Source organism: Actinophytocola xanthii (genome assembly GCF_001921205.1).
Classification (GTDB): Bacteria; Actinomycetota; Actinomycetes; order Mycobacteriales; family Pseudonocardiaceae; genus Actinophytocola; species Actinophytocola xanthii.
The window spans coordinates 1-57,671 of the sequence record NZ_MSIE01000019.1 but is presented as its reverse complement, the minus strand read 5'-3'; the positions used below and the strand labels follow the sequence as shown (position 1 = coordinate 57,671).

The window sequence follows — 57,671 nt, the reverse complement described above, 5'->3', positions numbered from 1 at the left end:
GGCCACGTACCGCCACCCGTCGGGCCGGCTGCCGTCCACGTCGTCGATCTCGTAGAGCTTCGCGAGCTGCCCGCTGTTGACCGTCTGCCCGGTGAACCGGTGCCGGTCCGGGTCGGCGGCCAGCGCGGCGACGGTGCGCCCGGTGAACGTCGGGGTCTCCGAGATCGCGAAGTACGGCTGCTGGGCCAGCGCGTCCCGCCAGTTCTCCTCGGTGACGCCGAAGATGTCCAGCATGGCCTCCGAGCGCAGCCAGCCCGGCGTCATCGCCACCACCGTGCAGTCGTACCCGCTGGTCTCGGCGGCCTCGCCGATCGCGAGCGTGTGGGCCGCGGACTTGGCGACGTAGAAGGCGAGCGAGGTGCCGTCGCGGTACTTCGCGTTGTGCTCCGCGGTTCCGTCGGTCAGCTCGACGACCAGACCGCCCGGCCGCCGGATCACCAGCGGCAGCAGGAAGTGGCTGGTGATCAGGTGGGCGTCGATGCCGAGGCGGATCATGCGCAGGCTCGCCTCGAGCGAGTGCTCCCAGACCGGCTTGCCCCACTCGAGGTGGTGGTCGCCGCCCCAGACGCCGTCGACGAGGATGTCCAGCCCGCCGTGCTCCCGCTCGACGCGCTCGGCCAGCCCACGCACCTGCTCCGGGTCGAGGTGGTCGACCCGGACCGCGACACCCTTGCCCCCGGCCCGCTCGACCAGACCGACCGTCTCCTCGATGGTCTCCGGCCGGTCCAGGTCCGACCGCTGCCCACCCGAGGAGCGCCCCGTGACGTACACGAACGCGCCGGCCCGGCCGAGCTCGACCGCGATCGCCCTGCTCGCTCCCCGCGTCCCACCCGCGACGAGCGCCACCTTGCCGTTGAGGTCCCTGTTGGTGTTCCCGTTCATGGCGGCGATCCTCACCGCAAACCCTGCCAACCCCTGACATGGTTCCCGCGCGGGTTTGACCGGCCTCGGACGGGGTAGCCGCCGCTGTCGGCGACGAGCGAGTGAGGAGCCCGGATGGGAGTCGGTGACTGGGTCCGGTCGTGGCCGGTGTACCGGCAGCTGACCGGGACCGACCGCCTCGGCCGGGGAGCGGCCGCGCGTTCGCGCCGCTCCGCCGAGCTCACCCCGCGGACCGCGAGCGCGGACCGCGTCGTCGGCTCGGTCTGCCCGTTCTGTGCTGTCGGCTGCGCCCAGAAGGTGTACGTCAAGGACGAGCGGGTCATCCAGATCGAGGGCAACCCCGACTCGCCGATCTCGCGGGGGCGGCTCTGCCCGAAGGGCTCGGCGAGCAAGCAGCTGGTCACCGGTCCGCAGCGGCAGGAGCACGTGCTCTACCGCGCTCCCTACGCGAGCGAGTGGCAGCGGCTGGACCTCGACACCGCCATGGACATGGTCGCCGAGCGGGTGCTCGACGCGCGGCGCAGGGGCTGGCAGGACCGCGACGAGCAGGGCAGGACGCTCCGCCGGACGATGGGCCTGGCCGGTCTGGGCGGCGCGACGCTGGACAACGAGGAGAACCACCTCGTCAAGAAGCTGTTCACGGCGTTGGGCGCGGTCCAGATCGAGAACCAGGCCCGTATTTGACACTCCGCCACGGTTCCCGGTCTGGGATCCTCCTTCGGTCGCGGCGGCGCGACGGACTACCAGCAGGACCTCGTGAACGCGGACTGCATCGTGATCATGGGTTCCAACATGGCCGAGGCCCACCCGGTCGGCTTCCAGTGGGTGATGGAGGCCAAGGCCCGCGGGGCCGAGGTGATCCACGTCGACCCGCGGTTCACCCGGACCAGCGCCCTGGCCGACCTGCACGTCCCGCTGCGGGCGGGCACCGACGTCGCGTTCCTCGGCGGCGTGATCAAGTACATCCTGGACAACGACCTCGACTTCCGGGAGTACGTGACCGCGTACACGAACGCCTCGTTCCTGGTCGACGAGCGCTACGTCGACACCGAGGACCTCGACGGGCTGTTCAGCGGGTACGACCCGGAGACCGGCTCCTACGACCGGTCCAGCTGGCAGTACGAGGGCGTCGACGCCGAGGGCGCGGACGGCGTGCGGGCCAAGGAGCAGTCCTCCTCCTACGAGGCCGGGGCCGGTGGCGCGCCGCTGGAGGGCGTCGGCGAGGGCGTCGCGTCGGACCCGACGCTGGAGCACCCGCGCTGCGTCTTCCAGATCCTCCGGCGCCACTTCGCGCGCTACACGCCCGAGGTGGTCTCGACGATCTGCGGCGTGCCGGTCGACCGGTTCCTGCGCGTCTGCCGGGCCTGGACGGAGAACTCCGGCCGCGAGCGCACGACGGCGCTGGTCTACAGCGTCGGCTGGACCCAGCACACCACCGGCCCGCAGAACGTCCGCGCCGGTTCCATCATCCAGCTGCTGCTCGGCAACATCGGGCGCCCAGGCGGCGGGGTCTACGCCCTGCGCGGCCACGCCAACATCCAGGGCTCCACCGACATCCCGACGCTGTTCAACCTGCTGCCCGGCTACCTGCCGATGCCCGACACCTCCCACGAGAACCTGGCCGCCTACCTGGAGAACATCCGCGGCAAGGACCAGAAGGGGTTCTGGTACAACGCCGACGCCTACACGGTCTCGCTGCTCAAGGAGTACTGGGGCGAGAAGGCCACGCCGGAGAACGACTTCTGCTTCGACTACCTGCCGCGGATCAACGGCGACCACGCCACCTACCGCACGGTCATGGACATGGTCGAGGGCAGGGTCTTCGGCTACTTCCTGCTCGGGCAGAACCCCGCTGTGGGCTCGGCCCACGGCCACCTGCAGCGGATGGCGATGGCCAACCTCGACTGGGTCGTCGTCCGGGACCTCGCGATGATCGAGAGCGCGACGTTCTGGAAGGACTCGCCGGAGATCGAGACCGGCGAGATCGTGCCCGAGAAGTGCCGTACCGAGGTGTTCTTCTTCCCGGCCGCCTCGCACGTTGAGAAGTCCGGCACGTTCACCCAGACACAGCGGATGGTGCAGTGGCGGGACCAGGCCGTCGAGCCGCGCGGCGACCAGCGCTCGGAGCTCTGGTTCTTCCACCGGCTGGGCGTGCTCCTCCGGGAGCGGCTGGCCGGGTCGACCGACGAGCGGGACCGGCCGCTCCTCGACCTCGCCTGGGACTACGCGATGGAGGGCGACGAACCCTCCGCGGAGGACGTGCTGCGCCGCATCAACGGCATCGACCTGCGCACGGGCAAGCCGGTGAACGGCTATCCCGAGTTGCGCGCGGACGGCACCACCTCCTCCGGCTGCTGGCTCTACAGCGGCGTGTTCGCCGACGGGGTGAACCAGGCGGCCCGCCGTCGCTCCCATCTGGAGCAGGAGGCCTACGACCTCGAGTGGGGCTGGACCTGGCCGCTCAACCGGCGCGTGCTCTACAACCGTGCCTCCGCGGACCCGGAAGGCCGCCCGTGGAGCGAACGCAAGGCGCTGGTCTGGTGGGACGCCGAGAAGGGGGAGTGGACCGGGCACGACGTCCCCGACTTCGAGCGCGCCAAGCCGCCGGACTACCGCCCGCCCGCCGGAGCGGTCGGACCCGAGGCCCTGCGCGGGGACGACCCGTTCATCATGCAGGCCGACGGCAAGGCATGGCTGTTCGCGCCGAGCGGCCTGGTGGACGGCCCGCTCCCGACGCACTACGAGCCGCACGAGTCGCCGGTGCGCAACCTGCTCTACGGCCAGCAGGGCAGCCCGGCGCGGAAGGTGTACGGCCGGCCGGACAACCCGTCCAACCCGGCGCCGCCCGAACCCAACCTGGACGTGTTCCCGTTCGTGTTCACCGCGTCGCGGCTCACCGAGCACCACACGGCGGGCGGGATGAGCCGGCAGGTGCCCTATCTGGCCGAGCTCCAGCCGGCGCTGTTCGTGGAGGTATCCCCGGAGCTCGCGACCGAGCGCGGGCTCGCCCACCTGGGCTGGGCGCACGTGGTCACCAGCCGCGGCGCGGTGGACGCCCGGGTCGTCGTGACCGACCGGATGACGCCGCTGCGGCTGCCCGACCGGGTCCTGCACCAGGTCTGGATGCCCTACCACTTCGGACAGTCCGGGGTGGTCCGCGGCGACGTGGTCAACGACCTGATCGGCGTGGTCGTCGACCCGAACGTCTTCATCCAGGAGAGCAAGGTGCTCACCTGCGACGTCCAGCCGGGCCGTCGCCCCCGCGGCCGCGCCCTGCTCGAGTACCTCGAGGGCTACCGCCGCCGGGCGGGCGTCACCGAGGAGACCGGGACCCGGATCGCGACCGCGGGCCGGCTCGACCCGCCAGCGCACACGGAGCGGACATGACGCGCGAGAACAGCTTCTACGGTCCGCTCGAGGACCCCGCCGCCGACGCCGGGCACCTCGACCACCCCGAGCGGGTCGGGTTCTTCACCGACACGTCGGTGTGCATCGGCTGCAAGGCCTGCGAGGTGGCGTGCAAGGAGTGGAACCTCGTCCCCGAGGACGGGTTCAACCTGCTCGGCATGTCCTTCGACAACACCGGGATGCTCGGCGCGGACTCCTGGCGGCACGTGGCGTTCATCGAGCAGCCCCGCCGGCTCGGCGGGCAGGACGCCGGGGTCGCGGGGCTGCCCACCGGGCCGTCCCGGATCGAGGAGACCACCGAGGTGGTGTCCGCCGCGCTGCGGGAGACCGAGCGCGGCGGGGGAGAGCTGGGCACCGAGTCGGTCGACCTGGGCTTCCCGTCGTTCGAGCTGCCCGGCGCCGGGAACGGTGCCGAGGCGCGGACGGACTTCCGCTGGCTGATGGCCTCCGACGTGTGCAAGCACTGCACGCACGCCGGGTGCCTGGACGTCTGCCCGACCGGGGCGCTGTTCCGCACCGAGTTCGGCACCGTCGTGGTCCAGGAGGACATCTGCAACGGGTGCGGCTACTGCGTGTCCGGCTGCCCGTACGGGGTGATCGACCGGCGCGAGGGCGACGGCCGGGCCTGGAAGTGCACGCTGTGCTACGACCGGCTCCGGGACGGCCTCGAGCCGGCCTGCGCCAAAGCCTGTCCGACCGACTCCATCCAGTTCGGACCGCTGGCGGAGCTCCGCGAGCGCGCGCAGGAGCGGCTCGAGCAGCTGCACGCGGACGGGGTGTCCGAGGCCCGGCTCTACGGCGAGAGCCCGGACGACGGGGTCGGTGGGCACGGCGCGGTGTTCCTGCTGCTCGACGAGCCCGAGGTGTACGGGTTGCCGCCGGACCCGGTGGTGCCCACCCGCGACGCGGGTGCGATGTGGCGCTCCGCCGCCGTCGCGGCCTCGGCGTTCGTGGTCGCCGCGTTGTCGGCCTTCCTGGGACGGGCGAGGCCATGAACCGGCGCGAGGAGCCGCGCAGCGACACCGGCGCGGCCGACACCAGGGCACGGGTCTTCTCCCGCCGGGGCGACGACGGGGGCAGCGAGCGCCCGGTGGTGCCGCGGGCGGAGTTCCGCTCCTACTACGACCGGCCGGTGCTCAAGCCGCCGGTCTGGGAGTGGAAGATCCCCGCCTACCTGTTCACCGGCGGCCTGTCCGCGGGCTCGGCCATGCTGGGGGCTGGCGCCGACCTCACCGGTCGGCCGGGCCTGCGCCGCGCGGCGCGGGTCGGCGCGCTGGGCTCGCTGGTGGCCAGCATGTACCTGCTGGTGGCCGACCTCGGCCGGCCCGAGCGGTTCCTGCACATGCTGCGGGTGGCCAAACCGAGCTCGCCGATGAGCGTGGGCACCTGGATCCTGGTCGCCTACGGGCCCGGTGCCGCGCTCGCCGGTGCGGCCGAGCTGGTGCCGCCGCGGCTGCGGGCGACCCGGCCCGGCCGGTTGCTGCGCTGGGCGGCCCGGCCGGCGGGTCTCTCGGCGGCGGCCTTCGCGCCCGGTGTCGCCTCCTACACCGCGGTCCTGCTCTCCCACACCGCGGTACCGGCCTGGCACGAGGCGCACCGGCAGCTCCCGTTCGTGTTCACCGGCTCGGCCTCGGCCAGCGGCGGCGGGTTCGGCATGGTGTTCGCCCCGGTCGCGCAGGCCGGTCCGGCGCGGCGGCTGGGCGTGGTCGGCGCGACCGCCGAGCTGGTGGCCTCGCGGCTGGTCGACCGGCGGCTGGGCTACGCCGGCCAGGCCTACACGACCGGCCGCGCACACCGGCTGCGCCGGCTGTCGGAGTACCTCACGCTCGCAGGTGCCGTCGGTGCCGCCTCAATCGCGCGGCGCAGCCGGGTCGGTGCCGCGGCGTCCGGGCTGGCGCTGCTCGCGGGGAGCGCGTTGCAGCGGTTCGGCGTGTTCGAGGCCGGCGTGGAGTCCACTAAGGACCCCCGTTATGTCGTGGTGCCGCAGCGGGAGCGGCTCGAGCAGACCGGCCGCGGCTCCCGACAGGCCTGAGCGCGCCTCAACCGGGGCGCAACCGCCGGTTTCCGTCAGCGTCGCGCCGGGTGATGCCGTCGGCGTCCAGGCGTTCCAGCAGGGGCACGGCGACCCGGCGCGTGGTGCCGAGCGCGCGCCGCGCCTCGCTCACCGTGAACGGCGGCGGTAACTCCGCCAGGACCCGGGCGGCGCGGGCCGGCGCGTCCGCGGCGAGGACGACGGACTCGGTCAGCCGCACCAGCCGGCCGGCGCGTTCGGCCGCCGCCAGCTCCCGCGCTCCCAGCCCGAGCGCCGCCAGGTCGGCCGCCTCGGGAGCGGCGAACGGCTCGCGGGCGAGCCGGTTCTCGATCTCGCTCACCGCCCGGTCGACCCGGTCCGGCAGGGACCGCGTGGCGCCGGCGGTGCACACCAGCCCGGCGCGCACCGCCAGACCGGACTCGACCAGCGCCGCCGCCAGAACCGGCTCCGGTACGTCGAGCTCCCGCCGCAGCGCCTCCACCGGCATGCCCGCCGCGACCGGATGCGCGGCCGACCAGGCGGCGAACCGCTCGGTGGCCCGGCGCGGCAGCTCCCGGTGCAGCTCGGGGTCGACCAGCCAGTCCGCCACCCGCACGCCGCTGCGCGCCCAGCCGAGCACCCGTGGCTCGTCGGCGGGCACCGCCCCCCGGCGCCGGAGGTGGGCCGCGGCCGCCGCCCCGGTGTCGAGCTCCGCGGCCCTCGCCCGGGCCGCGCCCCGCCTGCGCAGCGACGGCGGTACGGCGTCGAGCACCTCGACGCCGGCGGGGATACGGTGCTCGCCGGGATCGCGCAGCAGCCCGGTGTCGCCGGCCCGCAGCGGCAGGGGAGCGGCCAGCGCGAGCCGCGCCGTGTTCGTCCCCAGTGGACGGACCCGGCAGGGCACGGCGGCCGCGCCGACGTGCAGCACCAGCTCGCGGTGCAGCTCGGCCGCCTCGTCGCCGCGCAACCGCACGTCGATCTCGCTGGTCGTCCGCCACGCGCCGGGGGTCAGCAGCGCGTCGCCGCGCCCCACCCGCTCGCGGTCCACCCCGCGCAGGTTCACCGCCACCCTGGCGACCGGCCGCACCTCCTCACGCGCCCGTTCCAGCGACTGGAGCCCGCGCACGACCACCCGCCGGTCCTCGCCGGCCACCACCAGCTCGTCCCCGACCCGCAGCGTGCCCCCGCCGAGGGTCCCGGTGACCACGGTTCCCGCGCCGCGGATGGTGAACGCCCGGTCCACCCACAGCCGCACGTCGGCGCCGGAATCCGGTCGCGGCAGCCGCGCCACGAGCGCCAGCAGCTCGCGGCGCAGCGCCGGCAGGCCATCGCCGGTCCGCGCGCTGACCGCGACGGCCCGGACCTCGCCGAGGCCGGTGGCCGCGAGACGCTCGCGTGCAAGCGCCAGCGCGGGGCTCGGGTCGGCGCGGTCGGACTTGGTCACGACGAGCAGCCCGTGCCGCACGCCGAACGCGTCGAGGGCGGCGAGGTGCTCGGTGGACTGGGCCTGCCAGCCCTCGTCGGCGGCCACGACGAACAGCGCCGCCGGCACCGGCCCCGTTCCCGCCAGCATCGTCGGCACGAACCGCTCGTGACCGGGTACGTCGACGAAGGCCAGCACCTCGCCGTCCAGCTCGGTCCAGGTGAAGCCGAGGTCGATGGTCAGCCCGCGCCGCCGCTCCTCGGCCAGCCGGTCGGGCTCCATCGCGGTCAGCGCCCGCACCAGCGTCGACTTGCCGTGGTCGACGTGCCCCGCGGTCGCTAGGACGTGCACCGCAGTACCGCGTCGAGCAGGCGCTGGTCGGCGTCGGCCGGCACCGTGCGCAGGTCCAGCAGGCACCGGCCCCGCTCGACGCGGCCGACGACCGGGGGCTCGCCGGCCCGCAGGCGCTCGGCCAGCTCGGCGGGCAGGCTCAACGCGGCGCTCGGCAGCTCGACCCCGGGGGCGCCGCCGCCACCGACCACGGCCACCGAGTCGACCACGGCCACCTCGACGCCGCGCCCGGCGAGGTCGGCGGCGAGCCGGGTGGCCCGCTCGCGCAACGCCGCCGGGTCGGCGTCGAGGGCGAGCCGCACCGGCGGTGCCGGTCCGCGCAGCGTCGCCTCGAGCGCGGCGAGCGTCAGCTTGTCCACCCGCAGTGCGCGGGCGGCGGGGTGCCGGCGCAGGCGCTGGACGAGGTTGGCCCGGCCGAGCAGCAGACCGGCCTGGGGGCCGCCGAGCAGCTTGTCCCCGCTCGCCGTGACCAACGCGGCGCCCTCGCGCAGGGCGGTCGTCGCGTCCGGCTCGTCGGGCAGCGCGGGGTCCGGCCGCAGCAGGCCGGAGCCGACGTCGACGACGACCGGCACGTCCAGCGCCGCCAGCTCCTCCACCCGCGCCTGGGCGGTGAAGCCGGTGACCCGGAAGTTCGACGGGTGGACCTTCAGCACGAACCCGGTCGCCGGACCGATCGCGGCGGCGTAGTCGTCGACCGTGGTGCGGTTGGTCGTACCGACCTCCCGGATCCGCGCGCCGGTGGACTCCAGCAGCTCCGGGATGCGGAACCCGTCGCCGATCTCGACCAGCTCGCCCCGGCTGAGCACGATCTCCCCGCCCGCGGGGGCCAGCGCGAGCGCGCAGAGCAGCAGCGCGGCGGCGTTGTTGTTGACCACGTGCACGCCCTCGGCCGCCGGCACCGCCTCGGCGAGCGCCGCGAGCGCCCCGCGGCCACGCCGCGCACGCTGCCCGCTCGCCAGGTCGAACTCCACGTCGGTGCTGCCGCCGGCCGCGCGCACCGCGTCGAGCGCGGCGGCGGAGAGCGGGGCGCGCCCCAGGTTCGTGTGTACGACGACGCCGGTGGCGTTGAGCACGGGGCGCAGCGTGGACGCCACGACCGGCAGCGCGGCGACGGCGTGCTCGACGATCCCGTCGACGTCGATCTCGCCGGCCCGGGCGCGGTTCTGCGCGTCGACGACGGTCGCCTTGACCAGTGCCGGGCCGAGGTCGTGGGCCGCCTTGGCCAGCCGCGGGTCGGCCAGCAGGAGATCGGTACGCGGGATGCGCCGGCGGGGGTCACCCATGCCGGCGCGTCCCGGCGCGCACGCGGAGGCGAACGGGAATCGAACCCGCCAGCGGCAGAGCCTGCCGTTCAACGGTTTTGAAGACCGCGCCGGTCACCAGGCCGGAAGCGCCTCCCTGGATCATGCCGCTCATCCTCGCAGGGCGTGGCGGGCGACGCACCGTGAGAATCGAGCCATGACCTACCGCCTGACCCAGTTCGCCCACGGCGGCGGATGTGCCTGCAAGATCCCGCCGGGTGAGCTGGAGGACGTGGTGCGCGGGCTCACCGGCACCGCACCCGCCGGCACGGCCCACGAGCTGCTCGTCGGTCTGGACGACGGGGACGACGCCGCGGTGGTGCGCCTCGACGGCGACCGCGCGCTGATCGCCACGACCGACTTCTTCACCCCGGTCGTCGACGACGCCTACGACTGGGGCCGGATCGCCGCCGCCAACGCCCTGTCCGACGTCTATGCCATGGGTGGGCGGCCGGTCGTCGCGCTGAACCTGCTGGCCTGGCCCCGGGAGACCCTGCCCTTCGAGCTGGCCGCCGAGACGCTGCGGGGCGGGTTGGAGGTGTGCGCCAAGGCGGGTTGCCACCTGGCCGGCGGCCACAGCGTGGACGACCCGGAACCCAAGTACGGCCTGGCGGTCACCGGCCTCGCCCACCCCGGCCGGTTGCTGCGCAACGACTCCGGCCGGGCGGGCATGCCGCTGTCGCTGACCAAGCCGCTCGGTCTCGGGGTGCTCAACGCGCGCCACAAGGCCACCGGCGAACGCTTCGAGCAGGCGGTCGAGGTGATGACGACGCTCAACGAGGCGGCTGCCGAGGCGGCGCTGGCGGCCGGCATCACCTGCGCCACCGACGTGACCGGTTTCGGCCTGCTCGGCCACCTGCACAAGCTGGCCAGGGCGAGCGGGGTGACCGCCGTCCTCGACTCGGACGCCGTCCCGTTCGTCGACGGCGCCAGGGAAGCCTTCCGCGACGGCTTCGTCCCCGGCGGCAGCCGCCGCAACCTCGACTGGGTGCGCCCGCATGCCGACCTGTCCGCGGTGGGGGAGGAGACGGCCCTGCTGCTGGCCGACGCCCAGACCTCCGGCGGCCTCCTGCTGGCCGGCGAGATCCCGGGCGCCCCGGTCATCGGCGAGCTCGTCCCCCGCCGCGACGACCGGACGATCGTGGTCCGCTGAGCGAGGGGCGGCTGGCTCACGTCTCGAAGCGGTAGCCGAGTCCTGCCTCGGTGACGAGGTGGCGGGGTTGGGAGGGTCTCGGCTCGAGCTTGCGGCGGAGCTGGGCGAGGTACACCCGGAGGTAGTGCGTCTCCTTCTCGTACTCCGGTCCCCACACGTCGCGCAGCAGCTGCTTCTGGCTGACGAGCTTGCCCCTGTTGCGGGTGAGAACCTCCAGTACTCCCCACTCGGTGGGGGTGAGATGCACCTCGGTGCCGTTGCGGTGCACCTTCTTGGCGGCGAGGTCGACGGTGAACGCCTCGGTCTCGATGACGGCGTCCTCGTCGGCGAGAGCGGGGACGGTGGATCGGCGCACGGCCGCCCGGAGCCGGGCGAGCAGCTCGTCGATGCCGAAGGGCTTGGTGACGTAGTCGTCGGCCCCGGCGTCGAGCGCCGACACCTTGTCCTCGGAGTCGCTGCGCGCGGAGAGCACGATGATCGGAACGCTGGTCCAGCGCCGGAGTCGTTCGATCACCGTCGTGCCGTGGAGGTCGGGAAGGCCGAGGTCGAGCACGACGACGTCGGGTTTCCGCTCGCTGGCCGCGCGCAGGGCGGCGGCGCCACCGGACGCGGTGACCACGTCGTAACCACGTGCGGTGAGGCTGATCCGGAGCGTGCGGACGATCTGGGGCTCGTCGTCGACGACGAGGACGGTGGTCATGGCGTGGCGCCCACCGCGGTGCGGCTGTCGGCCGGCAGGGAGATCACCATGGTGAGTCCGCCGCCCGGGGTGTCCTCGGCCCGGATGGTGCCGTCCATCGCGTCGACGAAGCCTCTCGCGACGGACAGGCCGAGACCGAGGCCGTTGGTGGAGGCCCGGTCGCCGAGGCGCTGGAACGGAGCGAAGATGGAGTCGCTGGTGCCCTTGGGCAGCCCCTTGCCGTGATCGACGATCCTGAGCTCGACGCGGTCGGCGTGGCTGCTGGCCCGGACGGTGACCGCCGGTGTGTCCACGCCCCCGTGCCGCAGCGCGTTGTCGACGACGTTGGCCACCACGCGCTCGAGCAGACCCACGTCGGCGATGACCGCGGGGAGGTGTTCGGACACCTCGACGGTGACCGCCTCCCGACGGTCGATCCCGGTGAGCGCCCTGGCCACGACCTCGTCGTAGCCGACCGGCCGGAGTTGTGGGCGTACCGCGCCGGTGGCGAGGCGGGAGGAGTCGAGCAGGTTGTCCACCAGGCCGGTGAGCCGGTCGGCGGACTCCTCGACGGTGGCGAGCAATTCGTCCTCGTCCTCCTGGGACAGCGTGAGGTCGGGTGCGCGCAGGCTGCCGACGGCGGCCTTGATCGACGTCAGCGGGGTGCGCAGGTCGTGTCCTACCGCGGAGAGCAGCGCGGTGCGCAGCTGGACGGCCTCGGCCTGTCTGGTCGCGGCGGCGGTCTGCGCCGCCATCCGGCGCTGTCGCAGGGCCAACACGGCCTGCCCGGCCGCGGTCTCCAGGACCCGTCGGTCGGCGGCGGGCAACGCCCTGCCCCGCACCGCGAGGTGGACGTCGGGGGTGACCGGGACGTCCGCGTCGGCTTCGTCAGGTTCGGTGCAACCCGGCGCACCCGCGCAGGCGACCTGGCGCCAGCCGGCCGCCTGCCTCTCCAGCAGGGCGACCGAGGCGAGACCGAAGTTCTCCCTGACCTTCTCGAGCAGCCGGTCCAGCGGGTCGGGATGGGTGAGCACGGTACGGGCGTAGGAGGCGAGCAGAGCTGCCTCCGTGCTGGCCTGCGCGGCCTGGACGGCACGTCGTGCACTGCGGTCTACCACCACGGCCACGATCACCGCGACGATCACCATCGCCGCCAGAGTGATCATGTCCTCGGCATCGGCGACGAGAAACGTGTTGTAGGGCGGGGTGAAGAAGTAGTTGAGCAGGCCGGCGCCCAGGGCCGCGGCGAGCAGCGCCGGGCCGAGGCCGAACAGCCCGACGACCACGGTGACGAGGAAGAAGCCGACCACGTCCGTGGAGACGCTGAGGTGGCCACGCAGGGCTACCCCGCCCGCCGTCATCAGTGTCGGCAGCAGGACGGCGAGGGCCCAGCCGACCAGCCGGCGCGACGGGGTGAGCGGGCTGCGGTCCAGGCGAAGCCGCCAGCCGCGGTTGGCCTCGTCATGGGTGACCATGTGCACGTCGATCGGGCCGGACCGCTGTACCACGGCGGCACCGATGCCCTCGTCGAACAGCCGGGCCAGCCGAGACCGGCGGGAGGTGCCGAGTACGAGCTGGGTGGCGTTGACGCCGCGGGCGAAGTCGAGCAGCGCGCCGGGCACGTCGTCGCCGACCACCGTGTGGAAGGTCGCACCCAGGTCCTCGGCGAGCTTGCGGAACCGAACGACGGCGTGGGCCGGCATTCCGGCCAGGCCGTCGCCGCGCAGCACCGCGAGCACGAGCAGTTCGGCGCCGGCCCGGACCGCGATCCGGGTGGCCCGCCGGATCAGCGTCTCGCTCTCCTGGCCACCGGTGATCGCCACGACCACCCGCTCGCGGGCTTCCCAGGTGTCGGTGATGTTCTGCTCGGACCGATAACGGCGCAGCGCGACGTCGACCTGGTCGGCGACCCACAGCAGCGCGAGCTCGCGCAGGGCGGTGAGGTTGCCCGGCCGGAAGTAGTTCGCGAGCGCGGCGTCGACCCGGTGCGCCGCGTAGACGTTGCCGTGGGCGAGGCGTCGCCGCAGCGCCTCGGGCGTGATGTCGACCAGCTCGAGCTGCTCGGCCCGGCGGACGACATGGTCGGGCACGGTCTCGTGCTGCTGGACGCCGGTGATGCGTTCGACGACGTCGTTGAGGCTTTCCAGGTGCTGGACGTTGACCGTGGACAGGACGTCGATACCGGCGGCGAGGAGCTCCTCGACGTCCTGCCACCGTTTCGGGTTGGGCGAGCCGGGCACGTTGCTGTGCGCGAGCTCGTCGACCACCGCGACCTCGGGCCGACGGGCGAGGACGGCGCCCAGGTCCATCTCGGTGAACTCGTGGCCACGGTGGACCACGTGTCTGCGCGGCACGACCTCCAGACCCTCGAGCAGGTGCGCCGTCTTCACCCTGCCGTGCGTCTCGACCAGGCCGACCACGACGTCCGTGCCCCGTTCGAGCCTGCGGTGCGCCTCGCCGAGCATGGCGTAGGTCTTGCCGACGCCGGGCGCGGCGCCGAGGTAGATGCGTAGCTCTCCTCGTTTGGCCGCGTCCGGCGCCGGTTCGCTCTCGGGTGCGTTGTCGCTGCTCACGGGGACAGTGTGCTCCTCATCGCCGCTCGGCCCGCACCGCGAGGTTGAGCGTGAGCACGCGCACGCCCGGGTCGCCGAGCACGCCGAGGCCGCGACCGGTCGTGTTGTCGGCGATCAGCTGGTGGACCCGGTCCTCGGTCAGCCCGTTCTCCCTGGCCACCCGCGGCGCCTGCAGCTCGGCGTAGGCCACGCTGACGTGTGGGTCCAGCCCGGACGCCGACGCGGTCACCGCGTCGGCCGGGACCCGCGACGGGTCCACCCCTTCCCGCCGCGCGACCCGGTCCCTGCGCTCCCGGACCACGGCGAGGAGGTCGGCGTCGAACGCGCCCTTGTTCGAGCCGCCGGAGACCGACGGGTCGGCCGGGTCGGGCGCGCCGTCGCCGTCGAGGTCCTGGGCGGTCGCGGAGGGCCGGGTGTGGAACCACGGGTCGTGGTCGGCGTCGGCCGCGACGGGATCGATGCCGACAAGGTCCGAGCCGACCGCCCGGCCGTCGACCGTGACGACCGAGCCCTCGGCGTTGGCCTGGAGACCGGGCAGGCGGCTGAGGGCCCAGACCCCGAGCGGGTAGAGGACGCCGGTCAGCACGGTCAGCACGAGCAGCAGACGCAGGCCGGCGAGCGACTGGGTGACGAAGGTGCGCACGTGATCATCCGATTCCGGGGACGAGGCGGACGACGAGGTCGACCAGCCAGATGCCGACGAACGGCGTGACGATCCCGCCGACGCCGTAGACGAACAGGTTGCGCCGCAGCAGCGCCGACGCCGTCGACGGCCGGTAGCGCACGCCGCGTAGCGCGAGCGGGATGAGCGCGACGATGACCAGCGCGTTGAAGATCACCGCGGACACGATGGCCGACTGCGGGGTGGCCAGGCGCATGATGTTCAGCCTGTCCAGCTGCGGGAAGATGCCCGCGAACATGGCCGGCAGGATCGCGAAGTACTTCGCGAGGTCGTTGGCGACGCTGAACGTGGTGAGGGCACCACGGGTGATCAACAGCTGCTTGCCGATCGCCACGATCTCGATCAGCTTGGTCGGGTCGGAGTCCAGGTCGACCATGTTGCCGGCCTCCTTGGCCGCCATGGTCCCGGAGTTCATCGCGACACCCACGTCGGACTGGGCGAGCGCCGGAGCGTCGTTGGTGCCGTCGCCGGTCATCGCGACCAGCCGACCCCCCTCCTGCTCCCGGCGGATCAACGCCATCTTCTCCTCGGGCCTGGCCTCCGCGAGGTAGTCGTCCACCCCGGACTCCTCGGCGACCGCCCTGGCCGTCAACGGGTTGTCACCCGTGATCATGACCGTGCGGATGCCCATGGCGCGCAGCTCGGCGAACCGCGCCTTCATCGCGGGCTTCACCACGTCGGAGAGCCGGACGACGCCGCGCACGGCGACCGTTCCGCCCGCCTGTTCCGCGACCACCAGCGGAGTGCCGCCGTCGGCGCTGATCCGGCTCACCACCGCGTCGACCTCGTCCGGCACCCTGCCACCACGTTCGCTCACCCAGGCCCGGACCGCGCTCGCGGCGCCCTTGCGCACCGCCCGGCCGGCCAGGTCGACGCCCGACATGCGGGTCTGCGCCGTGAACGGCACGAACTCCCCGGCCTGTTCCTCCGCCGTCGCCGTGGTGGGTAGACCGTGGCGGTCGGCGCACAACTCGACGATGCTGCGGCCTTCCGGGGTCTCGTCGGCCAGGCTGGACAGCCGTGCCACCGCCGCCAGGTCGTCTACTGCGGACCCGCCGACCGCGACCAGCTCGGTGGCGCGCCGGTTGCCGAACGTGATCGTGCCCGTCTTGTCGAGCAGCAACGTGGACACGTCGCCGGCCGCCTCGACCGCGCGGCCCGACGTGGCCAGGACGTTGCGTTGGACCAGCCGGTCCATGCCGGCGATCCCGATGGCGGACAGGAGGGCCCCGATGGTGGTGGGGATCAGGCAGACCAACAGCGCGGTCAGCACGACCACGGACTGGGGGGAGCCGGCGTAGCGGGCGACCGGCTGCAGCGACACGACGGCGAGCAGGAAGATGATCGTCAGTGTGGACAGCAGGATCGTCAGCGCGATCTCGTTGGGGGTCTTCTGCCGCGAGGCGCCCTCCACCAACGCGATCATTCGGTCCACGAAGGACTCGCCGGGTTTGGTCGAGATCCGCACCACGAGCCGGTCGGACAGCACCGTCGTGCCTCCGGTGACCGAGGAGAAGTCCCCACCCGACTCGCGGATCACCGGTGCCGACTCGCCCGTGATGGCAGACTCGTCGACACTGGCTATGCCCTCCACCACCACCCCGTCGCCGGGGATGACCTCTCCGGCCTCGACCACGACGAGATCGTCGACCCGCAGCTCCACGCCCGGAACGCGCTCCTCGTCGCCGTCCTCGGTGAGCCGCCGGGCGATGATCTCCTTCCTGGCGCGGCGCAGCGTCTCCGCCTGTGCCTTGCCGCGCCCCTCGGCCACGGCTTCGGCGAGGTTGGCGAACAGGACGGTGAACCACAGCCACAACGCGACGCTGACCGTGAACACGCTGGGGTCGCCGATCGCGAACACCGTGGTGAGCACCGAGCCCACCCAGACGACGAACATGACCGGGTTGCGGAGCTGGTGGCGCGGGTGGAGCTTGCGCACCGCGTCCGGGAACGACGTGACCAGCTGGCGCGGGTTGAACAGCCCCGCGCCGATCCGGCCGGTCCTCACGGCGTGGTGGTGTGGCCCAGCCGAGGGATCGCGCCGGGGTCTGTCGGTTGTCGTGGTCACGCGAGTGCCTCCGCGATGGGACCGAGTGCGAGAGCGGGGATGAAGGTGAGTGCCGCGACGAGCACGACGGTGCCGGCGAGCAGCGCGGCGAACAGCGGACCGGTGGTCGGCAGTGTGCCAGCGGTGGCCGGTACCTTCCGCTGCGCGGCCAGGGACCCGGCCAGGCACAGCACGGCCAGGATCGGGAGCAGGCGGCCGAGCAGCATGCACAGCCCCAGGGTCGACTGGAACCAGCCGTTGGTCACCGTGATGCCGGCGAAGGCACTGCCGTTGTTGTTCGACGCCGAGGTGTAGGCGTAGAGCACCTCCGACCAGCCGTGCGCGCCCGAGTTGGCCATCGCGGCGGACGTGCCGGGCAGCATGATCGCGATGCCGGCGCCGACCAGCAGGACGGTCGGCATGGCCAGGATCGCGATCGCGGACGCCGTCACCTCGCGCCGGCCCAGCTTCTTGCCCAGGTACTCCGGGGTGCGGCCGACCATCAGTCCGGCGAGGAACACCGCGATGATGGCCATCACCAGGATGCTGTACAGGCCGGTGCCGACCCCACCCGGTGTCATCTCGCCGAACAGCATGTTCAGGATCGTCCCGCCGCCGCCGAGACCGGAGAAACTGTCGTGCATCGAGTTCACCGCCCCGGTGGAGGTTCCGGTGGTGCTGTTGGCGAACAGTGCCGAACCGGGGATGCCGAACCGGACCTCCTTGCCCTCGGTCCCGGAGCCGGCGAGAAGCGCGGCGGGGCCGTTGGGGTGCGCCTCCGCCCACCAGATCACGGTGAGCATCGCCGCCCACAGCAAGGCCATCACCGACAGCAGCGCGTGCCCCTGCCCGCGGTTGCCGACGAGCGTGCCGAACGTCCGGGTGAGACAGACCGGAACCACCAGCATCAGGAAGATCTCGATCAGGTTCGTCCAGGAGTTGGGGTTCTCGAACGGGTGAGCGGAGTTGGCGTTGAAGATGCCGCCGCCGTTGGTACCCAGTTCCTTGATCGCCTCCTGTGACGCGGCAGGCGCGAGCGCGATGGTGCCGGACGAGCCGTCAGGGTTGGTCACCGCGACGCCGGAGGACAGGCTCTGCACCACGCCGAGCGCGACCAACACGATCGCGAACACGAACGCCATCGGCAGCAGGATCCGCACCACCGCGCGGGTCAGGTCGACCCAGAAGTTGCCAAGCCGGTCGCTTCCGGAGCGGACGAACCCGCGGACCAGAGCGATCGCCACCGCCAGCCCGACACCCGCGGACAGGAAGTTCTGCACCGTCAGGCCGAACATCTGCACGCTGTGTCCCATGACCGCTTCCGGCACGTAGGACTGCCAGTTCGTGTTCGTCACGAAACTCACCGACGTGTTGAACGCGATGCCCGGTTCGACCGCACCGCGACCGAAGTCCCACGGCAGCGACGGCTGCAGCCGCTGCAGGAGGTACAGCAGCACGATCGAGACGAACGAGAAGCCGAGCACGCCGGCCGCATAGGTCGGCCACCGCTGTTCGGCGTCCGGGTTCACCCGCACCGTCCGGTAGATCGCGCGCTCCACGGCGAGATGTCTGGTGCTGGTGAACACCCGCGCCATGTAGTCACCCAGCGGCACGTACACGGCCGCCAGCGCGAGGACAAGGAGACCGACCTGCACCAGACCGGCCACTGTGGACGACATCAGAACTTCTCCGGCCGGATCAGCGCCACGAACAGGTAGCCGATCAGCAACAGTGCGAGCACACCAGCGACGACGTTTGCCAGCACACCGCCCCCGCTCACAGCTTCACCAGTCCACGCAACGCCAACGCGAGAACCACGAAGCCGGCGATCAGCAGCACGGCGAAGGCCAGATCGGCCATCCGCGCACGCTCCCTCCATCAGGGCCACCCCAGCTGGTGGCCGACCGCCACAGTGCTCCCTGAAACCGGGTCCCGGTAGTAACCCTGACGATCCCTTAACGCGGCTGCGCCAACACTTACGCCATCCTGACGGGACGAAGACGCCGGATGCGCGCCGCCAACCGCGAAGCTCAGCGCGTCTGCTGTGGACAGCTAGGTGGGTGCGACACACGGTCGCGGACCCGTCCTGACTCAGGTTCGCCCCTGGCCGTCGAGCATGAGGGCGAGGGCACGCCCGGCCCAGTCGGAGGTCGCGAGGACGTGGTCGGCGCCCGCGCGTCGGGCGAACGGGACGAGGTCGACGTCCCGCACGGCCGTCACCACCGTGGCCGTCGGGCTCATCGCCCGGGCCAGCATCGTGATCATCACCGCGGTCTCGTCCGGACCGGCGGTCACGATCACCCGCCGGGTGTGGGGTGTCACTACCCTGCCCAGGGTCGCGTGCTGGGTCCCGTCCCCACAGATCACCCGCAGCTCCAGGTGAGCAGCCTCGGCCACGACGTCCGGTCGTACCTCCACCGTCACCAGGTCGCTGGTGGACAGTCCGCACCGCAGCAGCTGGCGTGCGGCGCTGAGGCCGGTCACGCCGCACCCCACCACGACTGTCCGCGGCCGCATTCTCCCCGCTTTCCTTGTCCTGGACCGTGAACAGTAGGGCAGCCGCACCACGCCGACCGGTCTATTGACGAAATATTGATATCCCCTGCTCACGCCTCGACCAGGGGGGCGAAACCGGTCTGTTCCGGACAGTTCGGGCACGCGTGTCCGTGCATGCCCGGCTTTGCTTGCGTCATCCTGTGCGCGATCAGTGCGTCAGGGGAGGAACCGCATGGACGTGGCATCCCGGCTTGCTCTGCCGGCGAGCGTGGACAGCCCGGCGAAGCCCGCCGCGCCGAAACACGCTCTCAGCCGGTGGTTGCTGCGTCACCAGGCGGCGCCGCCCGGACGCGCGGCGCAGGAGGGGCACGGCACGCCGCAGCCGTGGTGGAAGGTGATGTGCCTCACCGGCGTCGACTACTTCTCCACCCTGTCCTACCTGCCCGCCATCGCGGCGCTGGCGGCCGGCGCGCTCTCGCCGCTGGCGACGTTGCTGATCGTCGCGCTCACCCTGCTCGGGATGCTGCCCATGTACCGGCGGGTGGCCCGCGAGTCACCGCACGGGCAGGGCTCGGTGGCGATGCTGGAGAAGCTGCTTCCCTTCTGGCGCGGGAAACTCTTCGTCCTGGTACTGCTCGGATTCGTCGCCACCTCGTGGATCATCACGATCACCCTGTCGGCGGCCGACGCCTCGGTGCACATGGTCGAGAACCCCACCTTCCCGGGCTTCCTGCACGGCCAGGAGGTGCTGATCACCGTCGCGCTGCTGCTGATCCTGGGCGGGGTGTTCCTGCTCGGCTTCTCCGAGGCGATCGGCGTCGCGATCCCCCTGGTCGCGGTGTTCCTCGCGCTCAACGCGGCGATCGTGGTCGTCGGCGCCGTCGACCTGGTCGGCGAGCCGGACGCCGTCTCCCGCTGGGTCGAACGGCTCACCGAGAACGGCGGCGGCTTCCTCGACGTCGTGGGACCGGCCGTGATCGCGTTCCCGCTGCTGGTGCTGGGCCTGTCCGGGTTCGAGACCGGCGTGTCGATGATGCCGCTGATCAAGGGGGACGGCGAGACAGCAGCGGTGCGGATGCGGGCGAAGGTGCTCAACACCGGCAAGCTGCTCACCACCGCCGCGCTGATCATGTCGGTCTACCTGATCGCGACGAGCTTCATCACGACGGTGCTCATCCCGGCCGAGGAGTTCGAGCCGGGCGGCGAGGCCAACGGCCGGGCGCTGGCCTATCTGGCTCACGAACACCTCGGGCAGGTGTTCGGCACCGTCTACGACATCTCCAGCATTCTCATCCTGTGGTTCGCTGGGGCGTCCGCCATGGCCGGGCTGATCAACATCGTGCCCCGCTACCTGCCCGCCTACGGCATGGCGCCGGAGTGGGGCCGCGCGGTCCGGCCGGTGGTGCTGGTCTACACGGCGATCAGCATCGGTATCACCATCGCCTTCGGCGCGGACGTGAACGCCCAGGCGGGCGCGTACGCCACCGGCATCCTCGCGATGATGGTCTCCGGCGCGACGGCGGTGACGATCTCGGCGTTCCGCAAACGTCAGAAGCGCGTCGGCGCCGGGTTCACAGTGCTCACGCTGATCCTGCTGTACGCGCTCGGCGCCAACGTGGTCGAGAAGCCGGACGGCATCGCCATCTCGGCGGCGTTCATCGGCGGCATCGTCCTCGTGTCGCTGGTTTCCCGGGTCACCCGCACCACCGAGCTGCGGGTGGAGCGCCTCGAGTTCGACGAGACCGCCCGGCGGTTCGTCACCGACAGCATCGACCACGACGGCAGGATCGACCTCCTCGCCAACAAACGCCAGTCCGGCGACGACGACGAGTACCGCGCCAAGGAACTTGAACAGCGGGGCCTCAACCCGCTACCCGGCGCCGCCGACGTGCTGTTCCTCGAGATCGACGTGATCGACCCGTCCGAGTTCAGCGACGTGCTCCGCGTCCGCGGCCTCGAGATCGACGGGCACCGCATCCTGCGCGCCGAGGCACCGGCGGCGCCCAACGCCATCGCGGCCATCCTCCTCGCCCTCCGCGACGCCACCGGCATCCGACCCCGCTGCCACTTCGAGTGGTCCGAAGGCAACCCGCTCGGTCACCTGTTCCGCTACCTGATCCTCGGCCAGGGCGACACCCCGCCGGTCGTCCGCGAGATCATCCGCCAACACGAGCCCGACCCCACCAAGCGCCCCCGGGTCCACGTCGGAAACTAGGGCACGTCCCCGCGTCCGCTGGTCACACGGGATGAGTAGCGTGCTGCCGATGATCTCTCCCGCGGCCACCGAGCGAACGCGCCTGCCCCGCGCCTACCTCGTGTGGCTCGGCGGTGCCCTGACCTCCCAACTGGGCGACGCGGTGCTCTACTTCGCGCTCGGCTGGGCGGCCTCGGCGCACGGCGGCCTAGGGCACGTCCGCACAGCCCTCGATCGCGGTCTTCGCGCCCAGCCCGCCGCTGGCCGCGTTGTCGGGACAGGCCAAGTACGACCCGGTACGAGGCCTGCCCTCCGCCTTGCCAGCGACGACCTGGATCACGAAGCCCATCGACCGGGACTTTGAGGACGCGCCCTAGCCGCGGGGCTCGTGCTCTCCGCGGTCGCGCTGCCCCGCACCCTCCTGCTGTTGCTCGGCGGCGCGGTGGGGGACCGTGTCGGCCCGCGCCGCGTGATGATCATCGGTGACGCGGTGATGATCGGCGTCGCGTTGGTGCTCGCCGTGACGACGACGTGGGTCGGGGCCCCGGTGCCCCTGCTGGTGGTCGCCGCGCTGGTCGTGGGCACCAACGACGCGTTCTACCTACCGTCCTCGGGGTCGATGCCCCGGCAGCTCGTCGAGGACGACGCGGTGGCGCGGGCGGTGGCCCTGCGGCACAGCGGCAGCCAGCTCGTCGGCGTGGTCGGTGCGCCCCTCGGCGGTGTGCTCGTCGCGTTCGCGGGGGTGCCGGCCGCGGCGTGGCTGGACGCGGTGACGTTCGCGATCGTCCTGGTGGTGCTGCTGCGGGTGCGCCCGCGTTTCGCCCCGCCGCCGCCCGCGCGGCGCAAGAACCTCCTGCGGGAGGCGGGCGACGGCATTCGCGTCGCCTTCACCACCGAAGGGCTGGGCCCCGCGCTGCTGCTCGTCGCCGGCGCGGCCGGGGCCATCCTGCCGTTCAGCTCGATCCTGATCCCGCTCATGGCCCAGGAGCACGGGTGGGGCGCGTCCGGCGCCGGCCTGCTCGTGGGTGTGCAGGCCGCCGGCACCGTCGCCACGACGCTCGTGGTCAGCCGCCGCGGCGCCGGCTCGCGGGCGGGCGTGATCGCGGTCGGCGGTCTCGCCGCGGTCGGCGTCGGGCAGATGGTCGTCGGCCTCGCCGGCGCGCTGCCCGTCGCGGTCGGCGGCGCGCTGCTGACGGGGCTGGCCGGGGGACTGTTCGTCACGCACCTCACCCCGGTGCTGCTCAAGGCGGCGCCGCCGGAGTACCTGGCTCGGGTGCAGGCGCTGCTGGCACTGGTGCAGAGCGTGACGCTGCTGGTCACCAACAACGTCATCGGCTCGGTCGCCCAGGCCTTCCGGCCCGAGGTCGCGGTGTACGGCTGCGCGGCCGTGCTGCTGGCCTGCGCGGCCGCCGGGCTGTCCAGCGGGGCCGTCCGGCGGATCACCCGCTGATCACCACGAGCGGTCGGGGTGGACGGTCAGGCCCGCCCGGTGGGCGGCGCGGGCGATGAGCTCGCCGGTCAACTCTCCGCGGCGGAACGGGAAGGTGTGCGCGCCCGGTGCGGTGACCGACCAGCCGTCCCGTGCGGCGGCGGTGAGCCGGTCGAGCCATTCCTGGTGGGCGAACGTGTCGTGCACGCCGCGCACGAGCAGCGTCGGGCAGCGCACCGCGGGGATCACGTCCTCGGGGCGGTCTCGCTGGGCCGAGCGCACCATCCGCGCCAGGTCGACGCCGCCGCGCAGGTAGTACGGCAGGACCGCCGGCACCAGGCCGATGTTCTCCCGAGGCAGGTCCCGCAGGCAGGCGCGGGCCAGCGGAGGGAACCGCCGCTGTTCGGGTGGGAAGGTCGGGCCCATCAACACCAGTGCCCGCACCCGCCCGGGCCGGTCGACGGCGACGTGCAGCGCGGCCTGGGCCGCCGTGGAGTGCCCGACCAGCACGACGGGACGGTCGCCGGCGACGAGGTCGAGCCAGCCCGCCACGGTGGCGGCGATGGCGGGGACCTCCGGCGGGCAGGGCCGCGGCGGCCGGCGCCCGAAGCCGGGCACGTCGAGCAGGAACGAGGACGTCCACCGCCCGCAGGCGGCGAGCGTGTCCACGAGGTAGCCCATCGCGCCGAGGCCGGGCAGCAGCACGACGAGCGGACAGGTCTCCCGCTCCTGTCCAGCCGTCAGGCTGCGCACCCCACCGTCCCACCGCACCTCGGTCACCGAGGCTCCTTCCGCTCGAGGCCGGTGTCCCGGATACCCCGCCGCGGCCGGACCACTCCGCCGGCCCGGGCGGCGGGTTCCCCACCGGGCGGGTGGTTCACCGCCGCGTCCGGGGGGTACACGCGGGGATGTCCACAGATGATTTCCAGTCGTACGCGGCGCCGCAGGACACCGGTACGCCCGACGCCGTCGAGAGCGATCCGGCGGCGCTGAACAGCGCGGAGGACCTGGACGAGGACCGCCTCCGGGTCGACCCGCTGGAGGCCGGGATGGACCCGCCCGAGCGGTGGAGCGGGGCGGACAAGTACGGGATGACGCCCTACGAGCAGGCCCACGCCAGGCCGCTGGAGGACCGGCTCGCCGAGGAGGAGCCGGACGTGACCGAGGGCAACGCCCCCGGCGGCAGCGGAGGCAACCCCACCGACGCCGAGGTCCTCACCGAGGCCGAGGGCCGGGGCCAGGCCTCGGACGAGGCCGGCGGCTCGATGGCCGCCACCCAGCGAACCCCCGGCGTCGCCGGCTGACCGCAGCGCGCGGCCTCCGGGTGGCCCACCGCCGCCCGGAGGCCGCCGCGCCCGCACGCGGGGCAGGGCGACCACGACCACCAGTGGCCGAGGCGCGCAGCCGATCGTGAGCGGGCCGTGGCGCACAGGTGTAACCGGGCCGGGGGCGGGTACCGCCGGATGATGTCGACCTCGCACCTGCCCGCGCCCCTCTCGGAGGACGCCCGGCGCCCCCGCCACGCTGTCGTCACCGGCTCCGACTCCGGGATCGGGAGAGCGATCGCCGTCGCCCTGGCCGGCGATGGGCTCGATGTCGGCGTCACCTACCACGCCGACGAGCAGGGTGCCCGGGACACCGCCGCCGAGGCCGCCGACCTGGGCGTGCGTACCGCTGTCCGCCACCTCGACCTCGGCGACCTGCCCACCTCGGTCGACGCGGTGGACGAGCTCGCCGACGAGTTGGGCGGCCTGGACGTGCTGGTGAACTGCGCCGGCACCGGCACCGCCGAACCCGCACTCGAGATGGACTTCGACCGCTGGCGCCACGTGCTCTCGGTCGACCTCGACGGGGTGTTCCTGTGCAGCCAGCGCGCGGCTCGCCGCATGATCGAGGCCGGGACCGGCGGCCGCATCATCACGATCACGAGCGTGCACGAACACGCCCCGCGGGTGGGTGCCGCGCCGTACTGCGCGGCCAAGGCGGGGGCGGGCATGCTGACCAAGGTGCTGGCCATGGAGCTGGCCGAGCACGGCATCACCGTCAACTCGGTGGCGCCGGGCGAGATCTCCACCCCGATGACCGGCCAGGAGGACGCCGACCCACGCGAGCAGCAGCGGCCCGGCCTGCCGCTGGGCCGGACCGGCCACGCCGCCGAGGTCGCCGCCGTCGTGGCCTTCCTCGCCACCCCCGCCGCCGCCTACGTCACGGGCGCGTCCTACGTCGTGGACGGCGGGATGCTGCTGATGGGTCCCCAGGCGGGCTCGCTGCTCTCCGACCACGGTTGGCGCACCCCGTAGCTGCCCTCGGGCGAACCTTGACGGGTAGGAAATACGAGCATACTTTTATTGGGTGCCGCGCACCGCCGACCATGACGCACGGCGCCGACAGGTGGCGGACGCCCTGCTACGCGTGATCGTGCGCGGCGGTCTGGCGGAGGCGAGCCTCTCGGCCGTCGCCGAGGAGGCGGGCGTCTCCGTCGGGCTGATCCAGCGGTACTTCACGACGAAGGCGGAGTTGCTCAATTTCGCCTTCAACCACCTGCTCGACCGCACCTACGAGCGCCTGCTGGCGGTCCGACCGGTCGACGACACGACCGAGACCACCTATCTGATGCTCGAGGCGCTGCTTCCGCTGGACGAGGAGCGGTTCACGGAGGCGGTGGTATGGGTCGCGTTCCTCGCCGACACCCTGCCCAGCCCGACGGCGCGGAAACCGCACGTCTCGGCCATGCTCCGGATGCATCGGGCGCTCGTCTCGGCCGGGATGTCCACTGTGGAAGCCGTGATGCTGACCTCCGTCCTGGACGGGCTGATTCTCGACATGGTGGCGAGTCCCGAGCTGGTCACCCCGGAACTCGCCAGGGCGTGCCTGCGGCGTGCGGTGGACCAGGCATTCGGGGGGCAGACATGAGTGCCGTGCTCGCCGGATCGTTGGTCGGGTTGGCGCTGCTGGACAGCACCAGCATCGGCACGCTGTTCGTGCCGATCGTGCTGATGCTGGTTCCCGGCCGGCCACGGGCCTGGCGGATCCTCAGCTACCTGGCCACGATCGCGGTCTTCTACCTGGCGATCGGCGTGCTCCTCATGCTCGGCGCCGGGGCGCTGTTCGAGCGGTTCGGGGAGGCGCTGGACAGTCGACCCGCGTACTGGGTACAACTGGCCCTCGGCGTCGGCGTGTTCCTGGTGAGCTTCCGTTTCGCCCCGAAACGCCGTGCCGCCGCGGGGAAGCCACCGACGAGCAACTGGGCCGTGAGAGCGCGGCGATCGACGGAGTCACCCGGCGCCCTCATCGCTCTCGCGCTCACCGCGGGCCTGCTCGAGGTGGCGACGATGTTTCCGTACCTGGGTGCCATCGCGCTCATCGCCGGCTCCGGGTTCGACACGGCGGCCACCGTGGCGGTGCTCGCCGCCTACTGCGCGGTGATGATCCTCCCCGCGACGCTGTTGCTGGCGGCGCGGGTCGCGCTGTCCGAACGAGTGACGCGGACGTTCACCAAGCTCGTCAACTGGTTCGAGAAACACGCCAGCGGCGCGACGGGCTGGATCCTCGCGATCGTCGGCTTCCTGGTGGCCGGAGATGCGGCCCTCCGGCTCGGTCTCTTCGACGGGTGGCTGAACGGCTAGCTCTGCCGCGGAGGGCCTCCGTGCGGATCATTTACCCATAATTCGAAGCGCTTCGACGATCATCGCTCAAACCATTGCATGCAGTATGATATTAGACTATCACTGTACGTGGGTGCGGTTTCCACAGAGACGTGGAGGCATTAGATGAAATCCCTGCGTACAGTTATTCGAGTATGCCTTGTCGCGGCCGCGACAGTGCTCATCCTTCCGTTGCTGCCGGCCGGTGTCGCGGTCGGGCACGGGTCGGCGATCGGCCCGGCGTCCCGGCACTACGGCTGCTGGCAGCGGTGGGGCAACGACTTCCAGAACCCGAACATGGCCACTCAGGACCCGATGTGCTGGCAGGCCTGGCAGGCCGACACCACCGCGATGTGGAACTGGAACGGCCTGTACCGCGAGGGTGTCGCCGGCAACCACCAGGGCGTCATCCCGGACGGGCAGCTCTGCAGCGGCGGGCGAACCGGTGGCAACCGCTACGCGGCGCTGGACAACCCCGGGGCGTGGACCGCCCAGCAGGTGAGCAACCGCTTCACCTTCCGCACCCACGACCAGGCGCGGCACGGGGCCGACTACTACCGGATCTACGTCACCCGCCAGGGGTTCAACCCGCTGACCCAACGGCTCGGCTGGGGCAACCTCGAGCTCGTCGCCGACACCGGACGGATCGCGCCGGGGGCGGGAACACCGGAGAGCAGCCCCTCACTGAACGGTGTCACGGTCTCGATCGACGTCAATGCTCCCGGTCGCACCGGTCGCCACGTCGTCTTCATGATCTGGCAGGCCAGCCATCTCGACCAGTCCTTCTACTCCTGTAGCGACGTCATCTTCCCCGGCTGATCCCTCCTCGCTCCGACCCCAGCGGGCCCGGCACGCGGACCTCCTTCCGTGTGCCGGGCCCGTGGCACCCCTGTCAGGAGAGCGTGGGGGTCTGCCAGTCGCGCCACTCGGACAGGTTCCCGGGCTTCCTGCCCGAGATCCGGAACACGCCGGTGGCGTTGCCGTTCCTGAGCAGGAACTCCTGGATGTTCTGCTGCAACGGGGTCCGCCACTCAGACCTGCTCGCGCAGTGGTTGCCGTCCTGGACGTCGGACCAGTAGGTGATGTTGTCTCCGGCGCCTAGTGCCTTGTAGACCTCCGCGCCGCCCAGCGCCGACACGGCTCCCGACCGGGCACCGAGCCAGTCGACGTGCGGGTTGTCCATGATGAACAGCCCGCGCGGCGCGATCATCGCGACCGTCTCGTGCTGGTCGACCGGCAGCGTGTTGGGACTGCCGGTGAACGCGCTGAACGCGTCACCCAGCCACGGCTGCTCGCCGTAGGCGCTGCTCGGGGGCTGCGCGCCGGACTCGCTCGCGAGCCCACGGAAGATCGGGACACCGCCCGCGCCGGACTCGATCGGCATGGTCAGCGCGATCCGCTGGTCGAACGCCCCGGCCGCGAACGCGCCCTTGCCGTACCGGGAGCAGCCCGTCACGCCCACGGCGTCCGCCTTGAGGACCGTGCCGCCGGACTGCTCGATCACGTCGATGATCCGGCTCGCGCCCCAGGCCCACGCCGCCAGCAGGCCAGTGCTGCTGGTGGACCCGTAGATGGTGTAGAAGGCGCCCTGCTTGTTGTTCCTCGGCGTTCCCTCCCGCCCGACGGCCAACGGGTCGTAGTTGATGACCGCGGCGCCGGTGGCCCTGATCGTCGCCGTGTCCGCGCCGAACCCGCCCAGGACGATGACAGCCGGGAAGGGGCCGGAGCCGTTGGGCAGCTGCACGCTCGCGGAGAAGCTCGAGCTCCTGCCGTTGTGCGACACGTTCACGGTGATGTTGCTGCTCGAGACGGATCCGGTGACGCTGCTGGGCTTTGCCGGCTTCTCGCCGTAGACGTACCTCTCCGAGAGCTTCTTGATCTCCGCGCGTCGGCAGCGCCACTCCGACCTGGCGGAGATCCGGGAGCCGTCGATCTTGCGGAACGGGTCGGGAAGCCGGGAGTTGGCGGTCAGGGAACCGGGCAGGGTCACCGGGCAGTCGGCGCCTTCGTCCTCCACCGGGGAGGCCGCCGCGGCACCGCCCGGGAACGCCTGCGCTGACGCGGTTCTCGGCACCGCCGTCACCGTCGAGAGGAGTGCGAGCGCCGCCACCGCCAGCATGACGACCGCCGAACGGAGCCGAGGACCGCTCGAGCTGAGGACCATCGGGCTCTCCTTCCGGGTAGGGGAGGACATCGTCGTCCACCGGGGAGAAACGGCAGGAATACCGAAAATTTCGGAAAACTGCCGGAAATATTCTAAGCAGAGAACGCGAACGGGGTCAACACGCAGCGTTAGTTCTGATCACTCAGCGGGCTGTGCTGAGCGGATGGAGATCGACTTTCGAAATACCTACCGAAATGATTTCGGAAATGGAACGGCGAGGGCGGCCCGCGATGTCGCGGGCCGCCCTCGCCGGGCTGGGGGAGGTCCTACCAGGAGGTGGCGAGTGCCAGGTCCAGGTGGTCGTACTCCTGCTCGCGGGTCGCCTGTCGCAGGTCGGCCTCGACCATCATCCTGATCAGCTCCACGAAGTCGACCGACGGCCGCCAGCCCAGCTCCGCGTGCGCCCGGGCCGGGTTCGCGCACAGGGTCTCCACCTCGGCCGGCCGGACCAGCTCGGGGTCGACGACCACGTGCTCGCGCCAGTCCAGGTCGACCGCCTCGAAGGCGATACGGACGGCGTCACGCACCGAGTGCATGTGTCCGGTGCCGACGACGTAGTCGGTCGGTTCGTCCTGCTGGAGCATCAGGTGCATGGCCTTGACGTAGTCCCCGGCGTAGCCCCAGTCCCGCTGGGCGTCGAGGTTGCCCAGGTGCAGCTTGTCCTGGCGGCCGAGCTTGATGTTCGCGGCGGCGAGGGTGATCTTGCGGGTGACGAACTCGGTGCCGCGCCGGGGCGACTCGTGGTTGAACAGGATGCCGGAGACGCCGTACATGCCGAACGACTCGCGGTAGTTGCGCGTGATGAAGTGGCCGTAGACCTTCGCGACACCGTAGGGGCTGCGCGGGTGGAACAGCGTCGTCTCGTGCTGCGGGGTCTCCTCGACCGCCCCGAACATCTCCGAGGAGGACGCCTGGTAGAAGCGGATCTGACCGGTGGTGGCGGTACGCGACTTGTCCAGTCCGCTGACGATCCGGATCGCCTCGAGCATGCGCAGCACGCCCATCCCGTTGATCTCGGTCACCAACTCGGCCTGGCTCCACGACAACGGCACGAACGAGATCGCGGCCAGGTTGTAGACCTCGTCCGGCTGCACCTTGTCCACAGCGGACACCAGGCTGCCCTCGTCCATCATGTCGCCGTCCACGAAGGACAGGTCGGCGCACATGCGGCTGATCCGGGACTTGCGCGGGTTCGCCTGGCCGCGGATCAGCCCCCATACCTGGTAGCCGAGCCCGAGCAGGTGCTCGGCGAGGTAGGAGCCGTCCTGGCCGGTGATGCCAGTGATCAACGCACGCTTGGGCATGGTCGCATTCAACGTGATGAAGACTAGGGAATCCTCCAGGGCGCCCGGGTCATCCTGGCCGGGTGGTCGCGATGGTGGGACGCGTGTACGTGCGGGTGCGGTCGGCCCTGTCGTCCTGGCCGGGTCACCACGCCCCGCTGGTACTGCTGGGCTGGGCGCTCGGCGCGGCCGGTCACGACGTGCGGGCGCTGTGCGACCCGCGGCCGTCCGGCGCCGCCGAGCCGGGCCGCGTCCCGACCTGACGGTCCCACGGGCGCTCAGCGAAGACGGCGCAGGTCTGCCTCGACCATCATCCGGATCAGGTCGGCGAACTCCACCGACGGTCGCCAGCCCAGCTCGGTCCTGGCCCGGGTCGGGTCCGCGCACAGCGGCAGGGTCTCGGTCGGACGGACCAGGCCGGGGTCGACGGCGACGTGGTCGTGCCAGTGCAGCCCCACGGTCTCGAACGCGATCCGCACCACGTCCTCGACGGTGTGCGTCCGACCGGTCCCGACGACGTAGTCGTCCGGGCGGTCCTGCTGGAGCATGAGGTGCATCGCCCGAACGTAGTCGCCGGCGAAGCCCCAGTCCCGGCGGGCGTCCAGGCTGCCAAGGCGCAGCCTGTCCCGGCGGCCGAGCTTGATCTCGGCGGCCGCGAGGGTGATCTTGCGGGTGACGAACTCGGTGCCCCGGCGGGGCGACTCGTGGTTGAACAGGATGCCGGAGACCCCGTACAGGCCGAGGGACTCGCGGTAGTTGCGGGTCAGCAGGTGCCCGTAAACCTTGGTCACGCCGTAGGGGCTGCGCGGATGGAACGGCGTCGCCTCGTGCTGTGGGGTCTGCGTCGCCGCGCCGAACATCTCCGAGGACGACGCCTGGTAGAACCGGATTCCCCCGGGAGCCGGGGCGGTGCCGGGCTCGAGACCACAGACGACCCGCACGGCCTCGAGCAGCCGGAGCACCCCCGCGCCGTTGACGTCGTTCATCAGCTCGACGTCGCGCCACGGCGTCGGCACGAAGGAGATCGCGGCCAGGTTGTAGAGCTCGTCCGGGCGCACCCGCTCCACGGCGGCGACCAGGCTCTCCCCGTCGAGCAGATCGCCGCGCACCAACGGGATCTCGTCGGCGAGGTGTGCGATGCGCGCCCCGACCGGCCGGTCCGGGTCGCGGACCAGTCCCCATACCTCGTAGCCGAGCCCGAGCAGGTGCTCGGCGAGGTAGGAGCCGTCCTGGCCGGAGATGCCGGTGATCATCGCGCGCTTGGCCACGTCGCCCCTTCCGGCGTGCCACGGTGCACGGTCGGTCCGGGTGGCACGTCGTGCCAAGCATAGGGAGACCGGACTGGGGATTTCTCGGCGTCGGCCATGGGACAAAGACGACGTCCACGTCCCCGCGAGAGGTGCTCGGCATGGAGACCAACCAGCGGCCGGTCCTGTTCGTCAGCTCGGCCGAGAGCGGTCTGCTCAACCCCCTGCTGGTCCTGGCGGGCGAGCTCGCCCGGCGCGGGGTGCCCGACCTGTGGTTCGCCACCGACGAGAGCCGTCGGGCCGACGTCGAACGGCTCTCCGCGGCGAGCCTGGTGCGGTTCGTGGCCTTCGGCACCCCGGAGCGGGAGCGCTCCTCGGCGACGATGGACCAGCGCGACTACGAGAACTTCGCCCACCGGTCCCGGCTGCGGTCCCGCCGTTCCGGGTTCCAGCTGGTCTACGACCCCGCCGGGCAGGCAGCGAAGCTGCGGGAGCTGCGCGACGTCGTCGACCGGAACCGCCCCGCGCTGATGGTGATCGACGGGGTGAGCGTCCTGGCCGTCGCGCTCGCGATCAGCCGGGGTATCCCGTTCGTGCTCAGCAACCCGTTCCTCGTCAGCCACGTCATGACCGGGCACGTGCCGCTGCTCACGAAGTCCCACCTGCCCTGGCCGTTCCCGGTGCCGCACTCCGGCCTGCCGCTGCGGATGACGCTGCGCCAGCAGGTTTACAACCAGGTGTTCAAGCTCAACACGCTCGGGATGTTCCTCGGCCCCGCCATGCGGTCCCGGCTCCGCGCCGACGTCGCGCTGTGCGCCGAGCTGGACATCCCGGGGCCCGCCCGGCGGGCGGCCAACGCCCTCGACCGCGCCGAACTGGTGCTGAACTACACGGTGCGCGAGGTCGACTACCCACTCTCGACGTTGCCGAACATGCGGATGGTGGGCGCCATGCTGCCTCCGCTGCCCGAGGCACCGGACGACACCGCGGTAACCGACTGGCTCGACGCGCACCCCTCGGTCGTCTACATCGGGCTCGGCACGATCACCCGCCTGTCCGAGCCGGACCTGCGCGGGATCGTCGAGGTCGCCCGGCGGCTCGGCGGGCGCCACCACGTGCTGTGGAAGCTGCCCAAGGCGCAGCAGGAGCTGCTACCGCCGCAGGCCGAGCTGCCGGACAACCTGCGGATCGAGACGTGGCTGCCCTCGCAGCACGACGTGTTGGCCCACCCCAGCGTCAAGGTCTTCCTCACCCACGGCGGCAGCAACGGGTTCCACGAGTGCCTCTACTTCGGCACGCCCATGGTCATCCGTCCACTCTGGGCGGACTGTCACGACGTGGCCGCACGCGGCCAGGACCTCGGGGTGAGCCTCACGGTCGACGACCCCTACGTCATGGACCCCGACGACCTCGTGCACAAGATCACCCGAGTCGCCGACGAGGGCTCGTTCCGCGCCGCCGCGGAACGGGTCGCGATGTCCCAGCGGGCCGCCGGTGGCCGGGATGCCGCCGCGGACCTCGTCCTGGACCGCCTGAACCAGCGCCAGTGAGAGGAACGAGCATGCGAGTGCTGTTCGGAGCGTCGTCGTGGCCCGGCCACTACTTCCCGATGGTCCCGCTGGCGTGGGCGCTGCGGGCGGCCGGGCACGACGTGCGGATGCTGTGCTCCCCGTCCGATGTCGACGCGGTGAGCCGCGCAGGGCTCGTTCCCGTGCCGGTGCTCGACAGCGTCGACATGATGATGTTCACCCGGTGGTTCAACGTGGCGAACTTCGCGAGCGGGGACTGGCCGTACCCGGAGCCACCACCCCGGCCGGACGACGGTGAGCCGCTCGACTTCGCGACCTTCGACGCCGCGGCCCGGTGGGCGGAGACGGCGGAGGCGACCACGGCGCAGCTGGGCCGCAGCATCGAGGGGGCACAGCGGTACGCGCGGGCGTGGCGGCCGGACCTCGTCGTCCACGACATGGTCTGCTACGAGGCGCCGCTCGCCGCCGAGGCGGTGGACGTGCCGAACGTGCTGCACCTGTGGGGACCGACCGGCCCGAGCGACGCGCTGGACACCCTCGGCGGCGACGGCGGCAGCGAGCAGTTCTCCTCGGCCACCGCGGAGTCCACGATGACCGGCCTCATCGGACCCGAGCTGGGCGCGCGCATGTTCGGTCGCGCCAGGACGGTGATCGACCCCTGCCCGGAGGCGGTGGCGCCGAAGCTCGCCCTCGACCGGCTGCCGATCCGCTACATCCCCTACAACGGGCCGGGTTCGGTGCCGACCGACCTGCCAGAGCGCACCGGGCGCCCCCGGTTGTGCGTGGTCTGGGGCCGCTCGAGCACCGTCTCGTTCGGACCGGCCAGCAACAGGCTGCCACAGATCATCGCCGCCGCCGAGGCGGTGGGCGCCGAGGTGCTGCTGCTGGCGACCGGCCAGGACGTGGCGGCGGTCGGCCCCCTGCCCGACTCCGTCCGGCCCATGGTGGAGGTGCCGCTGCACCTCGTGCTGCCCGAGTGCGACGCGGTCGTCCACTCGGGAGGTGGGGGCGTCACGATGACGTCGCTCAGCTGCGGAACGCCGCAGCTGTCCCTGCCGATCGCGGTCAACGCGGCCGTGCTGAGCCGGCGGTTCGACCGGTACGGCGCCGGGTTGACCGTGCCGAACTACGAGGCCGACGTCGAGTCGTTGACCGGTGCCCTGTCGCGGCTGCTGACCGAGCCGGCGTTCACCACCGCCGCCCGCGCCCTCGCCGGGGAGGCCGAGACCATGCCCTCGCCGGCGGAGGTGGTGGCCGAGCTCGTCGAGCTCGCCGGCATGCGTGCGGCCCAGCCGGTCTCCGCCTGAGCGGCGTGGACGTCGACGGGGAGGCCCGGTGCTGACCGGCCTGCTGCGAGCCCACCTGCGGCCGTACCGACGTACCGTCGCCGTGGCCTCGGTGCTGCAGGTCGTGGAGGTCGTGGCGTTGCTGCTGCTGCCGACGACCAACGCCGCCGTGATCAACGACGGGGTGGTCTCCGGCGACCCGGGCGTGATCGCCTCGCTGGGTGCGCTGATGCTGCTCGTGGCCGTGGTCGCGGTGGTGGCCGGGATCGCCTCGGTCTCCTACGGGGCAAGGGCCGCGCTCGGGCTCAGCCGCGACCTGCGCTCGGCGGTCTTCCGCCGGGTACTGGAGCTGTCCGACCACCAGGTCGGCCGCTTCGGCGGCTCCTCGCTGGTCACGCGCACGATCAACGACGTCCAGCAGATCGAGCGGCTGGTGCTCGCCGGGTTCACTACGCTGGCCGCCGCCCCGCTGACCTGCCTCGGCAGCGTCGTTCTCGCGGTGAACCAGGACGTGCCACTCTCGGCGGTCCCGGTCGCGCTGATCCCGGTCATGGCGGTACTGACCTGGGTGGTGCTCATCCGCATGGGCCGGCTATACGCGCGGATCCAGCCGAGGGTGGAGCTGCTCAACCGCATCCTCGGCGAGCAGATCTCCGGTGTCCGCACCGTGCGCGCGTTCGTCCGCGACGACTACGAGCTGGCGCGGTTCCGCCGGACCGACGCCGAGCTGTTCCGGCTGTCGCTCGGCACCGGCCGGCTGATGGCGACGCTGTTCCCCGCGGTCATGCTCGTGTCGAACCTCGCCACGGTCGCGATCGTCTGGTTCGGCGGCCTGCGGGTGGGCGCCGGTGCGGTGCGGATCGGCACGGTGAACGCGTTCGTCGAGTACCTGGTCTACATCGTCTGGTCGATCATGCTGACCACCTTCGTGTTCATCACCATCCCGCGTGCGGCCGTCTCCGCCCGCCGGATCCGGGAGGTCCTCGACACCGAACCCGAGGTGACCGCACCCTCCGCACCCGCGGCACCGCCCCCGGGCGCCGGGCGGGGGGTCGCGGTCGAGCTGCGCGGTGTCGAGTTCCGCTACCCGGGTGCCGCGCGGCCGGCGCTGTCGGCGGTCGACCTGTCCGCCGGCCCGGGTGAGACCGTCGCGATCGTCGGCAGCACCGGCAGCGGCAAGACCACCCTGCTCAACCTCGTGCTCAGGCTGGCCGACACGACCGCCGGCAGCGTCCTCGTCGACGGCACGGACGTGCGCGACCTAGACCCCGGCGACCTGACCAGGACCGTCGGGCTCGTGCCGCAGCGGGCCCTGCTGTTCTCCGGCACCGTCGCGGACAACCTGCGGCACGGCCGGCCGCGCGCCACCGAGGCCGAGCTGTGGCACGCGCTGGAGGTCGCCCAGGCCGCCGAGTTCGTTGCCCGGCTCGAGGGCGGCCTCGACGCACCCGTCGCCCAGGGCGGCGCGACCCTCTCGGGTGGGCAGCGCCAGCGGCTCACGATCGCCAGGACCCTGCTGCGCCGCCCCGCCGTGTACCTGTTCGACGACTGCTTCTCCGCACTCGACGCGACCACCGAGGCCGACCTGCGTGCCGCCCTGGCCGTCGAGACCGCCGCGGCCGCGGTCCTGGTCGTCGCCCAACGCGTCGACACCGTCCGGGACGCCGACCGGATCGTGGTGCTCGACGAGGGCCGGGTCGTTGGCTCCGGGCGGCACGAGGAGCTGCTGGCCGGAAACGAGGCCTACCGCGAGATCGTCAGCTCGCAGCCGGTGCGGCTGGTGGCGCCGTGACCGCGCCGACCACCGAGGACCGCCCGGCGGTTCGGGTGCGCGCGGGTCGGCGTCTGCTCGCCCAGCTGGCGCCCTACCGCGTGCACCTGGTCGCCGTGGCGCTCACCGGCCTGGTCGGCGTGCTCGCGGGCACGGTGGCGGCGCCGGCCGTGCTCGGGCGGGCGACCGACGTGATCTTCGCCGGTGCGGTCGGTGCCGGCTATCCCCCCGGCCTCACCGCCGAGGAGGTGGTCGAGCGGGAGCACGCGGCCGGGAACCACGGCGTCGCCGAGGTCCTCGGCACCGTCGACCTGGTGCCGGGCCGGGGCGTCGACCTCGCCGCGCTCGGCAGGCTGGCGGCGGTCCTGCTCGCCCTGTACGCGGTGGCTTTCGTGCTGTCGACGGTCCAGGAACGAATGGCGGCGCTCGTCGTGCGGCGGGTCGTGTTCGACCTGCGCGAGGCCATCGCCGCCAAGCTGACCAGGCTCCCGGTCGCGTACTTCGACAGCTATCCCCGGGGCGAGCTGCAGAGCAGGCTCACCAACGACGTCGACAACGTGCAGCAGGCGCTGCAGAAGTCGGTCGGCGTGGTGTTCACGAAGGTGTTCGTGATCGTCGGCGTGCTGGTCATGATGTTCGTGATCTCGCCGCTGCTCGCCGTGGTCGTGCTGGCGACCCTGCCGCTGTCCGGAGTGGTCGGCGCGGTGATCGCGCGCCGGGCGGAGCGGCGCTACGCCGACCAGTGGGCGGCGACCGGCGAGCTGGCCGGCCACGTCGAGGAGACCTACGCGGGCCATCAGCTGGTCACGGTGCTCGGCCGGCGCCGGCAGGTGGTCGAGACCTTCGACGAGTGCAACGAGCGGACGTTCGACTCCGGGTTGCGCGGGCAGGTCAGCTCCGGGGCGATGGAGCCGGCGATGCTGCTGGTCGGCAACCTCACCTACATCCTGATCGCGGTCGTCGGCGCGCTGCGGGTGGTGAGCGGCTCGCTCTCGATCGGTGCCGTCCAGGCCTTCGCCCAGTACGCGGGGCACTTCGGCAACAACGCCGGCATGCTCGCCGCGGTGGTCGGCGAGCTGCAGTCCGGGATCGCCTCCGCCCGGCGGGTCTACGAGCTGCTCGACGCCGAGGAGGAGGAGCCCGACCGGCCGGCGGCCGAGCGGCTGGCCCCGGTGCGCGGGCGGGTCGTGTTCGACCGGGTGTCCTTCGCCTACACGCCGGGGGTCCCGGTGCTGACCGACGTCTCGTTCACCGTCGAACCGGGACAGACGGTCGCCGTCGTGGGGCCGACCGGGGCCGGCAAGACCACCCTGGCGAACCTGCTGCTGCGCTTCCACGAGCCGGAGAGCGGGCGGATCCTGCTCGACGACACCGACATCGCGACGCTGCCCAGGGCCGAGGTGCGCCGGGCGACCGGGCTCGTGCTGCAGGACAGCTGGCTGTTCGCCGGGACCATCGCGGACAACATCGCCTACGGACAGGCCGACGCGACCAGGGCCGACGTCGTCGCGGCGGCGCGGGCGGCGCGGGTGGACCAGTTCGTCCGGGCGTTGCCGGAGGGCTACGACACGGTGCTGGGCGAGTCCGCCGGGATCAGCGCAGGGGAGCGGCAGCTGGTCACCGTGGCGCGGGCGTTCGTCGCCGATCCCGCGATCCTCGTCCTCGACGAGGCGACCAGCTCGGTCGACTCGCGCAGCGAGGTGCTTCTGCAACGGGCGATGCGGTCGCTGCGCGCCGGACGAACCTGCTTCGTGATCGCCCACCGGCTGTCCACGATCCGGCATGCCGACCTCATCCTGCTGCTCGACGGGGGACGGATCGTCGAGCGCGGGTCGCACGAGCAGCTGGTCGCCCTGGACGGCGCCTATGCCCGGCTGTACGCCAGCCACGCCCCGACCCCGTGAAACGGAGGCGCCATGAAAGCTCTCGTCCTCGCCGGCGGTGCCGGCACGCGGCTGCGCCCGATCACCCACACCTCGGCCAAGCAACTGGTTCCCGTGGCCAACAAGCCGATCCTGTTCCACGTCCTGGAGTCGATAGCCGAGGTGGGCATCGTCGAGGTCGGGATGGTCGTCGGGGACACCGAGGACGAGGTGCGCGCCGCGGTGGGCGACGGCTCGCGGTTCGGCCTGGCCGTGACCTACCTGCGCCAGTCGGCGCCGCTGGGACTGGCCCACGCCGTGGTGATCGCCCGGGACTACCTCGGCGACGAGGACTTCCTGATGTTCCTCGGGGACAACGTGGTGTTCGGCGGCGTCGGCCCGGCCGTGGAGCGGTTCCGCGAACACCGCCCGGACGCGCAGCTCCTCGTCACCAAGGTCGCCGACCCGTCGGCGTTCGGCGTGGCCGAGCTCGACGGCGACGGCCGGCTGCTGCGGCTGGAGGAGAAGCCGGCGAACCCGCGCAGCGACCTCGCGATGGTCGGCGTGTACCTGTTCACCCCGGCCGTGCACACGGCGGTCGGCGCGATCACCCCGTCGGAACGTGGCGAGCTGGAGATCACCGATGCCGTGCAGTGGCTGCTCGTCGCCGGTGCGGACGTGCGGGTGCTGGAGATTTCCGGGTTCTGGAAGGACACCGGGACCGTGGCCGACATCCTGGAGGTCAACCGGAGGATGCTCGAGGCGGTCGAGCCGGCGGTGCTCGGGGAGGTCGACGCCGAGAGCCGAATTGTCGGGCGGGTGCGCGTCGAGGCCGGGGCGAGGGTCACCGGGTCCACCGTGGTCGGTCCGGCGATCATCGGTGCGGGCAGCGTCGTCAGCGGCTCCTACGTCGGCCCCGCGACCTCGATAGCCGAGCACTGCACGATCAGGGACAGCGGTATCGAGGGTTCGATCGTCCTCGCCCGGTCGGTGTTCGACGGCGTCCGGCGGGTCGAGTCCTCGCTCGTCGGCCGGGATGTCGAGGTGACCGCCGCACCGATTGTCCCTTTGCGACATACGTTGGTCATCGGCGACCACGGCCGGGTCCTGCTTCCCCCGACCACACTGGGGTTCTGACTACACATTTCCCGGTACCAATGGCTGTGGAGCGACGTAAGGAGAGCCCATGACTACGGCTGGAAGGTCGTTGCTGCGCAAGCCGGACGACACGCTGGCCGAGCGCCTGGCGTACTCCGCCCGTACCGTCGACAACGGACTCCATTCGATGGACGAGGTGCGTTCCTGGCTCGCGGACCGGAGCGCGAACCAGGTGCACCGGGTCGAGCGGATCCCGTTCGAGGACCTGCGTCGCTGGCGGTTCGACGAGGACAGCGGCGACCTGCACCACGACAGCGGGAAGTTCTTCCGGATCCAGGGTTTGCGCGTCGAGTCCGACTACGGGCCGGTGCCGGCCTGGACCCAGCCGATCATCAACCAGCCCGAGATCGGGATCCTCGGCATCCTCGTCCGCGAGATCGACGGTGTGCTGCACTGCCTGCTGCAGGCCAAGTCCGAGCCGGGAAACCCGGGCGGAGTCCAGGTCTCCCCGACCGTCCAGGCGACCAGGAGCAACTATCTTCGGGTGCACGAGGGCGGTTCGGTGCCCTACCTCGACCGGTTCCGGGACCTGAGCGGTGGGCGTGTGCTCGCCGACGTCCTGCAGTCCGAGCAGGGTTCATGGTTCTACCGCAAGCGCAACCGGAACATGATCGTCGAGGTGGACGACGAGGTCGAGCCGCTCGAGGACTTCTGCTGGCTGACCCTCGGCCAGGTGCACCGGCTCCTCGCCGAGGACAACGTGGTCAACATGGACGCCCGGACCGTGCTGTCGTGCATGCCCGGCGGGTTCGAGGGCGGCGGGGAGGACGGTGGGGAGGTCACCTCGGCGCTGCTGCGCTCGTGCGACCCGGCCGAGGGCGGCCTGAGCACCTCCGTCGAGATGATGAGCTGGATCACCTCCCGGGAGTCCGAGCACACCGTGCGGGCCGAGCTGATCGGTCTCAACGAGGTGCGCCAGTGGAAGCGCACGAGCCACGAGATCCAGCACGAGCGCGGCCTGTTCTTCACCGTGATCGCCGTGGCCGTGCTGGCCAACAGCCGTGAGGTGGGCAGCTGGACCCAGCCGCTGCTCATGCCCTGCGGGACCGGCGCGATCGCGTTGCTCGTCAAGCGGGTCGACGGCGTGCTGCACGCGCTGGTCAGCGCCAGGGCCGAACCCGGCTACCACGGCACGGTCGAGCTCGCGCCCACCGTCCAGTGCACCCCGGACAACTACGAGGACGTGGCACCGGAGAAACGCCCGCCGTTCCTGGACCTCGTGCTCGGCCGCGACCAGGACCGGGTGCTGTTCGACACCGAGCTGTCCGAGGAGGGCGGCCGCTTCTACCACGCCCGCAACCGCTACCAGATCATCGAGGTCGACGCCGACTTCCCGGACGGCGGACGACCGGACTTCCGCTGGCTCACCGTCCACCAGCTCAACGGCCTGCTCCGGCACAGCAACTACGTCAACGTCCAGGCCCGGACCCTCGTCGCCTGCCTGCGAGGCCTCCGATGACACCTCCGCTGTCACTGGGGGTGCTCGGGTGCTCCTCGATCGCCCGCCGCCGGACACTGCCGGCCGCGACATCGCTGGACCAGGTCCGGATCGCCGCCGTCGCCAGCCGCACGCCCGAGCGGGCGGTCGCCTTCGCCGCCGAGTTCGGCGGCACGCCGTGCGGTTACGACGAGCTGGTCGAGAACGACGACGTCGGCGCCGTCTACATCGGCCTGCCCAACGCCCTGCACCACGAGTGGACCCGACGCGCGCTGGCGGCGGGCAAGCACGTGCTCTGCGAGAAGCCGCTCACCGGCGACCCGGCCACGACCAAGGACGTCGTCGACCTCGCCGCCGAGCGGGGCCTCGTCCTCCGCGAGAACTTCGCCTTCCTGCACCATCCCCAGCACGAGCGGGTGCGAGAGCTCATGGCGCGGGGCCGGTTCGGCGAGGTGCGCACGCTCTCCGCCTCCTTCGGCATCCCGCCGCTGCCCGCCAGCGACATCCGCTACGACGCGGGCCTGGGCGGCGGTGCGCTGCTCGACACCGGCGTCTACCCGCTCCGGCTGGCCTGGCTCCTGCTCGGCGAGGGGCTCACGGTCGCCGGCGCCGTCCTGCGGGTCGACGACCAGCTCGGCATCGACGTGAGCGGACACGCGCTGCTGGTGTCCCCGCAGGGGGTCCTCGCCGACCTCGAGTTCGGCTTCCAGCACACCTACCGCTGCCGCTACCAGCTGTGGGGGAGCGCGGCGTCGCTGCTCCTGGACCGGGCGTTCATCACCCCGCCGGAGTACCAGCCGTCGCTGCGGATCGAGGAACAGGACCACACCGAGACCTTCATCCTCTCCGCGGCGCACCAGATCCGGCGCTCGCTCGGCTCGTTCGCCGACGCCGCGCTGGGCGGGCGCACGGACCGGACGGAGGCTCCGTGGCTCGCCGGGGCGCAGGAGACGGCCAGGCTGGTCGAGGAGATCCGCTCGGTCGCCGTCCGGGTGCCCGGCACGGACGGTGCGCGCTGATGGAGGTCATCGGCCACGGGTTCCTCGCCCGACACCTCGTACCCCACTTCGGCGCCCGCCACCCGCACGCGGTGGTGATCGCCGCCGGCGTCTCCAGCGCTGGCTCCACCGAGGGCGCCGCGTTCGACCGGGAGTCCGCCCTGGTCTACGACGTGCTGCGGCGCTGTCGCGCGGAAGGGCGGACAGCCGTGTTCTTCTCCACCGCCTCCACCGGCATGTACGCCGGGCACGACTGCCCCGGCACCGAGCACGGGCCGGTCTTCCCGCGCACCCCCTACGGCCGGCACAAGCTGGGGCTGGAGCGGGTGTGCGCGCTGTCCGGGGCCCGCTGGCTGGTCCTGCGGCTCGGCTACGTCGTCGGCGCCGGCGCACCGCCCGACCAGCTGCTGCCGGCGCTGACGAGGCAGGTCCTCGCCGGCGCCGTCACGGTCTTCCGCGGCGCACAGCGCGACCTGGTCGACGTCCGGCACCTGCTGCTCGCGCTCGACCGGTTGCTCACCGCCGGGGTGACCGACGAGGTGGTGAACGTCGCGACCGGACAACCCCGCGACGTCGAGAACCTGCTCGACGCGCTCGTCGACCGGCTGGGCGTGGTGCCGCGACGGGCATACGTCGGCCAGGACATCGAACCGGCCCGGGTCAGCACGACCAAGCTGCACCGGCTGGTCCCCGAGTTCGGCGACCTCGACCTCGGGCCGGGATATGTCGACGACCTGCTGGACCGCTACCTCGACGGAACCGCGCGGACCGTGCGCGGCGTCGAGCGGGTCCCGGCGGCGAACTGAAGGGAGCGCGACCATGCGGGTACGGCCACTGCGGATCGAGGGGGCCTTCGAGTTCACGCCGGAGCGGTTCCCCGACAGCCGCGGCTACTTCACCTCGCCGTTCCAGGAGGAGGCGTTCGCGGCCGCGGTCGGCAGACCGCTGTTCCCGGTCCGGCAGGCCAGCCACAACCTCTCCCGGCGACCGGGTGTGCTGCGCGGCATCCACTACACCGCGACCCCTCCTGGCGGGGCGAAGTACGTCTACTGCCCACGGGGCAAGGTCATCGACTTCCAGGTCGACCTGCGGGTCGGCTCGCCGACCTTCGGCATGTCGGACTCGGTGGTGCTGGACGAGGCCGAGGGCCGCTCGGTCTACTGCCCGGTCGGCGTCGGGCACGGGTCGGTCGTGCTGGAGGCCGACTCGATGGTGGTGTACCTGCTCTCCCAGGTCTACGTCGCGGCCAACGAGCTCGCCGTGTCCCCGTTGGACCCCGCGCTCGCGCTGCCGCTGCCGCCGGGCCTGGAGCCGCTGATGTCCGAACGGGACGCCGCCGCGCTCACCCTGGCCGAGTCCCGCGAGCGCGGGATGCTGCCCGACTACGCGACCTGCCTGGAGCTGGACCGCGCACCCGCGTTCGTCTGACCGCCGCACACCAGCACGCCGAAGGAGCGCCCGTGCGAGTCCTCTTCACGATCTTCCCCGCGACGGCCCACCTACACCCGATCGTGCCGCTGGCCTGGGCGCTGCAGAACGAGGGCCACGAGGTCCGCGTGGCCGCGCACCCGTCCATGGCGGACGCGATCGCGCGGACAGGCCTGACCGCCATCCCCTTCGGGGACAACGAGATGGTGCGGCACATCGTCGAGTTCAACTCCAATCCGGACAAGCTCGACACGCTCAACGACCGGCTGGTCCTGCGGTGTGAGCCGGACGAGCCGTGGCACGATGCCTGGCTGGCCCTGATCGGCGCGTTCACCTCGTACACCCCCGCACTCGACGAGCTGGTCGAGGTCTGCCGGCAGTGGCGGCCCGACCTCGTGCTGTGGGACCCGCTCTGCGTCCCGGCGTCGATCGCCGCCCGGACCTGCGGCGCCGCCCACGCGCGTTTCCTCTGGGGGCAGGACAACGTCGGCTGGCTGTGGGAGCGGTTCGCCGAGCGCGAACCGGACACCTGCCCGCCGATGGTGAACGGCTCGCTGGACTGGCTCATGGCGCCCATGCTCGAGCGCCACGGCATGGAGTTCGAACCCGAGCTGCTGCTGGGCCAGTGGACGGTGGACCCCCGGCCGGACAGCTGGCGGGTCCCCGTCGACCTCGAGTACGTACCGGTGCGGTGGGTGCCCTACAACGGCGGCGGCGCCGTCGAGGACTGGGTGAGCACCCCGCCCGAGCGGCCCCGGGTGGTACTGACGCTCGGTGTCGGCGGCCGGGGCCGCCTGCTGTTCTCCGAGGCCGGCCACCCGCTGCCCGACGTGGTCCGCGAACTGGCCACCCTGGACATCGAGCTGGTCGTCACGCTGCCCGCGTCCTCCTTCGACGGCGACGTGCCGGACAACGTCCGCATCGTCGACTACGTCCCCCTCAACCAGCTCCTGCCCAGCTGCTCGGCGATCATCCACCACGGCGGGGACGGCACGGCGCTCGCGGCCGGAACCTTCGAGGTCCCGCAGTTGGTGACCTCGGTGCCGTTCTGGGCCGAGGAGAACGTCGGCCGCCACCTCACCGACCAGGGCGTCGGTCTGGTCGTGAACCCGGCCGGGTTGACCGCGGGGGTCCTGCGGGAGCAGCTGTCGAGGTTGCTCGAGGAGCCCCAGTTCGCCAAGAGCGCCGTCGCCTTCCACGAGGAGCTGCGCCGGCGTCGCGGCCTCCACGAGGTGGTCCCGGTGCTCGAGGAGCTCACCGCACGCCATCGGCGATGACTCGAAAGGTGCACACGCCATGGGTAAAATCAATGTCTTCCAGCCGACGTTGGGCGAGGAGGAGGCGGCCGCGGTAGCGGACGTCTTCGCCAGCAACTGGCTCGGCTACGGCCCGCGGGCCACGGCGTTCGAGGCCGAGTTCGCCGAGCACCTCGGGGTTCCGGCGTCGCGGGTGCAGCTGATCAACTGCGCGACGGCCGGCCTGTTCCTGGCCGTCGAGTTGCTCGGGCTCGGACCGGGTGACGAGGTCGTGCTGCCCTCGCCCAGCTTCGTCGCGGCCGGCAACGCCGTTCTCGCCAGCGGCGCGCGACCGGTGTTCTGCGATGTCGAGCCGCGCACTCTCAACCCGACCGCGGCCGACGTCGCCGCCGCGCTCACCCCGCGGACCAAGGCCGTGCTGGTGCTGCACTTCGGCGGCAGTCCCGGCGACATCGCGTCGATCTCCCGGCTCTGCCGCGACCGCGGCGTGCCGTTGATCGAGGACGCCGCCTGCGCTGTGGCCTCCCAGGTGGACGGTCAGGCGTGCGGCACATTTGGCGACCTCGCCGTGTGGAGCTTCGACGCGATGAAGATCCTCGTGACCGGCGACGGGGGCATGCTCTACGTGCGCGATCCCGAGCTGTCCGAGCGGGCCCGCCGGCTCGCCTACTTCGGCATGGTGAAGTCCAGCGGCTTCGTCCAGGCTGGACAGACGCCCCGCTGGTGGGACCTGAACGTCGCCGAACCCGGTCGGCGGATCATCGGCAACGACATCACCGGCGCCCTGGGCAGCGTGCAGCTTCGCCGGTTGGCCGGGTTCGTCGAGCGGCGGCTGGAGATCGCCGCCACCTACGACAGCCTGTTGGCCGGGATCGATGGGCTGCATACGCCGCCGCCGCTGCCCGACGGGCACACCAGCTCCGGCTACTTCTACTGGGTCCAGGTGGCACCGGCGCTGCGTGACCGGTTGGCGTCCGACCTGCTGGCCGCGGGGGTGTACACGACGTTCCGGTACCCGGCCCTGCACCAGGTGCCGATCTACGGCGCGACCGACCAGGTGCTGCCCGGGACCGAGCGGGCGGCCGAGGAGACGCTGCTGCTGCCGCTGCACCAGGCCCTCACCGACGACGACGTCCGGTTGGTCGTGGACACGGTAATGCGGTCGGTGACCGCGACCGTGCCGGAAACACTCGCTGTCTGAAAGAGGTGACGATGACCGCCATCCCCGCTCCGGCCGGCACCCAGTACGGGCGGCGCCAGGCCGACATCTACGACGCCGTCTACGGCTCACGCGGCAAGGACTGGTCGGCGGAGGCGGACACGGTCGCCGCGCTGGTCCGCTCGCGCTGTCCCGACGCCACGTCGGTGCTCGACGTCGCCTGCGGCACCGGCAACCACCTGCGCCGCCTCGTCGAGCTGTTCGACCGGGCCGACGGCCTGGAGCTGTCGGTGCCGATGGGCGACATCGCCCGGGCCAAGGTCGGCTGGGAGCGGGTGCACACCGGCGACATGCGCGGGTTCGACCTCGGCCGGGTCTACGACGCGGTGCTGTGCATGTGCTTCTCGATCGCCTACGCGACCTCCACCGACGAGCTCTGCGCGACGCTGCGCTGCCTGGCCGCGCACACCGCCCCGGACGGGGTGGTGGTCGTGGAGCCCTGGTGGTTCCCCGAGCGGTTTCGCCACGGCTACGTGACGGCTTCGGCGGTGGTCCAGGACGGCAGGGCCATCACCCGGCTGTCCCACTCGGTGCGCGACGGTGACACCAGCCGGATGACGATCCGCTACACGGTGGCCGACGCCGAGGGCATCGAGGACTTCACCGAGTGCGAGGTGCACTCGCTGTTCACCCGCGACCAGTACCTGACGGCGTTCGACGACGCCGGCCTGCGTGCGGAGTACCGGGAGGGCGGGCCGAGCGGGCGGGGCCTGTTCGTCGCCGCCCACGGATAGGACGCGTCCCGGCTACTCCCCGCCGCGGGCCAGCGACCCGAGGATGATCTCGCGAGCCGCGCGGACCGTGGCCGTGAAGTCCTCCGGGGCCCGGCCGATGCGTTCGGCGCCCGCGCGCATGACGCCGGAGAGCAGCTCCACCGCGAGGTGCACGTCGCCGACGTCCCGGAACTCGCCGCGGGCTACACCGTCCCGGACGACGTTCTCGACCTCGACCACGATCGCGTGGAACGGGCCGTCCGGCCCCTTGGGCACCTCGGCGACGAGCGGGCCGGAGCCCGGCCGGAACATCAGCTGCATGGCCTGGTCGGTGGACGCGTCCAGGACCGCTTCGATGATCTCCCGCATCCGCTCCGTCGCCGGTTCCCGGGACCGCGCCGCGATCGCGGCCACCCGCTCGACCGCCGGGCGGCTCGCCCGCCGGGCCAACGCCAGGACCAGCGCGCTCTTGTCCGGGGCGTAGTTGTACAGCGTGTTGCGCGCGAGCCCGGCCCGGGTCGCGATGTGGCCCATGGTGATCGAGTCGTAGTGGCGTTCGAGCAGCAGTTGCCGCATCGCCTCGGCGAGGTCGGCCCACACCAGTTCGTGGTGCTCCTCGATGCTGGCTCCCCGAATCCGCGGCATCCAGGCATCCTCCTCCCTAGCGGGCCTGCTGCGCGGCCAGGGCGGCGCTCGACAGGTGCGAATTCTCCTGGTAGGTCGAGGTGAGCCGGACACGGCTCAGGCGCCAGCCCTCGGCCGTGCGGACCGCCTCGTTGTCGTAGAAGCCGACGACCAGCCAGCGGTTGGCACCAGCACCGGCGAGGTCCTCGGGGAGCCAGTGTTCGGCCCGGACGTGCGCGTGGATTCGCGCGGTGTCGCCCTCGAGGTCGATCACGTGTCCGGTGATGGCGTGGTGGGTGGCCACGAAGGGGGCGAAGGCGGCTCGGACGCTCTCGAGGTAGTCGGCGAGCGGCAGGGTCATCGGCGGGATGCCGGCCACGGACTCGAAGTCGAGCGTGAGCGGGTCGGTGAAGACGAGGCCGGGCAGCTCGGTGAACTCCTTCAGGTCGGCGATGTCGGCGTAGCGGCCGAGCAGTTCGATCAGGTCGGCGCGGTCAGCGAGCGCGTTCATGGGGGTCCTTCTCCGGTCGTGCGACCGCGCGCCTTTTGCGACGGTCTGTCGTGAAGATTACGACAGGTTGTCGCATAAATCAAGGCCGCCGCCAACTAAGGATTTCCGAGACCCGCTCTCCATACGGTGCAGGGAGCCGGTTCGTCCGTCGAGGAAGAGGTACCGGGATGTTGAGCACCGTGAGGAAGTTCGGTCGGGTGATGCGCGCGGTGAGCACCCGAGATCCCGACCAGCGGGTGCGGCGGCTGTACCAGCTGCCCGACCCGAGCACGCAGTTCGCCGACCGGTCCACCCGCTACATCAACATCGGCTACTGGGCCGACGAGCGGACCACTGTGGACGGGGCCGGCGAGGCGGTCGCCGCGCTGCTGGCCGACGCCGCGCGGTTCGAGCCGGGCCAGGACATCCTCGACCTCGGCTGCGGTTACGGCGACCAGGACTTCCTCTGGCTGAAGGAGAAGAGCCCGCGGGTCATCCACGCGCTCGACGTGACGCCGCACCAGATCGACGGCGCCCGGCGGCGCGCGGCCGAGGAGGGCGTCGCGGACCGCCTCCGCTTCCAGGTGGGAACCGCCACCGAGCTGCCGTTCGAGGACGGCACGTTCGACCGGGTGGTCGCGCTCGACGCGGCGCAGCACTTCAACACCCGCACCCGGTTCTTCCGGGAGGCCTTCCGGGTGCTGCGTCCCGGCGGGATGATCGGCACGGTCGACACGATCCCGCTGGACGAGACCACGCCCCGCCGGACCTTCCGCGCCACCCGGTTCAGCCTCTACCGGTTCAGCGTTCCCGACGAGAACTGGTACGACCGGGCCGGCTACGCCCGCCGCCTCGGCGCGGCGGGGTTCGCGCAGGCCTCGGTGACCTCGGTCCGCGAGCACACCTGGGAGCCCTGGTTCCGCTACTGGAGCGGTATCGCACGCCACCCGTCGGCGCACCCCGAGCTGCCGCCGGAGGTTCTCGAGACGGTGGCCAGGGAGTGGCGGGACACCGAGCAGATCAAGCGCGAGCTCGACCTCCTCGACTACGTCGTCGCGGTCGCGGTGAAGCCGAGGTGAAGGGATGACCGAGATGACCGGGACGACTGGGATGACCGGGACGACCGAGACCACCGGGTCCGACGAGCTGCCTGCCCTGGAGTCGCTGCGCCGCCCGCCGCTGGGCGACAACCCGTGCCTGCGCGGGATGCTGGCGGAGAAGCCGATCTGGCGCGTCCGCACGGCCACCGGCGACGAGGCGTGGCTGGTCCTGGGCCACAAGGAGATCCGGGACCTGCTGCGCGACCCGCGGCTGGGCCGGACCCACCCCAACCCGGCGGAGGCGCCGCGGCTCGCCGACAACCCGATCTTCGAGATGATCGCGTCCGGTGCCGGCGGTGGCGACCCGCGTGAGGTGCACGCCGGCATGCGTGCGTTGCTCGTCCCGTACTTCTCGCGCAAGCGGATGGCGGCACTGCGGCCGCGGGTGGAGTCCATCGTGGACGCCGCGATCGACGACATGCTCGCCAGGACACCCCCGGTGGACCTGTGGTCCGAGTTCACCCTGCCGGTCCCGCTGCGCGTGCTGGGTGAGCTGGTCGGCGTGCCGGAGGACGAGCGCGACTACATGGCCGAGCTGCTCGACCGCATGCACGAGACCGGCGAAGGGTCCTCGCCCGAGGACAAGATGGAAATCCTCGGGTACCTGACCAAGCTCGCCGCGCGCAAGCGCGAGCACCCGGGGGAGGACCTGATCACGGTCATCGCCGAGGGGCTGGACGACTGGATCGTCGCGTCCGTGGTGTGCCTGCTGCTGTTCGCCGGCTACGAGGGCGTGTCGACCCACATCGCCAACGGGATCACCCGCATCCTCACCCGGTCCGACCTGCGCTCCGCCGTGGACTCCGACCCGGCGGTGATGGAGACGGCGGTCGAGGAGATGCTGCGTACTGCCAACGTCGGCGGTGGCTGGCAGCCGCACTACGCGCTCGAGGACATCGAGATCCAGGGCATCACCATCCGCGCCGGTGAGCTCGTGCTGCCCGACTTCGCCATGGGCAACCACGATCCGCGCCAGTTCGACGACCCGATCACCGTCGACTTCCGCCGCTCGCCCAACCAGCACCTGACCTTCGCCCACGGCCCCTGGCACTGCATCGGCGCGCCGCTGGTGCGGCTCGAGCTGAACGTGATCTTCAGCCGGCTGCTGTCGCGCATCCCCACGCTGCGGTTGGCGACCGACCTGGACGACCTGTTGAACCCGGACACCATCAAGCACCGCCTGTCCGGCACCATCGACCGCCTCCCGGTCGCCTGGTAGCGGCCGCGATGACGTCCCCGGATTCCACGAGCACCGAGCAGCGCCTCCGGGACTACCTCCGGCGAGCGAGCGCGGACCTGCAGCGGACGCGGCGGCGGCTGGGCGAGCTCGAGGCCGCGGCGCACGAGCCGGTCGCGATCATCGGCATGGCCTGTCGCTACCCGGGCGGGGTCACCGGCCCCGAGGACCTCTGGCGGCTCGTCGAGTCCGGTCGGGACGGTGTCACCGGGCTGCCGACCGACCGCGGCTGGTACCTCGACGCGCTCGACTCGGCCTCGACGCTGTCCGGTGGCTTCCTGCACGACGCGACGACCTTCGACGCCGACTTCTTCGGCATCTCGCCGCGCGAGGCGCTGGCGATGGACCCGCAGCAGCGGGTGCTGCTGGAGTCGGCCTGGGAGGCGATCGAGCGCGCCGGGCTCGACCCGCTCTCGCTCAAGGGCAGCGGCACCGGCGTGTTCGTCGGGGCGATCCCGCAGGACTACCGGGTCGGCCCCGGCGACAACGTGGACGGCTTCGCGCTCACCGGCTCGACCTCCAGTGTCCTGTCCGGACGGTTGGCCTACGTCCTCGGGCTGGTCGGACCGGCGCTGACCGTCGACACGGCCTGCTCGTCCTCGCTGGTGTCACTGCACCTCGCGGCGCGGGCGCTGCGCACGGGGGAGTGCTCGCTGGCGCTCGCCGGCGGGGTGACCGTGATGTCCTCGCCGCTGACGATCGCCGAGTTCAGCAAGCAGGGCGGGCTCGCCGCTGACGGCTACTGCCGCTCGTTCGCCGACTCGGCCAACGGCACCGGCTGGGCCGAGGGCGTGGGCGTGCTGGTGCTGGAGCGGCTGTCCGACGCGGTCCGCGACGGGCACCGCGTCCTCGCCGTGCTGCGCGGCTCCGCGGTGAACTCCGACGGCGCCTCCAACGGGTTGACCGCCCCGAACGGCCCGTCCCAGCAGCGGGTCATCGAGCAGGCACTGGTCGACGCGCGACTCTCGGCGGACCAGGTCGACGTGGTCGAGGCGCACGGCACCGGGACGGTGCTCGGGGACCCGGTGGAGGCCGAGGCGCTGCTCGCCACCTACGGCCGCGGCCGGCCGGCGGAGCGGCCGCTGCTGCTCGGCTCGGTGAAGTCGAACCTCAGCCACACCCAGGCCGCCGCCGGCGTTGCCGGCGTGATCAAGATGGTGCTGGCCATGCGGCACGGGGTGCTGCCGCGCACCCTGCACGTCGACCGGCCCACCTCGCATGTGGACTGGTCCAGCGGGGGCATCCGGCTGCTGACCGAGAACGTCCCGTGGCCCGAGACCGGTGAGCCGCGCCGGGCCGGGGTCTCCTCGTTCGGGCTGAGCGGCACCAACGCGCACGCGGTGCTCGAGCAGGCTCCGCCGGTGGAGACGCCTGCCGAGCAGGCGGCCCGCCCGGCGGGTGCCGTGCCGCTGGTCGTGTCCGCGCGCGGCGGCGAGGCACTGCGCGAGCAGGCCGCCCGGCTGGCGTCCACCGTGGAGACCGCTGACCTCGCCGACGTCGCCTACTCGCTCGCCGGCGGCCGGTCCTTGTTCGAGCACCGCGCTGTCGTGGTCGCCGCCGACACCGCCTCGGCCAGGGCCGGGCTCACCGCGCTGGCCGAGGGCAGGCCCTCCGCCGGTGTCGTGACCGGCGCGGCGAGCCGCGGCCGGCCCCGGCTCGCCGCGCTGTTCGCCGGGCAGGGCGCCCAGCGGCTGGCCATGGGGCGCGCGCTGCATGGGCGTTTCCCGGTGTTCGCCGAGGCGTTCGACGCGGCGCTCGCCGAGGTGGACCGGCACCTGGACCATCCGCTGCGCGAGGTCGTCTGGGGTGCCGACGCGGGCGCGCTCGCGGCCACCGGCGCCGCCCAGCCGGCGCTGTTCGCCGTGGAGACCGCGCTCTACCGGCTGGTGGAGTCGTGGGGCATCACCCCCGACTTCCTCATCGGACACTCGGTCGGCGAGATCACCGCGGCGCACGTGGCCGGCGTGTTCACGCTCGCCGACGCGGCGGCGCTGGTCGCCGCGCGGGGCAGGCTCATGCAGGCGCTGCCCGCCGGCGGGGCGATGGTCGCGGTCGAGGCCACCGAGGACGAGGTGGCTCCGCTGCTCACCGCCGGCGTGTCGCTCGCCGCGGTGAACGGCCCCCGGTCGGTCGTGCTGTCCGGCGAGGAGCCCGAGGTCACCGCGCTCGCCGAGCGGCTCGCCGCCGACGGGAGGCGGACCAGGCGCCTGCACGTGTCGCACGCCTTCCACTCGTCCAGGATGGACCCGGCGCTGGCACCGTTCCGCGAGGTGGTCGCCGGGCTCGACGCCCGCGAGCCGCTGGTCCCGGTGGTGTCGAACCTGACCGGCGAGCCCGCCACGGTCGACCAGCTGACCTCGGCCGAGTACTGGGTCGAGCACCTCAGGGCGACGGTGCGGTTCGCCGACGGCTGCGCGTGGCTGCGCGACCACGACGTGACCGCCTACCTCGAGCTCGGCCCGGACGGCACGCTCACCGCGCTCGCCCAGGCCGTCCTGCCCGCCGAGTCGGTCGTGGTCCCGGCGCTGCGGCCGGAGCGCGACGAGGTCGAGACCGTCACCGCCGCGGCCGCCGCGCTGGCCGTCGCGGGCGTGCCGGTGCGCTGGGACGCCTACTTCGCCGGGACCGGCGCATCCACGGTGGACCTGCCGACCTACCCCTTCCAGCGCCGCCGGTTCTGGCCGAGGGACGGCTTCGGCATCCCCGGCGAGGCACGCCCTACCGGCATCGGTGCGACGAACCACCCGCTGCTGTCCGCCGCGGTGGCACTGGCCGGCTCCGACGGCGTGCTGCTCACCGGGCGGCTCTCGGTCGCCGACCAGCCCTGGCTCGCCGGCCACGTCGTCGCCGGCGCCACTCTGCTGCCCGGAGCGGCGCTGCTGGAGCTGGCGATCCGGGCCGGAGACGAGGTCGGCTGCGACCTCGTCGCCGAGCTGACGATGGCGGCACCGCTGGCGCTGCCCGAGCACGGCGGCGTGGTCGTGCAGCTGTGGATCGGGGGCCCTGGCGAGGACGGGCGCCGCACGCTCGACGTCTACTCCCGGCCCGACCAGGGCGAGGACCTGCCGTGGACACGCCACGCGACCGGTGTTCTCGCCACCGCCACCACCCCGGTCCCGGCCCCGGTCGACTGGCCGCCCGCCGGTGCCGAGCCGGTCGACCTGACCGGGTTCTACGACCGGCTCGCCGAGGAGGGCCTGCGGTACGGGCCGGAGTTCCGCGGGCTGGTCGCGGCCTGGCGACACGGGTCGGAGGTGTACGCCGAGCTGGCGCTGCCCGCGTCGGTGGCCGGGGACGCGGCCGCGTTCGGCTTGCACCCGGTGCTGTTGGACGCCACCCTGCACGCGAGCGCCCTCGCTGGGCACGACGATCGCGGCGGCCTGCCGTTCTCCTGGACCGACGTCCGGCTGCACGCCACCGGTGCCCGCACTGCTCTGGCCCGGCTGGTCCCCGCCGGCGACCGGGTCTCGATCGAGCTGGCCGACGGCACGGGCGCGCCGCTGGCCGACGTCGGTGAGCTGGTCCTGCGCGCACCCGGCCCCGCCGTCGCCGACGGCGCCCCGCACCGCGACCTGTACCGGCTGGACTGGGTGCCGGTCCCGACCGGCGCGCAGGGCGCTGCGCCACCCGTGCTGGGGCCGGACCCGCTGGGCCTCGCCGATCTCCTCGGAACCGAGCCGGCCGACCTGGACGCGCTCGCGGCCGGCGCCGTGGCGGCAGCCGTGCTCTGCCCGATCGCCGGTGGCCCCGACGCCGGTGACCCGGGCCCGACGCTCACCGCCGTCCTGGCGCGGCTCCAGTCCTGGCTCGCCGAGGACCGGTTCCCCGAGACCCGGCTGGTGCTCACCACCCGCGGCGCGTTCGACGGCGACCTCGCCGCGGCCGCCGCCTGGGGCCTGGTCCGCACGGCCCAGGCCGAGCACCCCGACCGGTTCGTCCTGCTCGACCTGGACGAGTCCGCCGACGCCGACGCGGTGCGCGCGGCCCTGTCGACCGGCGAGCCCCAGCTGGCCGTCCGCGCCGGTGCGCCGTTCGCCGCCCGGCTGGCTCGGGTCGAGCCGACCGAGCCGACCGAGCCGACGCGGGCCGAGAGCTGGGACCCCGACGGCACCGTCGTGATCACTGGCGGCACGAGCGGGCTGGGCGCGGCGCTGGCGCGGCACCTGGCAGCCGAGCACGGCGTTCGCCACCTGCTGCTGCTCAGCCGCAGCGGCGCCGCTGCCCCCGGGGCGCCGGCACTGGTGGCGGAGCTGACCGCGCTCGACGCCGAGCCGCTCGTCGTGGCCTGCGACGTGGCCGACCGCGGCGCGCTGGAGGTCGCGTTGGCCGGCGCCACCCGCCCGATCACGGCCGTACTCCACGCGGCCGGGGTGCTCGCCGACGGCGTCGTCGCCTCGCTCACCCCCGACGCGCTGGCCACCGTGCTGCGCCCCAAGGCCGAGGCCGCGCACTACCTGCACGAGCTGACCCGCGACCTCGACCTGTCCGCGTTCGTCCTGTTCTCCTCGCTCGCCGGGCTGCTCGGCGCGCCGGGGCAGGGCAACTACGCCGCCGCCAACGCCTACCTCGACGCGCTCGCCGCGCACCGGCGGGCGGCCGGCCTGCCGGCCGTCTCGCTCGCCTGGGGGCCGTGGGCCGAGACGACCGGGATGTCCGGCGGGGACACCACCGGACGGCTGCGCCGCCTCGGCACCCCACCGCTGTCGCTCGACCACGGGCTCGCGCTGTTCGACGCCGCGCTGACCAGGCCTGAGCCGGTCCTCGCCCCGGTGCGGCTGGACCTGGCGGCGCTGCGGTCCGCGCCCGCCGTGCCGCTCGTGCTGGCCGGCCTGGTCCGCACCGGCACGCGCCGCGCCGCCGGCACCGGCCCGACCGGCGGGTTCGCCCTGCGCCTCGCCAGGCTGGCCGGGCCGGCGCGGCGCGACGCCGCGGTCGACCTGGTCCGCGAGCGCATCGCCGAGGTCCTCGGCCACGACGACCCCCGCTCGATCGACCCGACCCGCGCCATGGCCGACCTCGGGTTCGACTCGCTGACCTCGGTCGAGCTGCGCAACCGGCTCGCCGCCGCCACGGGGCTGCGGCTCAGCGCGACGCTGGTGTTCGACCACCCGACGGTTGCCGCCCTGGCCGAGCACCTGCTCGCCGAGGCCGGGGACGGCACCGTCGAGACGACCGGTCCGGCGCCGGCGGCGACCGACGCCGACCCGATCGTGATCGTCGGGATGGCCTGCCGCTACCCGGGTGGGGTCCGGTCCCCGGAGGAGCTGTGGCGGCTGCTGGGCGAGGGCCGGGACGCGATCTCCGGCTTCCCCACCAACCGCGGCTGGGACCTCGGCTCGCTGTACCACCCCGACCCCGACCATGCCGGCACCTCCTACACCCGCTCCGGCGGCTTCCTGCACGACGCGGGCGAGTTCGACCCGGCGTTCTTCGGGATGTCCCCGCGGGAGGCGGTGGCGACCGACGCCCAGCAGCGGCTGCTGCTGGAGACCTCCTGGGAGGCGCTCGAGCGCGCGGGCATCGATCCGTCGTCGCTGCGCGGCAGCCGGACCGGCGTGTTCGCCGGCGTGATGTACGGCGACTACGGCGCGGTGCTCACCGACAGCGAGTTCGAGGGCTACCTGGGCACCGGGAGCTCGGCGAGCGTCGCCTCCGGCCGGGTCGCCTACGCGCTGGGCCTGGAGGGTCCGGCGGTGACCGTCGACACCGCCTGCTCGTCCTCGCTGGTCGCCATGCACTGGGCCATGCAGGCGCTGCGGGCGGGGGAGTGCGGGCTGGCGCTGGCCGGCGGGGTCACCGTGATGTCGACCCCGGCGCCGTTCGTCGAGTTCTCCCGCCAGCGCGGGCTCGCCCCGGATGGCCGGTGCAAGGCGTTCGGCGCCGGCGCGGACGGGGTCAGCTGGGCCGAGGGCGTCGGCGTGCTGGTGCTGGAGCGGCTCTCGGACGCGGTCCGCAACGGGCACCGGGTGCTGGCGGTGGTCCGGGGTTCGGCGGTGAACTCCGACGGCGCGTCCAACGGGCTGACCGCCCCCAACGGCGGCTCGCAGCAGCGGGTGATCCGCCAGGCGCTCGCCGCCGCCGGGCTGTCCGCCTCGGACGTCGACGTGGTCGAGGGCCATGGCACCGGCACCGCGCTCGGCGACCCGATCGAGGCGCAGGCCCTGCTCGCCACCTACGGCCAGCACCGCGCGGCGCCACTGCTGCTGGGCTCGGTGAAGTCCAACCTCGGGCACACCCAGGCCGCGGCCGGGGTCGCCGGCGTGATCAAGATGGTGCTGGCGATGCGGCACGGTCAGGTGCCCCGCACGCTGCACGCCGACACGCCCTCCCCGCACGTGGACTGGTCCGCGGGCGCCGTCGAGCTGGTCACCGAGCAGACCGGCTGGCCGGAGGTGGACCGGCCGCGCCGCGCCGCGGTGTCCTCGTTCGGGTTCAGCGGCACCAACGCGCACCTGGTCCTCGAGCAGGCACCGTCCGTGGACGAGCCGGTCGAGCAGGCGGCACCCGGCGTCCTGCCGCTGCTCGTGTCGGCCCGCGGCGCAACGGCACTGCGCGAGCAGGCACGGGCCCTGGTGTCCGCCCTGGGTTCGGTACCCGATACCGCGTTCTCGCTGGCCACGACGCGGGCGAGCTTCGAACACCGGGCGGCCGTGGTCGCCGCCGACCGGGACACCGCGGCCCGGGCGCTGGCCGCCCTCGCCGCCGGGGAACCGGACCCGGCGCTGCTGACCGGGGAGGCGGTCGCGGGGGAGCGGCTCGCCATGCTCTTCTCCGGGCAGGGCAGCCAGCGCGCCGGCATGGGCGGCGAGCTGTACCGGCGGTTCCCGGTGTTCGCCGAGGCGCTGGACGAGGTGGCCGCGGCGTTCGCGCCGCACCTGGACCGGCCGCTGCGCGAGGTGATCGCCGACGGGGAGCCGCTGGAGGACACCCGCTGGACCCAGCCGGCGCTGTTCGCGATCGAGGTCGCCCTGTACCGGCTGGTCACCTCGTGGGGCGTGCGGCCGAGCCAGCTGGCCGGCCACTCCGTCGGCGAGCTGGCCGCCGCGCACGTCGCCGGTGTCCTCTCGCTCGACGACGCCGCGACGCTGGTCGCCGCCCGGGCCCGGCTGATGGCGGCGCTGCCCGCCGGCGGGGCGATGGTCGCCGTGGAGGCGGCCGAGGACGAGGTCGCCGACCTGCTCGACGAGCACGTGTCGCTGGCAGCGGTAAACGGCCCGACCTCGGTGGTGCTCGCCGGGGACGAGGAACCCGTGCTCGCCGCCGCGGCCCGGCTGGCCGAGCGGGGCCGGCGGACCCGGCGGCTGCAGGTCAGCCACGCCTTCCACTCCGCCCGCATGGACCCGATGCTCGACGAGTTCCGCGCGGTCGCCGCCACCCTGACCTACTCCCCACCCGCGGTTCCGGTGGTCTCCGCGCTGACCGGCGCGCTCGCCGCCGAGACCGAGCTGTGCTCGCCCGAGTACTGGGTCGAGCACGCCCGGAGGACCGTGCGCTTCGCCGACGCCGTCCGGGCGCTCGACGCGCTCGGCGCCAGCGTGTTCGTCGAGCTGGGCCCGGACGGCGTGCTCGCCGGGATGGCCGCGGACACCCTCGCCGACGCGCTCACCGTCCCGCTGCTGCGTGCCGACCGCCCGGAGGAGTCCGCGCTGGTCACCGCGCTGGCCCAGCTGCACGTGCGCGGGGTGGCGGTCGACTGGCCCGCGTTCTTCGCCGGCCGGGGCGCGCGCACCGTGGACCTGCCCACCTACCCCTTCGAGCACGAGCACTACTGGCCGCAGCCCGCCGCCCGGACCGCCGCCGACCCCGCCGAGCAGCGCCTGTGGGCCGCTGTCGAACAGGGTGACGCCGGTCAGCTCGCCGGCCTGCTCGGGGTGACCGAGGACGACCTGGGTGGCGTACTGCCGGCGCTGTCCTCCTGGCACCGCGGCCGCCAGGAGCGGTCCCGGCTCGACGCCTGGCGCTACCGCGTCGACTGGACGCCCGTGCCCACCTCGGCCGCACCGCGGCTCGCCGGCACCTGGCTGCTGGTCGGCGCGGGGGACGGGGTGGCCGAGGCGCTGCGCGGTCACGGCGCCGAGGTGCTCGCCGCCCGTCCCGAGGACCTGGCCGGTGCCGGCGAGGTCGCCGGAGTCGTGGCGAGCGACCCGGACCCCGCGACGCTCCTCGCGCTCCTGCGGGCCGGTCCGGACGCCCCGCTCTGGGTCACCACCCGGGGCGCGGTGACGACCGGCGGAGACGACCTGCTCACCGACCCCGAGCGCGCCGCGCTGTGGGGCCTGGGCCGGACCGCGGCGCTGGAGTACCCGAACCGCTGGGGTGGGCTGATCGACCTGCCGGCCGACCTCGACCAGTCGGCCGCGACACGGCTCGCGGCCGTACTGGCCGGTACCGGCGAGGACCAGGTGGCCATCCGCCCGGCCGGGGTGCTCGGCCGCCGGCTCGTGCACCACCCCGCCGCCGCCCCGGCCGGCGAGCTGCGCCTGGCCGGCACCGTGCTGGTCACCGGAGGTACCGGCGGGCTCGGCGCCGAGGTGGCCCGCTGGCTCGCCCGCGCCGGTGCCCCCCGCCTCGTGCTGACCAGCCGCCGCGGGCCCG

The 57,671-nt window shown here is 72.8% G+C and carries 43 protein-coding genes, 1 tRNA gene and 1 pseudogene (1 of these 45 running past the window's edge); 27 read left to right on the top strand and 18 right to left on the bottom strand.

The features are described from left to right. On the bottom strand, positions 1-882 hold the 5' portion of the coding sequence (locus tag BU204_RS12545; protein ID WP_075125814.1) for an SDR family oxidoreductase. The gene continues 48 nt to the left of window position 1, outside the view; 882 of the gene's 930 nt are visible here — the first part of the coding sequence; it begins with the start codon at positions 880-882; the stop codon falls past the left edge of the window. Positions 883-996: 114 nt separating this feature from the next. Here BU204_RS12545 and fdh point away from each other — a divergent pair, with 114 nt between their 5' ends. Genes fdh through nrfD form a run of 3 tightly spaced genes read left to right on the top strand, consistent with a single transcriptional unit; the run spans position 997 to position 6,322 of the window. Further along, positions 997-4,269 carry a formate dehydrogenase gene (fdh, locus tag BU204_RS12535; RefSeq protein WP_143229476.1) on the top strand — a complete coding sequence of 1,091 codons (3,273 nt, stop codon included), beginning with the start codon at positions 997-999 and terminating at the stop codon, positions 4,267-4,269. Continuing rightward, a complete protein-coding gene (locus BU204_RS12530) occupies positions 4,266-5,285 on the top strand; it encodes a 4Fe-4S dicluster domain-containing protein (protein ID WP_075125812.1) in 1,020 nt (339 codons plus the stop codon). Before fdh ends, BU204_RS12530 begins: the two co-directional genes overlap by 4 nt. Next, positions 5,282-6,322, top strand: coding sequence for an NrfD/PsrC family molybdoenzyme membrane anchor subunit (gene nrfD / locus BU204_RS12525; protein ID WP_083661256.1), 1,041 nt, complete (start codon positions 5,282-5,284; stop codon positions 6,320-6,322). The genes BU204_RS12530 and nrfD overlap by 4 nt, the downstream gene beginning before the upstream one ends. 7 nt (positions 6,323-6,329) lie before the next feature. On the opposite strand, the gene selB is transcribed toward nrfD, so the two are convergent. The 3 genes from selB to BU204_RS12510 all read right to left on the bottom strand — a co-directional run bounded on the left by selB (position 6,330) and on the right by BU204_RS12510 (position 9,473). Continuing rightward, entirely contained in the window at positions 6,330-8,075 is a 1,746-nt protein-coding gene (gene selB, locus BU204_RS12520; protein ID WP_075125811.1) for a selenocysteine-specific translation elongation factor, read from the bottom strand. Continuing rightward, on the bottom strand, positions 8,063-9,358 hold the full coding sequence (gene selA / locus BU204_RS12515; RefSeq protein ID WP_075125810.1) for an L-seryl-tRNA(Sec) selenium transferase: 1,296 nt from the start codon (positions 9,356-9,358) through the stop codon (positions 8,063-8,065). The genes selB and selA overlap by 13 nt, the downstream gene beginning before the upstream one ends. A 22-nt stretch (positions 9,359-9,380) precedes the next feature. Then, positions 9,381-9,473: transfer RNA gene (locus BU204_RS12510), tRNA-Sec, on the bottom strand. Between the two features lie 60 nt (positions 9,474-9,533). Here BU204_RS12510 and selD point away from each other — a divergent pair. Continuing rightward, the gene (selD, locus tag BU204_RS12505; RefSeq protein ID WP_075125809.1) at positions 9,534-10,529 is read left to right on the top strand and encodes a selenide, water dikinase SelD; all 996 of its coding nucleotides are present in this window, start codon (positions 9,534-9,536) and stop codon (positions 10,527-10,529) included. 16 nt (positions 10,530-10,545) lie between these two features. Here the strand turns inward: selD and BU204_RS12500 are convergent, their stop codons facing one another. From BU204_RS12500 to BU204_RS12470, 7 genes are all read right to left on the bottom strand, one after another. Then, on the bottom strand, positions 10,546-11,229 hold the full coding sequence (locus BU204_RS12500; RefSeq protein WP_075125808.1) for a response regulator: 684 nt from the start codon (positions 11,227-11,229) through the stop codon (positions 10,546-10,548). After that, positions 11,226-13,781: a sensor histidine kinase gene (locus BU204_RS12495; RefSeq protein WP_075125807.1), complete on the bottom strand. Its 2,556-nt coding sequence runs from the start codon at positions 13,779-13,781 to the stop codon at positions 11,226-11,228. The genes BU204_RS12500 and BU204_RS12495 overlap by 4 nt, the downstream gene beginning before the upstream one ends. Before the next feature lie 16 nt (positions 13,782-13,797). After that, the gene (locus BU204_RS12490; protein WP_075125806.1) at positions 13,798-14,424 is read right to left on the bottom strand and encodes a potassium-transporting ATPase subunit C; all 627 of its coding nucleotides are present in this window, start codon (positions 14,422-14,424) and stop codon (positions 13,798-13,800) included. Between the two features lie 4 nt (positions 14,425-14,428). Beyond that, entirely contained in the window at positions 14,429-16,531 is a 2,103-nt protein-coding gene (kdpB, locus tag BU204_RS12485; RefSeq protein ID WP_083661255.1) for a potassium-transporting ATPase subunit KdpB, read from the bottom strand. Continuing rightward, complete coding sequence (kdpA, locus tag BU204_RS12480; protein ID WP_075125804.1) at positions 16,528-18,189, bottom strand: potassium-transporting ATPase subunit KdpA; 1,662 nt, start codon at positions 18,187-18,189, stop codon at positions 16,528-16,530. Before kdpA ends, kdpB begins: the two co-directional genes overlap by 4 nt. After that, on the bottom strand, positions 18,189-18,290 hold the full coding sequence (kdpF, locus tag BU204_RS12475; RefSeq protein WP_075125803.1) for a K(+)-transporting ATPase subunit F: 102 nt from the start codon (positions 18,288-18,290) through the stop codon (positions 18,189-18,191). Before kdpF ends, kdpA begins: the two co-directional genes overlap by 1 nt. 311 nt (positions 18,291-18,601) lie before the next feature. Next, positions 18,602-19,027 (bottom strand): NAD(P)-binding protein, encoded by a 426-nt coding sequence (locus tag BU204_RS12470; protein WP_083661254.1) that lies wholly within the window; start codon positions 19,025-19,027, stop codon positions 18,602-18,604. Between the two features lie 211 nt (positions 19,028-19,238). On the opposite strand from BU204_RS12470, the gene BU204_RS12465 reads away from it, so the two are divergent. Further along, a complete protein-coding gene (locus tag BU204_RS12465) occupies positions 19,239-21,221 on the top strand; it encodes an APC family permease (RefSeq protein ID WP_075125801.1) in 1,983 nt (660 codons plus the stop codon). 187 nt (positions 21,222-21,408) lie between these two features. Here the strand turns inward: BU204_RS12465 and BU204_RS40040 are convergent, their stop codons facing one another. Then, a complete protein-coding gene (locus BU204_RS40040; protein ID WP_158073453.1) occupies positions 21,409-21,549 on the bottom strand; it encodes a hypothetical protein in 141 nt (46 codons plus the stop codon). Positions 21,550-21,588: 39 nt separating this feature from the next. Between BU204_RS40040 and BU204_RS12460 the strand changes: the two genes are divergently transcribed. Beyond that, complete coding sequence (locus tag BU204_RS12460) at positions 21,589-22,650, top strand: MFS transporter (RefSeq protein WP_075125800.1); 1,062 nt, start codon at positions 21,589-21,591, stop codon at positions 22,648-22,650. On the opposite strand, the gene BU204_RS12455 is transcribed toward BU204_RS12460, so the two are convergent. Continuing rightward, positions 22,651-23,409 carry an alpha/beta fold hydrolase gene (locus BU204_RS12455; RefSeq protein ID WP_075125799.1) on the bottom strand — a complete coding sequence of 253 codons (759 nt, stop codon included), beginning with the start codon at positions 23,407-23,409 and terminating at the stop codon, positions 22,651-22,653. Positions 23,410-23,537: 128 nt separating this feature from the next. Between BU204_RS12455 and BU204_RS12450 the strand changes: the two genes are divergently transcribed. The 5 genes from BU204_RS12450 to BU204_RS12430 all read left to right on the top strand — a co-directional run bounded on the left by BU204_RS12450 (position 23,538) and on the right by BU204_RS12430 (position 27,092). Then, positions 23,538-23,933: a hypothetical protein gene (locus BU204_RS12450; RefSeq protein WP_075125798.1), complete on the top strand. Its 396-nt coding sequence runs from the start codon at positions 23,538-23,540 to the stop codon at positions 23,931-23,933. 162 nt (positions 23,934-24,095) lie between these two features. Beyond that, positions 24,096-24,929, top strand: a complete 834-nt coding sequence (locus BU204_RS12445; RefSeq protein WP_143229480.1) for an SDR family oxidoreductase — start codon at positions 24,096-24,098, stop codon at positions 24,927-24,929. Positions 24,930-24,981: 52 nt separating this feature from the next. Then, the gene (locus BU204_RS12440; RefSeq protein ID WP_075125796.1) at positions 24,982-25,542 is read left to right on the top strand and encodes a TetR/AcrR family transcriptional regulator; all 561 of its coding nucleotides are present in this window, start codon (positions 24,982-24,984) and stop codon (positions 25,540-25,542) included. Continuing rightward, positions 25,539-26,255: a GAP family protein gene (locus tag BU204_RS12435; RefSeq protein WP_075125795.1), complete on the top strand. Its 717-nt coding sequence runs from the start codon at positions 25,539-25,541 to the stop codon at positions 26,253-26,255. Before BU204_RS12440 ends, BU204_RS12435 begins: the two co-directional genes overlap by 4 nt. Positions 26,256-26,399: 144 nt before the next feature. Then, entirely contained in the window at positions 26,400-27,092 is a 693-nt protein-coding gene (locus BU204_RS12430; RefSeq protein ID WP_075125794.1) for a lytic polysaccharide monooxygenase auxiliary activity family 9 protein, read from the top strand. 73 nt (positions 27,093-27,165) lie between these two features. Here the strand turns inward: BU204_RS12430 and BU204_RS12425 are convergent, their stop codons facing one another. Then, on the bottom strand, positions 27,166-28,437 hold the full coding sequence (locus tag BU204_RS12425) for a glucuronyl esterase domain-containing protein (RefSeq protein ID WP_143229475.1): 1,272 nt from the start codon (positions 28,435-28,437) through the stop codon (positions 27,166-27,168). A 266-nt stretch (positions 28,438-28,703) separates the two neighbouring features. After that, a complete protein-coding gene (locus BU204_RS12420) occupies positions 28,704-29,741 on the bottom strand; it encodes a GDP-mannose 4,6-dehydratase (protein ID WP_075125793.1) in 1,038 nt (345 codons plus the stop codon). 71 nt (positions 29,742-29,812) lie between these two features. Between BU204_RS12420 and BU204_RS40035 the strand changes: the two genes are divergently transcribed. Then, complete coding sequence (locus tag BU204_RS40035) at positions 29,813-29,983, top strand: hypothetical protein (protein WP_158073452.1); 171 nt, start codon at positions 29,813-29,815, stop codon at positions 29,981-29,983. A 15-nt stretch (positions 29,984-29,998) separates the two neighbouring features. On the opposite strand, the gene BU204_RS12410 is transcribed toward BU204_RS40035, so the two are convergent. Further along, positions 29,999-30,988 (bottom strand): GDP-mannose 4,6-dehydratase, encoded by a 990-nt coding sequence (locus BU204_RS12410; protein ID WP_075125791.1) that lies wholly within the window; start codon positions 30,986-30,988, stop codon positions 29,999-30,001. A gap of 140 nt (positions 30,989-31,128) precedes the next feature. On the opposite strand from BU204_RS12410, the gene BU204_RS12405 reads away from it, so the two are divergent. The 12 genes from BU204_RS12405 to BU204_RS12350 are packed head-to-tail and all read left to right on the top strand — an operon-like array spanning position 31,129 to position 45,646. Continuing rightward, positions 31,129-32,517 carry a glycosyltransferase gene (locus BU204_RS12405; RefSeq protein WP_075125790.1) on the top strand — a complete coding sequence of 463 codons (1,389 nt, stop codon included), beginning with the start codon at positions 31,129-31,131 and terminating at the stop codon, positions 32,515-32,517. A gap of 11 nt (positions 32,518-32,528) precedes the next feature. Further along, positions 32,529-33,803: a nucleotide disphospho-sugar-binding domain-containing protein gene (locus BU204_RS12400; RefSeq protein WP_075125789.1), complete on the top strand. Its 1,275-nt coding sequence runs from the start codon at positions 32,529-32,531 to the stop codon at positions 33,801-33,803. Positions 33,804-33,831: 28 nt separating this feature from the next. Further along, positions 33,832-35,574: an ABC transporter ATP-binding protein gene (locus BU204_RS12395; protein WP_075125788.1), complete on the top strand. Its 1,743-nt coding sequence runs from the start codon at positions 33,832-33,834 to the stop codon at positions 35,572-35,574. Beyond that, a complete protein-coding gene (locus BU204_RS12390) occupies positions 35,571-37,457 on the top strand; it encodes an ABC transporter ATP-binding protein (RefSeq protein ID WP_075125787.1) in 1,887 nt (628 codons plus the stop codon). Before BU204_RS12395 ends, BU204_RS12390 begins: the two co-directional genes overlap by 4 nt. A gap of 12 nt (positions 37,458-37,469) precedes the next feature. Continuing rightward, positions 37,470-38,552: a glucose-1-phosphate thymidylyltransferase gene (locus BU204_RS12385; RefSeq protein WP_075125786.1), complete on the top strand. Its 1,083-nt coding sequence runs from the start codon at positions 37,470-37,472 to the stop codon at positions 38,550-38,552. 49 nt (positions 38,553-38,601) lie between these two features. After that, the gene (locus BU204_RS12380) at positions 38,602-40,032 is read left to right on the top strand and encodes an NDP-hexose 2,3-dehydratase family protein (RefSeq protein ID WP_075125785.1); all 1,431 of its coding nucleotides are present in this window, start codon (positions 38,602-38,604) and stop codon (positions 40,030-40,032) included. Next, on the top strand, positions 40,029-41,030 hold the full coding sequence (locus tag BU204_RS12375; protein ID WP_075125784.1) for a Gfo/Idh/MocA family protein: 1,002 nt from the start codon (positions 40,029-40,031) through the stop codon (positions 41,028-41,030). Before BU204_RS12380 ends, BU204_RS12375 begins: the two co-directional genes overlap by 4 nt. Next, on the top strand, positions 41,030-41,815 hold the full coding sequence (locus BU204_RS12370; protein ID WP_075125783.1) for an NAD-dependent epimerase/dehydratase family protein: 786 nt from the start codon (positions 41,030-41,032) through the stop codon (positions 41,813-41,815). Before BU204_RS12375 ends, BU204_RS12370 begins: the two co-directional genes overlap by 1 nt. Before the next feature lie 13 nt (positions 41,816-41,828). After that, positions 41,829-42,437, top strand: a complete 609-nt coding sequence (locus BU204_RS12365; protein ID WP_075125782.1) for a dTDP-4-dehydrorhamnose 3,5-epimerase family protein — start codon at positions 41,829-41,831, stop codon at positions 42,435-42,437. Between the two features lie 32 nt (positions 42,438-42,469). Beyond that, the gene (locus BU204_RS12360) at positions 42,470-43,714 is read left to right on the top strand and encodes a nucleotide disphospho-sugar-binding domain-containing protein (protein WP_075125781.1); all 1,245 of its coding nucleotides are present in this window, start codon (positions 42,470-42,472) and stop codon (positions 43,712-43,714) included. A 19-nt stretch (positions 43,715-43,733) separates the two neighbouring features. Continuing rightward, complete coding sequence (locus tag BU204_RS12355; protein WP_075125780.1) at positions 43,734-44,894, top strand: DegT/DnrJ/EryC1/StrS family aminotransferase; 1,161 nt, start codon at positions 43,734-43,736, stop codon at positions 44,892-44,894. Between the two features lie 11 nt (positions 44,895-44,905). Then, positions 44,906-45,646, top strand: a complete 741-nt coding sequence (locus BU204_RS12350; RefSeq protein ID WP_075125779.1) for a class I SAM-dependent DNA methyltransferase — start codon at positions 44,906-44,908, stop codon at positions 45,644-45,646. A 12-nt stretch (positions 45,647-45,658) separates the two neighbouring features. Here BU204_RS12350 and BU204_RS12345 read toward each other — a convergent pair whose 3' ends face one another. Both BU204_RS12345 and BU204_RS12340 read right to left on the bottom strand, forming a co-directional pair. Beyond that, a complete protein-coding gene (locus BU204_RS12345; protein ID WP_075125778.1) occupies positions 45,659-46,270 on the bottom strand; it encodes a TetR/AcrR family transcriptional regulator in 612 nt (203 codons plus the stop codon). Between the two features lie 16 nt (positions 46,271-46,286). Beyond that, positions 46,287-46,760, bottom strand: coding sequence for a nuclear transport factor 2 family protein (locus BU204_RS12340; protein ID WP_075125777.1), 474 nt, complete (start codon positions 46,758-46,760; stop codon positions 46,287-46,289). Positions 46,761-46,927: 167 nt separating this feature from the next. On the opposite strand from BU204_RS12340, the gene BU204_RS12335 reads away from it, so the two are divergent. The 3 genes and pseudogenes from BU204_RS12335 to BU204_RS12325 form a co-directional block, all read left to right on the top strand. Next, positions 46,928-47,818, top strand: a complete 891-nt coding sequence (locus BU204_RS12335; RefSeq protein ID WP_075125776.1) for a class I SAM-dependent methyltransferase — start codon at positions 46,928-46,930, stop codon at positions 47,816-47,818. Between the two features lie 4 nt (positions 47,819-47,822). Continuing rightward, on the top strand, positions 47,823-49,058 hold the full coding sequence (locus BU204_RS12330) for a cytochrome P450 (protein WP_083661253.1): 1,236 nt from the start codon (positions 47,823-47,825) through the stop codon (positions 49,056-49,058). 17 nt (positions 49,059-49,075) lie between these two features. Then, a pseudogene (locus tag BU204_RS12325) lies at positions 49,076-57,671 on the top strand (type I polyketide synthase); the annotation flags it as partial.

Coding starts and splice junctions, on each gene's coding strand:
- nrfD (WP_083661256.1), top strand. CDS start 5,282: ATGAACCGGCGCGAGGAGCCGCGCAGCGACACCGGCGCGGCCGACACC.
- BU204_RS12370 (WP_075125783.1), top strand. CDS start 41,030: ATGGAGGTCATCGGCCACGGGTTCCTCGCCCGACACCTCGTACCCCAC.
- BU204_RS12435 (WP_075125795.1), top strand. CDS start 25,539: ATGAGTGCCGTGCTCGCCGGATCGTTGGTCGGGTTGGCGCTGCTGGAC.
- BU204_RS40035 (WP_158073452.1), top strand. CDS start 29,813: ATGGTGGGACGCGTGTACGTGCGGGTGCGGTCGGCCCTGTCGTCCTGG.
- BU204_RS12425 (WP_143229475.1), bottom strand. CDS start 28,437: ATGGTCCTCAGCTCGAGCGGTCCTCGGCTCCGTTCGGCGGTCGTCATG.
- BU204_RS12400 (WP_075125789.1), top strand. CDS start 32,529: ATGCGAGTGCTGTTCGGAGCGTCGTCGTGGCCCGGCCACTACTTCCCG.
- BU204_RS12340 (WP_075125777.1), bottom strand. CDS start 46,760: ATGAACGCGCTCGCTGACCGCGCCGACCTGATCGAACTGCTCGGCCGC.
- BU204_RS12330 (WP_083661253.1), top strand. CDS start 47,823: ATGACCGAGATGACCGGGACGACTGGGATGACCGGGACGACCGAGACC.
- selD (WP_075125809.1), top strand. CDS start 9,534: ATGACCTACCGCCTGACCCAGTTCGCCCACGGCGGCGGATGTGCCTGC.
- BU204_RS12365 (WP_075125782.1), top strand. CDS start 41,829: ATGCGGGTACGGCCACTGCGGATCGAGGGGGCCTTCGAGTTCACGCCG.
- BU204_RS12430 (WP_075125794.1), top strand. CDS start 26,400: ATGAAATCCCTGCGTACAGTTATTCGAGTATGCCTTGTCGCGGCCGCG.
- BU204_RS12385 (WP_075125786.1), top strand. CDS start 37,470: ATGAAAGCTCTCGTCCTCGCCGGCGGTGCCGGCACGCGGCTGCGCCCG.
- BU204_RS12450 (WP_075125798.1), top strand. CDS start 23,538: ATGTCCACAGATGATTTCCAGTCGTACGCGGCGCCGCAGGACACCGGT.
- selA (WP_075125810.1), bottom strand. CDS start 9,358: ATGGGTGACCCCCGCCGGCGCATCCCGCGTACCGATCTCCTGCTGGCC.
- BU204_RS12380 (WP_075125785.1), top strand. CDS start 38,602: ATGACTACGGCTGGAAGGTCGTTGCTGCGCAAGCCGGACGACACGCTG.
- BU204_RS40040 (WP_158073453.1), bottom strand. CDS start 21,549: ATGGGCTTCGTGATCCAGGTCGTCGCTGGCAAGGCGGAGGGCAGGCCT.
- BU204_RS12350 (WP_075125779.1), top strand. CDS start 44,906: ATGACCGCCATCCCCGCTCCGGCCGGCACCCAGTACGGGCGGCGCCAG.
- BU204_RS12445 (WP_143229480.1), top strand. CDS start 24,096: ATGTCGACCTCGCACCTGCCCGCGCCCCTCTCGGAGGACGCCCGGCGC.
- kdpA (WP_075125804.1), bottom strand. CDS start 18,189: ATGTCGTCCACAGTGGCCGGTCTGGTGCAGGTCGGTCTCCTTGTCCTC.
- BU204_RS12355 (WP_075125780.1), top strand. CDS start 43,734: ATGGGTAAAATCAATGTCTTCCAGCCGACGTTGGGCGAGGAGGAGGCG.
- BU204_RS12375 (WP_075125784.1), top strand. CDS start 40,029: ATGACACCTCCGCTGTCACTGGGGGTGCTCGGGTGCTCCTCGATCGCC.
- BU204_RS12335 (WP_075125776.1), top strand. CDS start 46,928: ATGTTGAGCACCGTGAGGAAGTTCGGTCGGGTGATGCGCGCGGTGAGC.
- BU204_RS12345 (WP_075125778.1), bottom strand. CDS start 46,270: ATGCCGCGGATTCGGGGAGCCAGCATCGAGGAGCACCACGAACTGGTG.
- BU204_RS12420 (WP_075125793.1), bottom strand. CDS start 29,741: ATGCCCAAGCGTGCGTTGATCACTGGCATCACCGGCCAGGACGGCTCC.
- BU204_RS12465 (WP_075125801.1), top strand. CDS start 19,239: ATGGACGTGGCATCCCGGCTTGCTCTGCCGGCGAGCGTGGACAGCCCG.
- BU204_RS12500 (WP_075125808.1), bottom strand. CDS start 11,229: ATGACCACCGTCCTCGTCGTCGACGACGAGCCCCAGATCGTCCGCACG.
- BU204_RS12530 (WP_075125812.1), top strand. CDS start 4,266: ATGACGCGCGAGAACAGCTTCTACGGTCCGCTCGAGGACCCCGCCGCC.
- BU204_RS12470 (WP_083661254.1), bottom strand. CDS start 19,027: ATGCGGCCGCGGACAGTCGTGGTGGGGTGCGGCGTGACCGGCCTCAGC.
- BU204_RS12405 (WP_075125790.1), top strand. CDS start 31,129: ATGGAGACCAACCAGCGGCCGGTCCTGTTCGTCAGCTCGGCCGAGAGC.